This is a genomic window from Caballeronia sp. NCF2, assembly GCF_023631205.1.
Classification (GTDB): Bacteria; Pseudomonadota; Gammaproteobacteria; order Burkholderiales; family Burkholderiaceae; genus Caballeronia; species Caballeronia zhejiangensis.
This window is the reverse complement of the sequence record NZ_JALQDN010000043.1, coordinates 1-55,978: the sequence shown is the minus strand read 5'-3', so window position 1 is coordinate 55,978 and position 55,978 is coordinate 1. Positions and strand designations below refer to the sequence as shown.

53 protein-coding genes (1 of these 53 cut by a window edge) are annotated in these 55,978 nt (G+C 64.2%); 9 read left to right on the top strand and 44 right to left on the bottom strand.

Going from position 1 to position 55,978, the window contains the following annotated elements; translation table 11 throughout:
- Together NCS02_RS14615 and NCS02_RS14610 are read right to left on the bottom strand one after the other, a co-directional pair.
- A protein-coding gene (locus NCS02_RS14615) for a molybdopterin-dependent oxidoreductase (RefSeq protein WP_250440360.1) crosses the window boundary here: on the bottom strand, positions 1–698 show its 5' portion. 76 nt of this gene lie to the left of the window's left edge; only the first 698 of its 774 coding nucleotides appear in the window; its start codon is at positions 696–698; its stop codon lies beyond the left edge, outside the window.
- A gap of 3 nt (positions 699–701) precedes the next feature.
- Positions 702–1,325, bottom strand: coding sequence for a cytochrome b/b6 domain-containing protein (locus NCS02_RS14610; RefSeq protein ID WP_250436347.1), 624 nt, complete (start codon positions 1,323–1,325; stop codon positions 702–704).
- 115 nt (positions 1,326–1,440) lie between these two features.
- Here NCS02_RS14610 and NCS02_RS14605 point away from each other — a divergent pair, with 115 nt between their 5' ends.
- Positions 1,441–2,112 (top strand): heavy metal response regulator transcription factor, encoded by a 672-nt coding sequence (locus tag NCS02_RS14605; RefSeq protein WP_175982952.1) that lies wholly within the window; start codon positions 1,441–1,443, stop codon positions 2,110–2,112.
- Positions 2,109–3,530: a heavy metal sensor histidine kinase gene (locus tag NCS02_RS14600; protein ID WP_250436346.1), complete on the top strand. Its 1,422-nt coding sequence runs from the start codon at positions 2,109–2,111 to the stop codon at positions 3,528–3,530. Before NCS02_RS14605 ends, NCS02_RS14600 begins: the two co-directional genes overlap by 4 nt.
- On the opposite strand, the gene NCS02_RS14595 is transcribed toward NCS02_RS14600, so the two are convergent.
- From NCS02_RS14595 to NCS02_RS14495, 21 genes are all read right to left on the bottom strand, one after another.
- On the bottom strand, positions 3,481–4,407 hold the full coding sequence (locus NCS02_RS14595; RefSeq protein ID WP_008354080.1) for a LysR substrate-binding domain-containing protein: 927 nt from the start codon (positions 4,405–4,407) through the stop codon (positions 3,481–3,483). The two genes, NCS02_RS14600 and NCS02_RS14595, sit on opposite strands and share 50 nt — an antisense overlap.
- Before the next feature lie 84 nt (positions 4,408–4,491).
- The gene (locus tag NCS02_RS14590) at positions 4,492–5,754 is read right to left on the bottom strand and encodes a cytosine permease (RefSeq protein WP_250502709.1); all 1,263 of its coding nucleotides are present in this window, start codon (positions 5,752–5,754) and stop codon (positions 4,492–4,494) included.
- Between the two features lie 29 nt (positions 5,755–5,783).
- The gene (locus NCS02_RS14585) at positions 5,784–6,176 is read right to left on the bottom strand and encodes an allophanate hydrolase-related protein (protein ID WP_008354082.1); all 393 of its coding nucleotides are present in this window, start codon (positions 6,174–6,176) and stop codon (positions 5,784–5,786) included.
- Positions 6,177–6,216: 40 nt separating this feature from the next.
- Positions 6,217–7,179, bottom strand: coding sequence for a carbamate kinase (locus NCS02_RS14580; protein ID WP_250502707.1), 963 nt, complete (start codon positions 7,177–7,179; stop codon positions 6,217–6,219).
- Positions 7,176–8,603 (bottom strand): YlbE family protein, encoded by a 1,428-nt coding sequence (locus tag NCS02_RS14575; RefSeq protein ID WP_250502706.1) that lies wholly within the window; start codon positions 8,601–8,603, stop codon positions 7,176–7,178. The genes NCS02_RS14580 and NCS02_RS14575 overlap by 4 nt, the downstream gene beginning before the upstream one ends.
- 15 nt (positions 8,604–8,618) lie before the next feature.
- Positions 8,619–10,169: an acyl-CoA synthetase FdrA gene (gene fdrA / locus NCS02_RS14570; RefSeq protein ID WP_250502705.1), complete on the bottom strand. Its 1,551-nt coding sequence runs from the start codon at positions 10,167–10,169 to the stop codon at positions 8,619–8,621.
- Between the two features lie 60 nt (positions 10,170–10,229).
- The gene (locus NCS02_RS14565) at positions 10,230–11,144 is read right to left on the bottom strand and encodes an oxamate carbamoyltransferase subunit AllH family protein (protein ID WP_250502704.1); all 915 of its coding nucleotides are present in this window, start codon (positions 11,142–11,144) and stop codon (positions 10,230–10,232) included.
- Positions 11,145–11,162: 18 nt separating this feature from the next.
- Positions 11,163–11,831, bottom strand: a complete 669-nt coding sequence (locus NCS02_RS14560) for a cysteine hydrolase family protein (protein ID WP_250436340.1) — start codon at positions 11,829–11,831, stop codon at positions 11,163–11,165.
- Positions 11,832–12,212: 381 nt separating this feature from the next.
- On the bottom strand, positions 12,213–14,015 hold the full coding sequence (locus tag NCS02_RS14555; protein WP_250502703.1) for an FAD-dependent oxidoreductase: 1,803 nt from the start codon (positions 14,013–14,015) through the stop codon (positions 12,213–12,215).
- Positions 14,012–15,124, bottom strand: coding sequence for a DedA family protein/thiosulfate sulfurtransferase GlpE (locus NCS02_RS14550; RefSeq protein WP_008354090.1), 1,113 nt, complete (start codon positions 15,122–15,124; stop codon positions 14,012–14,014). Before NCS02_RS14550 ends, NCS02_RS14555 begins: the two co-directional genes overlap by 4 nt.
- A 274-nt stretch (positions 15,125–15,398) precedes the next feature.
- Positions 15,399–16,364: a D-erythronate dehydrogenase gene (gene denD / locus NCS02_RS14545; protein WP_250502702.1), complete on the bottom strand. Its 966-nt coding sequence runs from the start codon at positions 16,362–16,364 to the stop codon at positions 15,399–15,401.
- Positions 16,365–16,380: 16 nt separating this feature from the next.
- Positions 16,381–17,169, bottom strand: coding sequence for a 2-oxo-tetronate isomerase (gene otnI / locus NCS02_RS14540; protein ID WP_008354092.1), 789 nt, complete (start codon positions 17,167–17,169; stop codon positions 16,381–16,383).
- A 334-nt stretch (positions 17,170–17,503) separates the two neighbouring features.
- Complete coding sequence (gene otnC / locus NCS02_RS14535) at positions 17,504–18,145, bottom strand: 3-oxo-tetronate 4-phosphate decarboxylase (RefSeq protein WP_175982946.1); 642 nt, start codon at positions 18,143–18,145, stop codon at positions 17,504–17,506.
- Entirely contained in the window at positions 18,145–19,422 is a 1,278-nt protein-coding gene (gene otnK, locus NCS02_RS14530; RefSeq protein ID WP_250502701.1) for a 3-oxo-tetronate kinase, read from the bottom strand. The genes otnC and otnK overlap by 1 nt, the downstream gene beginning before the upstream one ends.
- Entirely contained in the window at positions 19,419–20,315 is an 897-nt protein-coding gene (gene ltnD / locus NCS02_RS14525; RefSeq protein WP_008354095.1) for an L-threonate dehydrogenase, read from the bottom strand. The genes otnK and ltnD overlap by 4 nt, the downstream gene beginning before the upstream one ends.
- A 10-nt stretch (positions 20,316–20,325) precedes the next feature.
- Positions 20,326–21,030 carry a FadR/GntR family transcriptional regulator gene (locus NCS02_RS14520; protein WP_250502700.1) on the bottom strand — a complete coding sequence of 235 codons (705 nt, stop codon included), beginning with the start codon at positions 21,028–21,030 and terminating at the stop codon, positions 20,326–20,328.
- 87 nt (positions 21,031–21,117) lie between these two features.
- Positions 21,118–21,456: a thioredoxin family protein gene (locus NCS02_RS14515; protein ID WP_008354098.1), complete on the bottom strand. Its 339-nt coding sequence runs from the start codon at positions 21,454–21,456 to the stop codon at positions 21,118–21,120.
- Positions 21,457–21,511: 55 nt separating this feature from the next.
- Positions 21,512–22,039 (bottom strand): chromate transporter, encoded by a 528-nt coding sequence (locus tag NCS02_RS14510; protein ID WP_250523216.1) that lies wholly within the window; start codon positions 22,037–22,039, stop codon positions 21,512–21,514.
- Complete coding sequence (locus tag NCS02_RS14505; protein WP_250502714.1) at positions 22,036–22,587, bottom strand: chromate transporter; 552 nt, start codon at positions 22,585–22,587, stop codon at positions 22,036–22,038. The genes NCS02_RS14510 and NCS02_RS14505 overlap by 4 nt, the downstream gene beginning before the upstream one ends.
- 5 nt (positions 22,588–22,592) lie before the next feature.
- Positions 22,593–23,519, bottom strand: a complete 927-nt coding sequence (gene panE, locus NCS02_RS14500; RefSeq protein WP_008354101.1) for a 2-dehydropantoate 2-reductase — start codon at positions 23,517–23,519, stop codon at positions 22,593–22,595.
- A gap of 29 nt (positions 23,520–23,548) precedes the next feature.
- Positions 23,549–23,890 carry a hypothetical protein gene (locus tag NCS02_RS14495; RefSeq protein WP_033536684.1) on the bottom strand — a complete coding sequence of 114 codons (342 nt, stop codon included), beginning with the start codon at positions 23,888–23,890 and terminating at the stop codon, positions 23,549–23,551.
- A gap of 286 nt (positions 23,891–24,176) precedes the next feature.
- On the opposite strand from NCS02_RS14495, the gene gnd reads away from it, so the two are divergent.
- On the top strand, positions 24,177–25,583 hold the full coding sequence (gnd, locus tag NCS02_RS14490) for an NADP-dependent phosphogluconate dehydrogenase (RefSeq protein ID WP_008354103.1): 1,407 nt from the start codon (positions 24,177–24,179) through the stop codon (positions 25,581–25,583).
- Between the two features lie 145 nt (positions 25,584–25,728).
- Here the strand turns inward: gnd and NCS02_RS14485 are convergent, their stop codons facing one another.
- From NCS02_RS14485 to NCS02_RS14460, 6 genes are read right to left on the bottom strand one after another with little or no spacing between them, the layout of a single operon-like run.
- Positions 25,729–26,853 (bottom strand): Gfo/Idh/MocA family protein, encoded by a 1,125-nt coding sequence (locus NCS02_RS14485; RefSeq protein ID WP_175982941.1) that lies wholly within the window; start codon positions 26,851–26,853, stop codon positions 25,729–25,731.
- Complete coding sequence (locus NCS02_RS14480; protein ID WP_250502699.1) at positions 26,850–27,917, bottom strand: sugar phosphate isomerase/epimerase family protein; 1,068 nt, start codon at positions 27,915–27,917, stop codon at positions 26,850–26,852. Before NCS02_RS14480 ends, NCS02_RS14485 begins: the two co-directional genes overlap by 4 nt.
- A gap of 45 nt (positions 27,918–27,962) precedes the next feature.
- Positions 27,963–28,928, bottom strand: coding sequence for a substrate-binding domain-containing protein (locus NCS02_RS14475; protein ID WP_175982940.1), 966 nt, complete (start codon positions 28,926–28,928; stop codon positions 27,963–27,965).
- 25 nt (positions 28,929–28,953) lie between these two features.
- Positions 28,954–29,970, bottom strand: coding sequence for an ABC transporter permease (locus tag NCS02_RS14470; protein WP_250502698.1), 1,017 nt, complete (start codon positions 29,968–29,970; stop codon positions 28,954–28,956).
- Positions 29,951–31,438, bottom strand: a complete 1,488-nt coding sequence (locus NCS02_RS14465) for a sugar ABC transporter ATP-binding protein (RefSeq protein WP_250519865.1) — start codon at positions 31,436–31,438, stop codon at positions 29,951–29,953. The genes NCS02_RS14470 and NCS02_RS14465 overlap by 20 nt, the downstream gene beginning before the upstream one ends.
- 2 nt (positions 31,439–31,440) lie before the next feature.
- Entirely contained in the window at positions 31,441–32,460 is a 1,020-nt protein-coding gene (locus tag NCS02_RS14460) for a LacI family DNA-binding transcriptional regulator (protein ID WP_250502696.1), read from the bottom strand.
- Between the two features lie 193 nt (positions 32,461–32,653).
- On the opposite strand from NCS02_RS14460, the gene NCS02_RS14455 reads away from it, so the two are divergent.
- Entirely contained in the window at positions 32,654–33,070 is a 417-nt protein-coding gene (locus tag NCS02_RS14455; protein ID WP_250459161.1) for a YciI family protein, read from the top strand.
- A gap of 9 nt (positions 33,071–33,079) precedes the next feature.
- Here the strand turns inward: NCS02_RS14455 and NCS02_RS14450 are convergent, their stop codons facing one another.
- The 4 genes from NCS02_RS14450 to NCS02_RS14435 form a co-directional block, all read right to left on the bottom strand.
- On the bottom strand, positions 33,080–34,273 hold the full coding sequence (locus tag NCS02_RS14450) for a thiolase family protein (RefSeq protein ID WP_250502695.1): 1,194 nt from the start codon (positions 34,271–34,273) through the stop codon (positions 33,080–33,082).
- Between the two features lie 13 nt (positions 34,274–34,286).
- Entirely contained in the window at positions 34,287–34,994 is a 708-nt protein-coding gene (locus tag NCS02_RS14445) for an SDR family oxidoreductase (protein ID WP_250502694.1), read from the bottom strand.
- Between the two features lie 81 nt (positions 34,995–35,075).
- A complete protein-coding gene (locus NCS02_RS14440; protein WP_033536665.1) occupies positions 35,076–35,504 on the bottom strand; it encodes a MarR family winged helix-turn-helix transcriptional regulator in 429 nt (142 codons plus the stop codon).
- Between the two features lie 32 nt (positions 35,505–35,536).
- Positions 35,537–35,821 carry a hypothetical protein gene (locus tag NCS02_RS14435; RefSeq protein ID WP_175982935.1) on the bottom strand — a complete coding sequence of 95 codons (285 nt, stop codon included), beginning with the start codon at positions 35,819–35,821 and terminating at the stop codon, positions 35,537–35,539.
- Here NCS02_RS14435 and NCS02_RS14430 point away from each other — a divergent pair.
- Positions 35,794–36,948, top strand: a complete 1,155-nt coding sequence (locus NCS02_RS14430) for a branched-chain amino acid ABC transporter substrate-binding protein (protein ID WP_008354116.1) — start codon at positions 35,794–35,796, stop codon at positions 36,946–36,948. The two genes, NCS02_RS14435 and NCS02_RS14430, sit on opposite strands and share 28 nt — an antisense overlap.
- A 36-nt stretch (positions 36,949–36,984) precedes the next feature.
- Here the strand turns inward: NCS02_RS14430 and NCS02_RS14425 are convergent, their stop codons facing one another.
- From NCS02_RS14425 to NCS02_RS14405, 5 genes are all read right to left on the bottom strand, one after another.
- Positions 36,985–37,443 carry a hypothetical protein gene (locus tag NCS02_RS14425; RefSeq protein WP_051079078.1) on the bottom strand — a complete coding sequence of 153 codons (459 nt, stop codon included), beginning with the start codon at positions 37,441–37,443 and terminating at the stop codon, positions 36,985–36,987.
- Positions 37,444–37,464: 21 nt separating this feature from the next.
- Positions 37,465–37,680, bottom strand: coding sequence for a hypothetical protein (locus NCS02_RS14420; RefSeq protein ID WP_008354118.1), 216 nt, complete (start codon positions 37,678–37,680; stop codon positions 37,465–37,467).
- A 215-nt stretch (positions 37,681–37,895) separates the two neighbouring features.
- Entirely contained in the window at positions 37,896–38,567 is a 672-nt protein-coding gene (locus tag NCS02_RS14415; RefSeq protein ID WP_008354119.1) for a response regulator, read from the bottom strand.
- On the bottom strand, positions 38,564–40,048 hold the full coding sequence (locus NCS02_RS14410) for a sensor histidine kinase (RefSeq protein WP_250523215.1): 1,485 nt from the start codon (positions 40,046–40,048) through the stop codon (positions 38,564–38,566). The genes NCS02_RS14415 and NCS02_RS14410 overlap by 4 nt, the downstream gene beginning before the upstream one ends.
- 254 nt (positions 40,049–40,302) lie before the next feature.
- Entirely contained in the window at positions 40,303–41,214 is a 912-nt protein-coding gene (locus NCS02_RS14405; protein ID WP_034473137.1) for a LysR substrate-binding domain-containing protein, read from the bottom strand.
- 130 nt (positions 41,215–41,344) lie between these two features.
- Between NCS02_RS14405 and NCS02_RS14400 the strand changes: the two genes are divergently transcribed.
- From NCS02_RS14400 to NCS02_RS14390, 3 genes are all read left to right on the top strand, one after another.
- Positions 41,345–42,499, top strand: coding sequence for a methionine aminotransferase (locus tag NCS02_RS14400; protein WP_008354122.1), 1,155 nt, complete (start codon positions 41,345–41,347; stop codon positions 42,497–42,499).
- A gap of 22 nt (positions 42,500–42,521) precedes the next feature.
- Positions 42,522–43,304: an ABC transporter substrate-binding protein gene (locus NCS02_RS14395; RefSeq protein ID WP_008354124.1), complete on the top strand. Its 783-nt coding sequence runs from the start codon at positions 42,522–42,524 to the stop codon at positions 43,302–43,304.
- A 94-nt stretch (positions 43,305–43,398) separates the two neighbouring features.
- Complete coding sequence (locus NCS02_RS14390) at positions 43,399–44,988, top strand: DHA2 family efflux MFS transporter permease subunit (protein ID WP_008354125.1); 1,590 nt, start codon at positions 43,399–43,401, stop codon at positions 44,986–44,988.
- A gap of 21 nt (positions 44,989–45,009) precedes the next feature.
- Here NCS02_RS14390 and NCS02_RS14385 read toward each other — a convergent pair whose 3' ends face one another.
- From NCS02_RS14385 to NCS02_RS14375, 3 genes are all read right to left on the bottom strand, one after another.
- Complete coding sequence (locus NCS02_RS14385; protein ID WP_250459182.1) at positions 45,010–45,513, bottom strand: DUF29 domain-containing protein; 504 nt, start codon at positions 45,511–45,513, stop codon at positions 45,010–45,012.
- Between the two features lie 27 nt (positions 45,514–45,540).
- Positions 45,541–49,227, bottom strand: coding sequence for a DUF748 domain-containing protein (locus tag NCS02_RS14380; protein ID WP_250502692.1), 3,687 nt, complete (start codon positions 49,225–49,227; stop codon positions 45,541–45,543).
- A 157-nt stretch (positions 49,228–49,384) separates the two neighbouring features.
- Entirely contained in the window at positions 49,385–50,848 is a 1,464-nt protein-coding gene (locus NCS02_RS14375) for a DUF1254 domain-containing protein (protein ID WP_250436328.1), read from the bottom strand.
- A gap of 412 nt (positions 50,849–51,260) precedes the next feature.
- Between NCS02_RS14375 and NCS02_RS14370 the strand changes: the two genes are divergently transcribed.
- Positions 51,261–53,504: a heavy metal translocating P-type ATPase gene (locus NCS02_RS14370; protein WP_250502691.1), complete on the top strand. Its 2,244-nt coding sequence runs from the start codon at positions 51,261–51,263 to the stop codon at positions 53,502–53,504.
- Here the strand turns inward: NCS02_RS14370 and NCS02_RS14365 are convergent.
- From NCS02_RS14365 to cdhC, 3 genes are read right to left on the bottom strand one after another with little or no spacing between them, the layout of a single operon-like run.
- Positions 53,444–53,926 (bottom strand): thioesterase family protein, encoded by a 483-nt coding sequence (locus NCS02_RS14365; protein ID WP_175982930.1) that lies wholly within the window; start codon positions 53,924–53,926, stop codon positions 53,444–53,446. The two genes, NCS02_RS14370 and NCS02_RS14365, sit on opposite strands and share 61 nt — an antisense overlap.
- Positions 53,927–53,946: 20 nt before the next feature.
- Positions 53,947–54,894 carry an L-carnitine dehydrogenase gene (locus NCS02_RS14360; protein ID WP_250502689.1) on the bottom strand — a complete coding sequence of 316 codons (948 nt, stop codon included), beginning with the start codon at positions 54,892–54,894 and terminating at the stop codon, positions 53,947–53,949.
- A 20-nt stretch (positions 54,895–54,914) separates the two neighbouring features.
- Complete coding sequence (cdhC, locus tag NCS02_RS14355; RefSeq protein ID WP_008354133.1) at positions 54,915–55,844, bottom strand: 3-dehydrocarnitine:acetyl-CoA trimethylamine transferase CdhC; 930 nt, start codon at positions 55,842–55,844, stop codon at positions 54,915–54,917.
- Positions 55,845–55,978 lie beyond the last annotated feature (134 nt).

Genomic DNA, 55,978 nt, shown 5'->3' with positions numbered 1-55,978 from the left:
ACGATGTGCTTCGGATTCTTGTAACCGAGCTTGGTCGGCATGCGCAGCTTCATCGGGAAGCCGTACTTCGCCGGCAAAATCTGGCCGTCGTAGGTGAGCGTGAGCAGCGTCTGCGCGTGCAGCGCGGTCGGCATGTCGATGCTCGTCGAGTAGTTGTCGGCGCAATGAAAGGCCACGTATTTCGCGCTCGTATCGGCGCCTGCACGCGCGAGGATTTGCGCGAATCGCACGCCGCCCCACTTGCCGATCGCACTCCAGCCTTCGATACAGATATGCCGTGTCACCTGGCTTTCCTGCGGCATCGCGTGCAGTTCGTCGAGCGTCCACACACGCTTGCCTTTGACGAGGCCGCCAATCTCCAGCTTGTATGTCGATGGATCGACTTCGGGCACTTCATCGATGTCATAGAACGCGTTGAACGGAAACGGCCGCGTGATCATCGAGTCGGGATAAGTCGGCGCGAGCTGGTTCGGGTCGAATAGCAACGCCTGCATGTCGTCGTTGAAGGATGAAATGCGGCGCAGCATCGCGTTGACCGATTTGTCGTCGGTGATGTTGCAGCCCGACAGCATCGCGAGGCCGCCCAGCGAAAGAATGCGCTTGCCGAACAAACGGCGCGCCGGCGCCTTCAGTTCCTTCGCGGCATCCTTGATGATGAGTTCAGCGTCGGGTCTCGATTTGAATAGCTTGAGCGACATGTGTTAGCGACCTCGGATCATCAGCACGAGCGAGCGCGGCACGAGCGCGACCATCGCGACGTGCACGACGAAGAACGCCACGAGAAAACTCATGCCGAAGAAATGCACGATGCGAGCGTTGTCGTAACCGCCCATCAACGTGCGAAGCAAGGGAAACTGCACCGATTTCCACACCGCGAGTCCCGACAGGATCACGATCGCGATGTCCACGATCACCGCGAGATACGCGAACTTCTGCACCGCGTTGTAATGCGTGAGATCGTCGTGACCGAGCTTGCCGCGTAGCGCGGCGAAGGCGTCGGTGAAAATGCTCTTGATGGAGAGCGGAAACATGCGGCGGCGCAGGCGTCCGGTGAAGAGATTCATCGCGACGTACACGATAAAATTCGCGACCAGCAGCCACATCGCCGCGAAATGCCATTGCAGCGCGCCGCCGAGCCAGCCGCCGAGCGTGATCGCGGACGAGAAGGTCAGCGATTTGAAAATCGGCGATGCGTTGTAGATCTGCCAGCCGCTCGTCACCATGATCAACACGGCGAACGCGTTGAGCCAGTGCGTGATGCGCAGCCATAACGGTTGGATTTGCACGTCGTCGAGCCTCGCGAGTCGTTGAGATTTCGAGGGCATGGTAGCGACGCGCCGCTGATCGATCGATGACCTCTCGATGACTTTTTTGTCATCTTTGCGAGCGTCGCGCGCGCTCTGGCTAGAATGTCGGCAATCCATCGAATGCAGTGCGAGCATGACCATCCTCGTTATCGAAGACGACCGCAAGACAGGCGACTACCTGAAGAAAGGGCTCATCGAGTCCGGCTATCAGGTCGAGCTCGTTCGCAACGGCACGGACGGTCTGCACCAGGCGCTCGCGAATTCCTACGAACTGATCGTGCTCGACGTGATGCTGCCGGGCATCGACGGCTGGCAGGTGATGTCGGCCTTGCGCGCGAAACGTGACTTGCCTGTCATTTTTCTCACCGCACGCGATCACGTGACGGACCGCATTCACGGACTCGAACTCGGCGCGGACGATTATCTCGTCAAGCCCTTCTCCTTCACCGAACTCGTCTTGCGCATTCGCACGCTGCTCAGACGCGGCGTGATGCGCGAATCCGATACGTTCCAGATCGCGGATCTTCATGTGGATGTGCTGCGTCGCAAGGTGACGCGCAAGGGCATCGACATCGTGCTCACGAACAAGGAATTCGCGCTGCTGCATCTCTTTTGCAAGCATCAGGGCGAGGCGCTGTCGCGCACCCTGATCGCATCGGAAGTGTGGGACATGAACTTCGACAGCGACACCAATGTCGTCGACGTCGCGGTGAAGCGGCTGCGCGCGAAGATCGACAATCCATTCGATCTGAAGCTCATTCATACGGTGCGCAGCATCGGCTATTCGTTCGGGGAGAATCCTTGAACCGGCCATCGCGCTCGCTTGCGGTACGTATCGCGTTGTCGTTTGCGGTGATCGTGTGCATCGTCGTCGGCATGATCGGCGCATCGCTCTATCACGCGACGAATCGCGCGCTGTCCACGCGCGCGGATTACCAGCTGATCGCGCGCGTCGAGCATTTCCGCTCGCTTCTGCACGATCTCTACACGATCAAGGAAATCGAAGCGCGACCTCGGCTCTTCGAAACGATGCTAGGCGATCGTCAGGACGTCATCCTCTTCCGACGCGCGGGCTCGGGGCCTTTCATCTACGTCAATCCGGAGAAGATGCCGTTGCCGCCGCTCGATGTCGTGCCTGTGACGCGCGCCATCGGACTCGATGACCTGTACGAAGGCTCGCGCGCGGACGGCGTGCGGATGCGCTGGGTCGGCGCGCAGGCGCGCATCGGCGAGAACGGCGAGGTCGTCGAGATCATCGCCGCGCATGTGATGACGCAGGAAGCGATCGTGTTGTCGGCGTATCTGAAGCGCGTATGGATCAACGTGATCGGCGCGGTGCTCGTGACGTTGCTGCTCGCTTACTGGGTCACGAGCCGCGGACTCATGCCGCTCAAACTGATGGCCGATAAAGCCGCCGAAATCACGCCGAACCGATTGTCCGCGCGGCTCGACGTCGCCCATGCGCCCGCCGAATTGCAAAGCCTCGCGGCGTCGTTCAATGCGATGCTCGACCGGCTCGAACACGGCTACGAGCGTCTGGTGCAGTTCTCCGCCGATCTCGCGCATGAACTGCGCACGCCGATCGGCGTGTTGGTCGGTCAAACGCAGGTCACGCTCGCGCACGAGCGCAGCGTCGCGGAGTATCGCAGCGTGCTCGAATCGAATCTGGAAGAACTGGAGCGCCTCGCGCGCATCGCGCAGAACATTCTCTTTCTCGCGCAGGCGGATCATGAGCAGCAACAGATCGAACGGGAGCGGCTCGATATCCGCGAAGAGCTCGAGACGATCGGCGCTTACTTCGAAGGCATCGCCGATGAACGCCGCATCACGTTCGATATCCAGGCCGAAGGCGAAATGCTTGCGAATGCAATCATGTGCCGCAGGGCGATCGGCAATGTCGTCGTGAATGCGGTGCGTTATGCGACGGCGGGCACCGTGGTCCGGCTGCGCGGTTACGCGGATGAACAAGGCGCGAGCATCGTCGTGGGCAATCGCGGCGCGCACATCGAGAAGGAAGAGCTCGCGAAGCTGTTCGACCGCTTTTATCGCGGCGACGCGGCGCGCAGCGAGTTCACGGAATCGAGCGGACTCGGCTTGTCGATCGTTCAGGCGATCATGCGGCTGCATGGCGGCGTCGCATCCGCCGAATCCACGCCGGACGGGTGGATCGAATTCACCTTGCGCTTCCCTGCTGCGGAGCATCGCCGCACAACCACGCCCTGAATTCCGGTCGCATCAGATAGTCGACGCACCATGCCCGCACCTTGCCGACGCCATCCGAACGATGCGCGAGGAAGAGCCGCGTCGCGTGCTTCTGCTCCTGAATCGACTTACTGACGAGCCCGGCGTCGCCGAATGCCGCGCGGATATGCGTGGGCACATAGCCGATCGCGACATTGCGCGCGATGATTCTCACGGCCATCGAAAAGTCGGGAACGAAGATCGGCTTCTGCCCTTCCAGAAGCCACGCATGCATCGGATCGAAATCGATCGACGTGTCCTTGATGCAGACCGCCGGATACTTCCGCAACTCCGCGCTTTGCAGGATATGCGGCGCATCCGCGAGCGGATGATCGGCGCCCACGAGAAAGTCCCACGCGAGATGGCCGAGCGCGACGCTCGTGATGCCGTCGGTCTTCGGCACGAAATGCGGCGCGCCGACGACGATATCCGCCTTGCTTGCATAGAGCGCGTCCCAGCAGCCGTTGTACACCTCCTGCTGGATCGTGACGCGCGTCGTCGGATACGCATCTTCCAGATCGCACAAGAACTGGATGATCGCGTCGCGCGGCACGATGTTGTTGACGGCCACGGTGAGCTCGGGCTCGATGCCCCCCTGAACGATGGCGAGATTGCATTTGAGCGCCTGCAGATCGTCGAGAATCGCCTTGCTGTGCGCGATGAAGTATTCGCCCGCCTCGGTGAGCCGGATATAGCAACCGCGGCGCTCGAACAGCTTCGCGCCGAACGATTCCTCGAGCTTCCTGACGGTGTAACTGATCGCCGACGGAACCTTGTTCAGCCGTTCCGCGGCCGCCGTGATGCTTTGATACTGCGCAACCAACCGGACTATCCGAATGCTTTCGTCCGAAGTGAACATCGAGCCTGCTTCCACATGAGTATTTGTCCTGCCACATGAGCGAAGCGCGCGATGAACACCGTGCGCTTCGCTCACATCGTTGCGTCAGTGCCCGCTGGGCTTGACAGTGCCGCTCGCCTGCGCGAACCGGCTCAGGATCATGTAGCCGATGCACGCAACGAGAATCGAATCGAGTGAGGGAATCGACGTGACCGTGAACATGCCGTTCACCGTCGCGAAACCCGTGAGCGATCCGAGAATCCACGCGACGAAGGTCATGATCTTGATCTGCGGTTCGCGCTCTGGCGCGGCAGCATCATACCCGTTGCGCCGATACATCACGAAGTCCGCGATATAGATGCCCGCGACGGGCGGCGTCGCGATGCCGAGGAACAACAGGAACGGAATGAACCACGACATGATGTTCATGCTGCCGACGATCGCCGCCAGCACGCCGAGCGCAACCGTGATCTGCCACTTCGGAAAGCGCGTGATGAGCGTCGATGTGACGAGCGTGCCCTGGAACATGTTGCCCGCGTTGCCCGTGACCGTCGCGAAGATCAGCAGCAAGGCGGCCGGCAAGGTCGCGCCGAACACGGCCATCGCGGTGAGCAGCGAGCTCTTGCCCGTGAGCACGCTCGGCGTCGCGCCCGCCCAGTACAGCAGCGGATAGGCGATCAGGAACGTGAGCAGCGCGCCGCCGACCGCGTGTTTGCGGTTATGCGTGAAGCTGCCGAAGTCGGGCAAGGTCGCGACCAGCACGATGATCGTGCCGACGACCGTCGATACCGCGACGCCCATCGGCATGCCGGCGATCGCATCGACGGCAGGCGCCTGGCCATTGAGCGCGACGCGCACGATATAGCACATCATCAACGCGATGACCGGCACGGCGAACTGCGCCACCTTGCCGAGCACTTCGAAGCCGAACGCGGTGGACGCGACGAAGATCACGCAGCCGATCGCGACGAGCAGCGGCGCGGGCACGTTCACGCCATGTTGCGCGAGCAGGTCGGCGACCGAGTGGCCGAACATGTTGGCCGTCACCGCGATCCATCCGAACAGGCTGACCGCGAGCAGCACGTTGATGGCGATCGCGCCTTTCTCGCCGAACGGATACTTCACGATGCCGTAGGTCGGCAGCCGTGCTTTCTCGCCGACCGAGATCGTGATCGACGCGAGAATCGCGAGGATCAGGCTGCCGATCCCGACGACCTTGATCAGATCGCCGTTCGACATCTGATTGCCGAGACTCGACGACGACAGCAACACCGGCGTGACGGCGATGCCGAGCAGGATCATCGCGATGCGATAGCCCGGCGCAGTGCCGGGCGAAGCGCTGACCCGGCTCTCTTTCGATTGACTCATGACAGTTCCTTTGCTGATGCCGATTCCATTCAGGGCGTGTAGTGGTGGCCGGTGTATTCGCGCCATCCGCCGGATGCCGTGATCTCCTTCTGTCCTTCGACGAGCCACGGTTCGGCGAGGACGCCGAGCACTTCGCTGCCGTCCGCGAGCACGACCTTGCCGATCGAAAGACCCGCCGGTTCGCTGAGCAAGAGCGCGCCGAGATTGGCCATCGGCAATTCCCAGACTTCCAGCGATACGGCCACGCCGCCGCTCTTCACGCGCAACATGCCGGGATGACGATCGTTGATGGTCCAGATGCGATAGCACGCGTCCGTGCGATCCTCGCGCACGAATTCGCCCTTCGCCGCCAGCATGTTGTGGTTCAGCCCGAGGCCACGCATCAGCGTGCCGTTCACGGCGAGCAGTATCTTGTCGTTCATGTGTGTCCTTCTCCTTGTTGATGTCGGGGGCGTATGCGCGTTACGGCGTGATCCACGTACCCGTGCGCCGTTCGAGCGCGGGCCTGATCGCCGCCGGACTCGTGATGAGCCCTTCGCCCGCGTGGCCGTCCGGCTCGATGTGCGACACGAAGCGCAGAATCGCCTCCACTTTCGGCAGCATGCTGCCCGCGCCGAACTGACCCTGCGCGATCAGCTCGCGCGCTTCGCTCACGCTCATCGTGTCGAGCCAGCGCTGCTCGGGCGTGCCGAGGTTCACCGCGACCTGTTCGACGCCGGTCGGAATCAGCAGCAGATCCGCTTTCAGTTGCTGCGCGAGCAGCGCCGATGCGAGGTCCTTGTCGATGACCGCCTCGACGCCGGACAGCTTGCCGTTCTTGCGCACCACCGGAATGCCGCCGCCGCCGCACGCGATCACCACGCAGCCTTGCGCGAGCAGGCTCGCGATGACATCGCGCTCGATGATTTCAAGCGGCTCCGGCGACGGCACCGTGCGCCGCCAGCCGCGTCCCGCGTCTTCCATCAAGGTCCAGCCGAGCTCTTCCTGACGCTTCTTCGCGGTCGCTTCGTCGAAGAACGCGCCGACCGGCTTGGCCGGCTTCTCGAACGCCGGATCGTCGGCGCTGACGCGCGTCTGCGTCACGAGCGCAACGACGCGCCGTTCGATGCCGCGACGGTGCAGCTCGTTGGTCAGCGCCTTCTGGAACATGTAGCCGATCGCGCCTTGCGTATCGCCCACCGCGTAGTCGAGCGGCACGGGCGCGACTTCCTGAGACGCGAGTTCGGAACGCCGCAAGATGAAGCCGACTTGCGGCCCGTTGCCATGCGTGAGCACGACGTTCCATCCCGCCGCGATCATGTCGGCGATATGTGTCGCGCTCTCCGTCACCGCTTCGTATTGATCGGGAATGCTCAGATGACGATCGTCGCGAATCAGCGCGTTGCCGCCCACGGCGACGACTGCCAGAGGTTTTCGAACTGTCATGATGCTTGTCCGCTGTGTTGTTTGACGGTCTCGGCGAGCGCGCGAATGGCTTCGACGAAGCACTCCATCGGCGCGGTCGTGATGCCTGCGCCGATCTGCCCGACGCCTGCTTGCTTGTGAGCGATGCCCGTATTGATGACGGGCAAAATGCCGCGGTCGGCCACCTTGCGCGCATCGATGCCCGCGGCGGTCGGCGCGAAGTTGAGCGCGGGCAGCGTGAACGCCGGATTGCCGCCGAGCGTGATGGCCTGCATGCGGCGGCTGTTCGCGGTCGCATCGGCGGGCGTGCCGCCGACGAACTTCACGATCGCGGGCGACGACGCCATCGCGAAACCGCCCACGCCGGCCGTTTCGGTGATCGCGCTGTCGCCGAGATCGGCGGCTGCGTCATCGACGCCATAGCCCGGAAAGAACAGGCCCTCGACCGGATTCGCCTTCGCCTGGAACCAGCGGTCGCCGGTGCCCGACAGACGGATGCCGAAGTTCACGCCGTTGCGCGCCATCACCGAGACCATCGAGCTGAAAGGCACGTTGGCGCACGCGTCCATCATGGCCTTGCACGCGGCCATCGAGATGTTGAGGAAGAAGTGATCGTTGGCGATGATCGCCGCGCTCGCTTCGCGAATCTGCGCGAGCGGCAGTTGCGTGCCGAGCAGCGCGGGCACGATGCGCTTGATGAAGAGGCCCGTCGCCGCGCTGTTGCGGTTGTGGACTTCATCGCCCATATGCAGCGCCTGCGCCATCAGCGGCTTCAGCTCGATCTCGCCGGACACCGCGAGCGCGGCCTTCAGCGCGGGCGCGAGCGTCGCTTTCATCCAGCGCAGACGGTCGAGCACTTCCGTGCTGTTCGCGCCGAAGCGCAGCACCTTGCCGAGACCTTCGTTCAGATTGCTGTACGTGCGATGCCCGTTCGCCTTGTTCTCGACGACGAAAAGCGGCATCGACGGACTGATGATGCCCGCCATCGGACCGACGGCCTGATGGTGGTGACACGGCTCGAGATCGACCTTGCCGTCGAGAATCAGGCGTTCGGCGGCGGCGTGATCGGCGGCCCAGCCTTCGAGCATCACCGCGCCGATGATCGCGCCCTTCACCGGCCCGCACATGTTCTCCCACGCGATCGGCGGACCGGAGTGGAGAATCAGCTTGCGCGCGCCCATAGCGCTGATTGCTTCGGATGCCGTAGCGATGTCTTTCAACACCGGCTGCGCTTCGAGATAACGCGCGAATGCAATGTCGTTCGCCTGCTCGACGAGCGGATGACGCATCAGCCACGCGAGATCGAGGCCCGCGGCGACATCGCCGAGAGCGGGCGGCTGCCAGTTGACGTGACTGACTTCGCCGCCCGCGAGACGCAGGTTGTCGGCGAAGCTCGTGAGCCCGCAGTTCACCACTTTCAGTGGCTGACCAAACAATCGGTTCATTCTTTTTGCTCCTTTTTACGCGTGGCGTCGCGCCTGCAGACGCGCGACGCGGCTCGCCCACAACGCGGCCTCGGCGTTGCATCCGGCGACGAGAACGCCTGCCTCGCGCAATGCGTCGATCTGACGGCTTCTGACTTGCGGATCGGATTCCGTGCCGCACACATGCGCGATCAACAGCGGCGCGTTTTCGCGCGGCAATTGCGCCAGCAATGCGATGAGCCCTTGCGCCGGTTCGTCCGCCGCGCCGTAACCGAGCACGAGATCGAACAGCACGACGGCAGTTGCGGGATCGAGCATCTCGGCGCGCACGCGTTCGTCGCGCAGGGTCGGGTCGATCATCGGATGCGGACGGCCGCGCGTGAAATCGTCGTCGCCCATGTCGACGATCGTGTGGCCCTCGCTTTTCCAGATATCCGCGAGCTTCGCGTTGCCTTTCACCGGCGTGTTCGAGCTCGCCATGAAACCTTCCGCCTTGCAGAGCAGTTGGCTCTCGTAGCAGAACGTGCCGCCCGCGAACACGCCGCGAATGAACTTGCGGCCCGCGCCGAGCGTTTCGCTCCGCTTGACGAGCGTCGCTTCGTCGTTGGCTTCCACGCGCGCGACGCTCGCCGGCAGCGGCGCGCCGTTCAGCAACGCGACGGCGAACTGCGCGGCATCGGCGAGCGTGTGCGCGGGCGTGAAGCCCGGCGCGCGCATCTCGTCTTCGGAAGCGCCGAGAAAATTCACGACGACGGGCTTGCCCGCCTTGCGCGCGCTCTCCAGAATGCGCTCCGCGACCGCGCGTGCGGGCGGCTTGGAGATCAGCACGATCACGCGCGTGTCGGGATCTTCGGCGAGCGCGTCGAGGCCGAATTGCATCGAAATGCCGCCGATGTCCTCATGCAGATCGTGTCCGCCCGTGCCGAGCGCCTGCGAAATGCCCGCGCCGAGCTGGTCGATACGGCAGGTGACTTCCTGCAGCCCCGTGCCCGATGCGCCCACGACGCCGATGCCGCCGCGCCGCACCACGTTGGCGAAGCCGAGCGGCATGCCGTTGACGATGGCCGTGCCGCAGTCGGGGCCCATGACGATGAGGCGCTTTTCGCGCGCGAACGTCTTGATGGCCTTTTCGTGCGCCATGCTGACGTTGTCGCTGAAGAGCATGACGTTCATGCCGAGCTGCAGCGCCTTGATGGCTTCGGCGGCCGCGTAATCGCCCGGCACCGAGATGAGCGCGAGGTTCGACGCGGGTTCGTCGTCGCAGACCATCGCGAGACTGGTGGCCTTGAGCGCTTCGCGCGTCTGCGTGTCGGATGTCGACGCGCGCGCGCTCAGGCGTTCGCGAGCGAGACCGAGCGCTTCTTCGCAAGCGGCTTCGTCGCCGCGCACCGCGATGACGAGATCGTTCGGGCTTGCTTTCACGTCGTCGCCGAGTCCGGCGTCGGCGAGCTGCACGAGATTGGCCGGCGTACCCATGACGACGGACGCCTGCTCGACGCCCGGCAGCTTGCCGATATGCGCCGAAATCTGCATCAGGGAAACCGAATCCTGATACAGATTTTTGAATATTTCGATTTTGATGGCCATTGCACCTCTCCGTTCTTTAATTGCGATTCGCGGTTTCTTGAAAACAGAATCGCAAATGCTTCAAGCCGATTCCGGGAATAATGATTTCGCTTCGCGCATTCGAATCGTTTCTCGCCATGCGCGCATGCCGTGCAAAATGCCGCCGAGACAATCCACGCCGGACGACGCGCCCCAGCGCATCACGGCATCGGCGGCATGTTCGATATCCGCGCTTTCGTCCGCCGCCGATGCAAGCGCGATAAATCGATCGACCGGTTCGTTGAAATGTCCGTCGAGCGCGAGTTGCAGGTAATGGCGGCTGATATCGTTCGTGCGATGCAGATTCGCGCGCAGCTCGGTCGACAAGACATGCCGGTGCGCGTCGATTTGCGGATCGCCGCGCGCGGCCCAAATCGCCGCGAGATAGCCGAGCAGATAATCGTCGCCGTCGGGCGTGAGACCGCCGCCGAGGCCGACGAGCGCGTGAACCGTGGCAGCGAGCGTGGCGGGGTCATCGTGTGGACTCAGCCTGACGGCGCGCGCGTGCGCCGGCCAGCCCGGCAGCCACTGCAGCGCGCCTGCCACGGCGTGCCGCGCGCAGTGCGCCGCAAGCCGCGCCGCGACGCGCTCATGCCGCGCCGACAACGCATCCGGCGACATCCGCACGCCGGTTCCGCTTTGCAGCGCGGGCTGCCAGCACGCCGCGGCGGTCAGATCGACCTGCCACGTCGCGCCGCTCAGACGGCCATTGGAAAACGGGACGCGCTCGCCAGGCCGCGCATGGTCGCGCCAGTCCCAATCCGGCGGCGCGCTCACGCGCGCGCCGCACGACAGGTTCTCGCACGCGGCATCGACGAGCGTGAACCAGTCGCCCGTCTGCGCGACGAGATTGAGCGCGTGCCTGAAACTGCTGTGCACCGCGAAATCCCCGGTGCGCGACAAGCCCGGCCGCGCCAGATAGCCGATGCTCAGGCCGCGTAGCGTGATCGGACTCATTCGCGGGCTCAGCGCGCCTTAGCCGCGCAGCGCTTCGATGACCGCGCCGGCGTCGCTGACCCAGCCGAAGATCGCGCCTTGCGCCTTGATCATCTCGAGCGCGTACTTCTGGAACTCGGGGAAGTACGAACCGACGCAATCCTGCGGCACGATGCATTCGAAGCCGCGATCGTTGGCCTCGCGCACGGTCGTCGTCACGCACACTTCGGTCGTCACGCCGCACACGATCAGCGTGCGGATATCGTGATTCTTCAGGATGAGATGCAGGTCGGTTTCATAGAACGCGCCCTTGCCCGGCTTGTCGATGACCGGCTCGCCCGCGACCGGATACAGTTCCGGAATCAGGTCGTGGCCCTTCTCGCCACGCACGAGGATGCGGCCCATCGGACCGTCGGAGCCGATGAAAGTCTTGCCGCCGCGCGTGAGTTTGGCCGGCGGGCAATCGGTCAGGTCGGCGCGATGGCCTTCCCGCGTATGAATGACGAGCATGCCGGCGTCGCGCGCCGCGGCCAGCACGCGCTTGCACGGTTCGATCGCGGTGCGCACGAACGAAACGTCGTTGCCCAGCGCTTCGCCGAATCCGCCGGGTTCGACGAAATCGCGTTGCATGTCGATCATGACGAGCGCCGTGTGTTTCGGCTCGAAAGCCAGATCGAAAGGTTCGGCGCGGAAATGTTTTTGCGTCACGGCATACTCCTCTTCTTCGTTGAATTAAATGGATCGGTTCGATTGGTTTAAACGCACGAACTCATAAGGAATTCGAAATAATTGAATTCTCCGTTCGCGCGATTATTCGATTCTTAATGCCACTGAAAATCAGTGCGGTTCAAATTCGACAGAACTTCGAACTGATTATAGGCAGCGCGAATTGGAACACGATGAAATGATTGAACGCCGAGGATCAAATTTCTCGAAGCTCAATAATGAGCGCCCAGAGCGTCAATACTGGCGCGGCTTTAGACAGTCTTTTGCAACTGAGTCGGAATGTCGCGTGATCGCGTGATATTCGAAAATAAAAACGGCCACTGTCGAGTGGCCGTTTTTATCGTCCGGAGCGTGATGCGCGTTTTACGCCACGGGCACGCTCAAAGCTTCGCGCTTCGCGAGCAAGCCGTGAATCTGCGCGACGACCGCAGCGCCTTCGCCGACCGCCGCCGCGACGCGTTTGGTCGAACTCGAGCGCACGTCGCCGATAGCGAACACGCCCGGCACGCTGGTTTCCAGCGCCATGACGCCTTCCGTGCGCCCTTCGTGGGCCTCCGGTCCAGTCAGCACGAAGCCTTTCCCGTCGACGTTCACGTTGCAGTTGCGCAACCAGTCGGTATTCGGGTCCGCGCCGGTGAAGAGGAACAGATGCCGCGACTCGATCGTGAGCGGCCCATCCGGCGACTTGCAATTGACCGCCGTGAGCGCGCGGCCGTCGCCGTCGAGCGAGGTGATCTGCGTATGCGTTCGCACCGTGACGTTCGGCAGCGAGCCGATGCGCTCGACCAGATAGTGCGACATGCTCGACGACAGCCCCGCGCCGCGAATCAGCACATGGACGTGCTTCGCATGCGTCGCGAGATAGACGACGGCCTGTCCCGCCGAATTGCCGCCGCCGACGAGCACGACTTCCGCGTTCTTGCAGAGCTTCGCCTCGACCGGCGACGCCCAGTAATACGTGCCGTGCCCTTCATACCGATCGAGCCCCGCGATGTCCGGCCGCCGATACGCCGCACCCGAAGCGATCACGACCGTCTGCGTCGTCACGCGCGTGCCGTTCTGTAGTTCGATCTGGATCGGATTGCAGTCGCAATGCAGCGCCTTGATCTTCGTCGGAATCGCGATATGCGCGCCGAACTTCTGCGCCTGCACGAACGCGCGCCCGGCGAGCGCCTGACCCGAGATGCCGGTCGGAAAGCCGAGATAGTTCTCGATGCGCGAGCTCGCGCCCGCCTGCCCGCCCGGCGCGCGGCAATCGAACACCGCGACCGACAGACCTTCCGACGCCGCGTACACCGCCGTCGCGAGACCGGCCGGACCCGCGCCGACGACGGCGACATCGTAGACATGCGCGGGATCGAACTCCGGCAGCCAGCCGAGCTGCGTCGCGACCTGATTTTCATCGGGCGCGCGCAACACGGTGCCGTCCGGGCAGATGACGAGCGGGAAATCGGCCGTCGATGCCGAAATGCGTTCGAGCAGCGAGATCGCATCGGGGTCGGTGCAGGCGTCGATCACCGTGTGCGGATAACCATTCCGGCGCAGGAAGCCTTGCAGCGACACGAGACGGCCGTCGTCGGACGGGCCGAGCAGCACCGGTCCGCTGCCCTTTTCGATGAGGCCGACGCGCCGCAGGATCAGCGCGCGCATGATGCGCTCGCCCAGTTCCGCTTCGGCGACGAGCAGCGCCCGCAGACGCTCCGGCGGAATCACGATGCCATCCACTTCGCCGACCGCCATGCCGTCGACGAGACACGGCTTGCCCGAGAGTTGCGCCACTTCCGCGAGAAAATGCCCCTCGCCGTGCTCGCGCACGATGTGCTCGATGCCGAGCGCATCGCGCCGCGTCACGCGCACCGCGCCCTTCAGGACGATCACCATGCCGCGCCCGGTTTCGCCGACGCGGAAAATCCACTCGCCCGCGCGATAGTGCGCCGGCGTGCCGAAGCGGCTCATGCGCTCGATCTCGTTATCGGTCAGGCGCGGGAACATCTGGTGCACGCGGCTTTCGAGCGGCGAGAAGGGCGCGTTGTCGTCGCTCGTCGAGGATGCGGCGGCGGGCGTCGGCACCACGTTCGGATTCGGACTCTCCATCGGCTCGCGCGCGCTCCATGCGACGACATTCGGCATGTCCTGAGAGGACTCGTTGAACGGCGTGATACTCATGCGCGATCTCCGTGTGGAAAACCAGCTTCATGCAGGGATGCGGTGCCCGCGGGCGATGCCGACGCCGATCCCGATACCGACGACTTGACGGGCCACGGGCACATCGCCGCCATTTCCGCGACTTCCTCGGGCGACGACGCCGCGAGCTCGCCGAACTCGGTCAGCGTCGCGACGTGAAAACCGGCGAGCCGCCACGCGTCGAGCCCGCCCGTGAGCGGCACGACGTCGCGAAAACCCGCGTTACGCATGGTCTTCGCCATCCACGCAGCCGACACTTCGTTCGGACACGAGCAATAGATGACGACCTTGCGCGACTTGTCGTAGCTCTCGATGATCTTCGCGAGATCGCGTTCGTCGGCGAACATCGAGCCGGGAATCGCTTCGGGATCGAGCATGCGTTTTTCGGGCGAACGGATGTCGAAGATTACGGGCAGCGGCTCGTCGTTCATGAGCGCATACAGCTCGTCCACGCTGATGCGCGCTTTTTCCAGCGTCGCCATGAGCGCGCGGCGGCGCCACCAGCGGTACGTGACGTAGATCGCGAGCAGCACCGCGACGACCGCCACCGCCTGCCGCCCGAGCTGCGAGATCATCGCGAAGACCATCTCCAACTGCGCCGCGAAGATGACGCCGACCGTCAGCCCGACCGCGCCCCACAGCGCGATGCCCGCGCCGTCGTGCGCGATGAAGCTGCGCAGCTTCACGCCCATCGCGCCCGCGAGCGGCACGGAGACGAGCGAAAGACCGGGGATGAACTTCGCGACGAGCAGGATGCGTACGCCCCAGCGCCCGAAGAAGCGTTCGGTCTTCTTCACGCAGGTATCGCGCGAAAGCGAGAGCTTGCAGATGGTCTTGAGCGTTTTGTCGCCATACTTGCGCCCGCCCTGGAACCAGACGAGATCGCCGAGCACGCCGCCCGCCACCGCGACGCACAGCACGCCCACGAGCGGCGGCCAGAATGCGCCGCCGTCGACCGCCATCAGCGCGATGGATGCGCCGACGACGATCATCGTCGGCATGGCGGGCACGGGCAGCCCGAGCGCCGAGCCCATCACGTTGACGAACACGATCGCCGGGCCGAATCGATCGACTAGCTGATGCAACAACATGGGAATCTCCCGCGCGGGAATGGTCTGTTCACGGGACGACGGGACGCGCGCCGCGAACGGCGCTGCGAAGGCGCACGGAGCACGTTAGGCACGCAAGGCACGAAAGCGAGAGAGATACGAGCGCTTGCGGCCGCTCGTGGTTCAACGCGATACGCGCGGCGCCGGGCCGACGTTCGTCACATTTAAGAGATAAGTGTAGCCCGGAAACGCGATCGTAAGCATGACAGGCGCGCGGGACGCGGGCATCGCGCGCGCGATGCCCGGAGAGTGGGATTCAGGCGAGGTCGTCGGCGATATAGGCGCGGATCACGTCGGCGAAATTTTTATCGCCCGACAGGCCGAGTTGCTCCGCGCGCGCCGTATTCCACGCGCCCGGCCAGCTGCACACGATCTTCTCGATGCGTTCGTCGCGCTGCCAGTCGATGCGCTGCACGACTTCGTCGCCCGCCACTGCGCGCAGCGCCGCGACCATCTCGTTCACGCTGACCGACAGCCCCGGCAGATTGATGACTGGCCGCAAGCCGAGCTTTTCGCGCTCGATTTCGCAGCCGGCGATCAGCGCCTCGACCGCGCTTTTCGGCGACAGCAGCCACAGACGCGTTTCGCCATCGACGGGACACGTCGAACGCTCGCCGTTCAGCGGCTCGCGGATGATGCCGCTCGCGAACGACGACGCCGCCGCGTTGGGCTTGCCGGGGCGCACGCTGATCGTCGGCAGGCGCAGCACGCGGCCATCGACGAAACCGCGCCGCGCGTAATCGGAGAGCAGCAGCTCGGCGATCGCCTTTTGCGTTCCGTACGACGATTGCGGATTCAGCGCGGTGTCGTCCTGCACGACGTCGGGCAGCGCGCCGCCGTACACCGCGACCGAACTCGTGAACACGACGCGCGGCTTGTGGCCCGCCGCGCGGCACACTTCGAGCAGCGCGCGCGACGCGTCGAGGTTGATCTTCATGCCGAGATCGAAATCCGCTTCGGCCTGGCCGCTCACGATCGCAGCGAGATGGAAGATGGCTTCCGTCCCCGTGTCGACGTGGCGTTGCAGCACCGCCGGGTCGGAGATGTCGCCGGTTTCGGCGCGCACGCGTTTGTCGTTCAGCAGGCTGTCGTCTTGCGGACGCGCTACGTCGAGCAGCACCAGTTCCGTGATCGGCTTGCCATTGAGCTCGTTGCGCGCGAGCAGCCGCTTTGCGAGTCGCTGACCGATGAAGCCCGCGCCGCCCGTGATGAGTATCTTCATGTGGTCGCTTCCGTTTTTACAGATAAGGTTTGAGCCAGCCGAGACCTTCCGACGTGCCGGCCTTCGGTTTGTATTCGCAGCCGATGAAGCCCTCGTAGCCAAGCGAATCGATCAGTTCGAAGAGATACGGATAGTTCAATTCGCCGATGCCCGGTTCGTGGCGCTCCGGCACGCCCGCAATCTGGATATGGCCGATGCCCGCATTCGGGCGCTTCATGTCGCGCTTAAGCTTCATCGCGATGTCGCCTTCCACGATCTGGCAGTGATAGATGTCGAATTGCACTTTTAAATTCGGCGCATTGATCTCATCGCAGATTTGCTGTGCTTCGTCTTGGCGGTTCAGGAAGAAACCGGGTATGTCGCGGGTGTTGATCGGCTCGATCACGATCGTTATGCCCGCTTTCTGCGCTTCTTTTGCCGCGTATTCGAGGTTCTTCAGATACACCGCGCGATGTTGCTCTCTGTTCTGATCTTTTGCGATCAGGCCGGCCATGACGTGCAGTTTCTCGTTGCCCAGCACGGCGGTGTATTCGAGTCCCTTTGCGACGCTCTGCTTGAACTCTTCCTCGCGGCCCGGTAACGAGGCGATGCCGCGTTCGCCCTTCGCCCAGTCGCCCGGCGGGGCGTTGAACAACGCCTGCGTCAAGCCATTGTCCGTTAAGCGCTGCTTGATTTCGTTCGCTTCAAAGTCGTAAGGGAACAGGAATTCCACCGCCTTGAAACCATCCTTCGCCGCTGCGGCGAAGCGGTCCAGGAAAGCGTGCTCGGGGTACATCATCGTCAGGTTTGCTGCGAATCTTGGCATTTGCTTGTGCTCCGTCTGTTCCGGTTTCGAATGCGCTTGCTTCCATGGAATCCTGTGTTCGAGTCGGTCTATTCGCGTTGCCCCTGTGCGGGGCGGCACTTACTTTCTTTGCTGCTGCAAAGAAAGTAAGCAAAGAAAGCAGCTTTTCAGGCCCGCGGTCACACGCAATTTGGGTAGTACTCTCGTCCACCGTGGCACTCGCCTAAAGAGTGCCCTCATAGGCCCCATCGGGCCTGGCTCGCGCACGGTCCGACCAGCTAGTCCGTTTCGCGCGCTGGTTCAGCACGAAACGGCTCCAGCCCGCTTCGCGGCCGATCGGTCAGTCGGCTCTGTGTTACCAGCGCGCGCCGAACGTCTTCTTCAATTCCTCTATCGCTTCTTCCGCCAACGGCTCCGGACGCGGCATCGTCGATAGATACAGCCGCGCCGTCTCCTCCAACTCCTCCAACGCATAGCTCGCGTGCGACACAGACTTCTCCCACACCACCGGCCCCAACCGCTCCAGCAACACCGCCCTCACGCGCGACGCCAACGCCGCCACTTCCTCCGCCACCGACTCGTCGCCCGGTCGGCGGTACGCTATCAGCGGAACATGGCCCACCTTCATCACGTAATACGGCGTGATCGGCGGCAATACATCGTCGTTCTTCCACACGCCCGCCAACGTCAGCGCCACCAGATGCGTCGAATGCGTATGCACCACGCCGCGCGCGTTCGCATCGTTTTCGTAGATCCGGCGATGCAGCGCCAACGTCTTCGACGGACGTCCGCCCGATACGTGATTGCCTCGCGCATCCACCTTCGCAATATCGTTCGGATCGAGGCGGCCCAGGCACGCATCCGTCGGCGTGATCAGCCAGCCATCGTCGAGCCGCGCGCTGATGTTGCCCGCGCTGCCCACCGTATATCGGCGCTCGTACAGGCTTCTGCCCGTCACGCAGATCTCTTCGCGAATAGCGTTCTCGTTCGATGCCATCACAGTGCCTTCAACGCCTTTTCAAAGAAATCGGTCGTGCCGAAATTGCCGGACTTGAGCGCCAGGCCCAGCGCCCCGCTTCCATCCGCGCCGATCGATTGCGTCGCCGGCACGCCCGGATCGATCTGCGGCCCGATGCGCAACGAACGCACGTCCAGCGCCTGCACCACCGCGCCCGACGTTTCGCCGCCCGCCACGACGAATTTGGCGCAGCCGTCATCGCGCAACGTCCGCGCTATCGACGCAAGCGCGTCTTCCACCAGATGCCCCGCCTTCTCGACGCCCAGTTCCTTCTGCACCGCCTTCACTTCTTCCGGCGATGACGTCGCGTAAATCAGCACCGGCTCGTCATGCTGGCGCGCGAATTCGACCGCGCTCTGCACGACCGGCTCGCCGCGCGACAACGCCATCGGATCGACGCGAAACGCCGGCTTCGATTCGCGCCAGTGCGCAACCTGCGCGTTCGTCGCCTTCGATGCACTCCCCGCCAGCACCACCGCTTTGCCCTCGATCGTCGGCAAATCGGCGGCGTGCTCCGCGTGCGCCAGCAGATTCGCCGCGCGGAAATTCTGCGGCAATCCAAGCGCGATGCCCGAGCCGCCCGTAATCAGCTTCAGATCGCGGCATGCGTCGCCGAGCACGTACAAGTCCGCGTCCGAAACGGCATCCGCGATCGCGAGGCGCACGCCGTCCTTCTTCAATTCATCGATGCGCGCGCGGATCGCGTCCGCCCCCTTCGCAATCGTGTCGTAACGAATGAGCCCGACCTTCGATTTCGTCTGACGCTGCAAGACGCGCACGAGGTTCGGGTCGGTCATCGGCGTGAGCGGATGATTCTCCATGCCCGATTCGTTCAGCAACACATCGCCGACGAACAGGTTGCCGCGAAAAATCGTGCGCCCATTCTCGGGAAACGCCGGGCACGCAATCGTGAAATTGTCCTTCAGCGCGTCGAGCAGCGCGTCCGCGACCGGGCCGATGTTGCCCTTGTCGGTCGAATCGAACGTCGAGCAATACTTGAAGAAGAACTGGCGGCAGCCCTGCGCACGCAGCCATTCGAGCGCATCGAGAGACTGGCGCATGGCGTCGTCGGCGGGAATCGTGCGCGACTTCAGCGCGACGACGATCGCGTCCGCCTCGATCCGCGCGCTCGCTTCCGGCACGCCGATGGTCTGCACCGTGCGCATGCCGCCGCGCACGAGCATGTTGGCGAGATCGGTCGCGCCGGTGAAATCGTCGGCGATACAGCCGAGCAGTGCCTGCGCCGCTTGCGTCATTGCTTCGCTCCCTTCGGAATGTCGATGCCCGGAAAAATCTTGATGACCGCGGAATCGTCCTCGCCGCCGTGTCCGGCCGTGGACGCCATCATGAACATCTGATGCGCCGCCGCCGACAGCGGCAACGGAAATTTCGACGTGCGCGCCGTGTCGAGCACGAGGCCCAAGTCCTTCACGAAAATATCGACGGCGGAAAGCGGTGTGTAATCGCCCGAAAGAATGTGCGGCACGCGATTCTCGAACATCCACGAATTGCCCGCGCTGTGGGTGATGACGTCGTAAAGCGCATCCGGATCGACGCCTTCGCGCAGGCCGAGCGCCATCGCTTCGGCCGCCGCCGCGATATGCACGCCCGCCAGCAACTGATTGATGATCTTCACCTTCGAGCCCGCGCCGTGGGCGTCGCCGAGCCGATAGACCTTGCCCGCGATCGCGTCGAGTACGTCCTCGCAGGCGGCGTAGGCGTCGGCGGGGCCGGAGGTCATCATCGTCATTTCGCCGGAGCTGGCTTTCGCCGCGCCGCCGGACAAGGGCGCGTCGAGCATGTGCACGCCCTTCTCGCCGATGCGCTTGCCGAGATCGGCGGCGAATTGCGGCGATACCGTCGCGCACGCGAGCACGACGCCGCCGGGTTTCATCGCTTCGACCGCGCCGGTTTCGCCGAACAGCACGGCTTCGGTCTGCGCCGCATTGACGACGACCGTCAGCACGACCGCGCACTTGCCGCCCAACTCGGCCGGCGACGCGCACGCGATGCCGCCTTCGGCCGCGAACGCATCGAGCACCGGCTGGCGCACGTCGCACGCATGCACGGCGAAGCCCGCCCGCAGCAACGAGCGCGCGACGCCCATGCCCATTGCGCCCAAACCGATCACTCCGACGTTTCGTGTCATCGCAGATTCCTTAACAGATGCCCGCTTCCGCCAGTCGGCGCGCGGCGTTGATGAGATGCGTCTGCGCGGCGTGGCGCGCGGCGTCGGGCTCGCGCGCGCGGATCGCCTCGACGATCGCCGCGTGCTCCTCGCGCACCTGACGCATGAAGTCCTCGCGCAGCGCCTCGTTGCCGCGCGTAACGAGCGTGCCCGCTTCCAGGTACTGGTTCAGAAAGGTGAGGGTTTTCAGGAAGTACGGATTGCCGGTCGCGTTGGCGATTTCCCGATGGAACGCGACGTCCTCGGCGACGCCGTCGCGGCCATCGCGCACGGCTTCATCGATGGATGCGAGCGCGTCATCGATGGCGGCGAGTTGTTCGTCGGTACGCCGCTGCGCGGCTTCGGATGCCACTTCGGCCTCGATCGCCCGGCGCAGCGCGAGAATCTGCACGACCGCGCCGGGCTCGACCGCCTGCGCATAATCGATGCGCAACGGCCGAATCCCCGCGCGCTCGACGATGAATACGCCGCTGCCCTGACGCGGCTCGACCATGCCTTCGTTCTTCAGCCGCGAGATGGCTTCGCGAATGACCGTGCGGCTCACGCCGAATTCCTGCGCGAGCACCGCTTCGGTCGGCAGCTTGCCGGTCGCGGCGAAACTGCCCTTCTCGATCAGCTTATGCAATTGTTGCGCGACGGTGTCGCTCAACGCGCGCGGCGGAATTTTCTCGAACATGCGACTCGATGCGCCTCGTCAGGTCATCGGGTCATCATACAAATTTTTACGATGGAAGTGGACCGAGGAATAACCCTCGGTCGTGGCTTACTGCGCGAGCGGCTCGTCGATGAGCGCGAGCGCGTCACGAATTTCGGAGACGTCGCCGGGGCGCACGAGGCGCGCGACTTCCTTGCCGCCGAGCATGAAGACGAGCGTCGGCCAGAGCTTTACGCGAAACGAACGTCCGAGCGGGCGGCCGCTGCCATCCTCGATCTTGATGTGCTGCACCGCGCGATGATCCTGAAATGCCTGCGCGATCAACGGTTGCGCGGCACGGCAGAAACCGCACCAGTCGGTGCCGAACTCGACGACCGTCGGGCCGGTGAGCGCGTCGATTTCCGTGCGATCCGGTGCGGTCTTCGCGTATTCGATGTTCATGCTCATGGCGTGCTTCCTTGTCTTTTGTTGTCGATGAAGCCAGCAGAAAACTTGCCCGATCTTACTGGCCGAAACCCGTCAGCCCGATGAGCGCGCCGCCCGCGAGCAGCCACAGCGGATGCAGCTTCGTCCGGTACGAGACGAGCGCGACGAGCGCCGTGATGGCCGCGAGCGTCCAGGTTCCATCGGATGCCTCGGCGATCAGCAGCGCGCTCGCCGCGACGAGCCCGGCCGTGATCGGCACGAGCCCGAGCTGGATGAAGCGCCGCCACGGGCGATCCTTGAAGCGCTCCCACGCGTGCATCGCGGCGATCGTCACGAGCGACGACGGCCCGAACTTCGCGATCGACGTCACCAGCACGCCGGGCCGGCCGGCGACATGCCAGCCGATCAGCGTGACGACCATCATGTTCGGGCCGGGCGCGGCCTGCGCGAGCGCGAAGAGCGCGGAGAAATCGGCCTTCGACATCCATTCGTGAACCTGCACGACCTGACGCTGCATTTCCGGCAGGATCGAATTGCCGCCGCCGAACGCGAGCAGCGAGAGCTGACTGAAGATCGCCGCGAGCGAAAGCAGATCGTTTTTCATCGGCGGACTTTCCACGCGATCAGCACCGAAATCGGCGTGAAGACGAGCATCGTCGGCAGGAGCGGCGTGCGCAGGATCGCTATCGACGCGAACATCAGAAGCGCGACCATCGCCGCTTCCGGCTTCCGGCGCAGCGGCCACATGATCTTCGCCGCCATCGCGATGAGCAGGCCCGCCGCAGCCGCCGCGAGTCCCGCGAACAGATGCGCGATGCGCGGGTCCTGATGCGTGCGCTGATAGATCACGCCGAGCCCGATCACGATGAGCGACGGTCCGACAAGCAGCCCCAGCAAGCCCGCGAGCGCGCCCGGCACGCCGCGAAAGCGCATGCCGATTGCCACCGACAGATTGATCACGTTGCCGCCCGGCAGGAACTGACAGAGGCCGAGGAGATCGGTGAACGCGTCGGCGTCGAGCCATTTGCGGCGCTCGACGATCTCGCGCCGCGCGAGCGGCAGCGCGCCGCCGAACGCCGTCAGCCCGAGCGTCAGAAAGCCGATGAAGATTTCGGCGACCGTCGGCCGTGGCGCGTGGCCGTCGCGGGACATGACGCTCACGCGCGTGCCCGGCGCGCTTCGTAGGCTTTCAGATGCGCGTACGCGACCGCCAGCGCCGACAGCCCGGCGATTTGCGTGCGCCGCCGCGACAGCAGATCGCCGACGATGTGATCCGCCTCGATCGGCGCGCCGTTCTCGAGATCGCGCAGCATCGATGCGGTCATCGGCGAGCCGCGCTCCGAGAAAAACGCCCGCGCGCGCGTGACGACCGCCTCGCCCGGTGCGTGCGCGTTGTCGCCGGCGATGCCGCAGCATTCGTCGAAGAGCTGGAACAGCAGCGCCTCGCCGCCCGGCGCCGCGAGAATATCGCCGATGGGCGCGCGCATCAGGCAGGTGCCGGTCGCGAGCGTGGCGAGGAACACCCACTTGTCCCACATCGACTGAAGGATGTCTTCGCTCACGTTTAAATCGAAGCCCGCGCCGTCGAGTTGCGCGGCGATTGCGTCGATGCGCGCCGAGCGGCCGCCCGTGCGCTCGCCGATAGTCATCGAATGCATGTTGTTCAGATGCACGATCTCGCCTTCGGCGTCGAGCGTCGCGGCGATCACGCATTGGCCGCCGAGCACGTTCGCGGGATCGAAGCGCGCGTCGAGCGCGTCGAGATGGCCCATGCCGTTCAGGAGCGGCAGGATCGCGGTATCGGGACCGACGGCGGGCGCGAAGGAATCGATCGCGCCTTGCAGGTCGTAGGCCTTGCAGCTCAGGAGCACGAGATCGTAAGGGCCGTCGATGTCTTTCGCGAGCACCATCGGCGGACAGGCGAACGCGAGATCGCCTTCCGGGCTCTTCACTTTCAGGCCGCACTGACGCAGCCGCTCGGCGCGGCGCTCGCGCACGAGAAAGGTCACGTCGCGGCCCGCTTCGAGCAGCCGTGCACCGAAATATCCGCCGATGGCCCCCGCGCCCACTACCAGAATCCGCATGTCTCGCTCCTCTTCGCTGTATGAATCGTTCACGCCTGCCAGACGCCATAGCCCGCTTCGCGCAAGCCGATCGCCAGTTCCACTTCCATGTCGCGCGCGCCGTCGTAGGGCATCGGGTTGTACATCTCATACAGTTGCGGCAGGAGCCGCAGCCCGTATTCGCGGACATAGCGATTCGACTGGATGCCGGCCTTGTGCTTGTCGAAGCGCACGTCGGGATCGATGCCCGTCATGCCCACGTAGACGAACGGCATGCCGATCACGTAATCCGGATTCGCGCGACGGAAACGCGCTTCGTTCCAGACCGTTCCGGACAGTTCGACGACGTAGACGGAGTAATGATGGCTGCGCGCGCGCCGGGCGGGCGGCATGTTTCGGATGGCCTTCGCGGCGTGCTCGTTGCGGGCGTCCATTCTATGACGGCGATGCTTTTGGCGCTCGATCGGACGGCGCGGCCCCTGCCGGATGCGTCTCAAAGTGGTAAATTCGGGCGGTCTGCGCTCGCGCAAAACGATCGGACATCGGCGCGGCCCATCGCGCCGCCGGTCGGAACCGGAGACGATCTCTCTCGCGCGGGCGCCGCCCCATCGACACGTTTTCATCCCGAAGCCGCGCGCCACGAGCCGCGCGACGCTTCGGTCATTCGGAGATCAAGCAATGAGCAAGCAAGCTATCGGCGTGGTAGGCCTCGCCGTCATGGGCCGCAACCTGGCCTTGAACATCGAGAGCCGCGGCCACGCCGTTTCGGTATTCAACCGCAGCCGCGCCAAAACCGACGAACTGATTGCCGAACATCCCGACAAGAAGCTCGTGCCGACCTACACGCTCGAAGAGTTCGTCGAGTCGCTCGAAAAGCCGCGCCGCATTCTGATGATGGTGAAGGCCGGCGCCGGCACCGACGAGACCATCGCTTCGCTGCGTCCGCTGCTGGAAAAGGGCGACATTCTCATCGACGGCGGCAACACGCATTTCACCGACACGATCCGCCGCAATCAGGATCTCGCGAAGTCGGGGCTGCATTTCATCGGCACGGGCGTGTCGGGCGGCGAGGAAGGCGCGCTCAAAGGCCCGTCGATCATGCCGGGCGGACAGAAGGAAGCGTACGAACTCGTCGCGCCGATCCTCACGGAAATCGCCGCGAAGGCGCCGGACGGCGAGCCGTGCGTCGCGTACATGGGCCCGGACGGCGCGGGCCATTTCGTGAAGATGGTGCACAACGGCATCGAATACGGCGACATGCAGTTGATCGCCGAGAGCTATGACGTGCTCAAGCGCGTCGCGGGTCTGTCGAACGAAGAGCTGGGCAAGGTGTATGTGGAGTGGAATCAGGGCGAACTGGACAGTTACCTGATCGAAATCACGTCGAAGATTTTCTCGAAGAAGGACGAGGAAACCGGCAAGGATCTCGTCGATGTGATTCTCGACCGCGCCGCGCAAAAGGGCACGGGCAAGTGGACGAGCCAGAACGCGCTGGACCTCGGCGCGCCGCTGCCTTTGATTACGGAAGCGGTGTTTGCGCGCGTGCTGTCGTCGCTGAAGACGCAGCGTGTGGCGGCGAGCAAGGTGCTGGCAGGCCCGACGCCGAAGTTCGACGGCGATCGCGCGGCGTTCGTCGAGTCGGTGCGGCGTGCGCTGTATCTGTCGAAGATCGTCTCGTATGCGCAAGGTTTTGCGCAGTTGCGCGCGGCGTCGGAAGAGTACAAGTGGGATCTGCATTACGGCGAGATCGCGAAGATTTTCCGGGCGGGCTGCATCATCCGCGCGCGCTTTTTGCAGAAGATCACCGATGCTTATGCTGCGAAGCCCGACCTCGCGAATCTGTTGCTCGATCCGTATTTCAGCGATATCGCGGCGAAGTATCAGGAAGCGCTGCGCGATGTCGTCGTGGCGGCCGTGAAGGCGGGGATTCCGGTGCCGGCGTTCTCGTCGGCGATTGCTTACTTCGATGCGTATAGGTCGGAGAGGTTGCCCGCGAACCTGGTGCAGGCGCAGCGCGATTTCTTCGGCGCGCATACGTTCGAACGCACGGATAAGGAAGGGAGTTTTCACGCGAATTGGGCGTGAGGATCTGACTGAACAGATCGAGAGCATGAGACGCGGCTTCCTTTGGAAGCCGCGTTTTTTCTTGCAGCCAAGCTGCGAAATCTTCGATTCGCAATCGAGCGTTTGGCGCGCATTTCGGCTGAAGGCGAAGAAAGTGGGTATTCGACTAATTCTTCAGCCCCACCCACTCCCCATTCCGCCCCCCACTCCTCAACACCGCCTCCACGAACCGCAACCCCGCGACCCCATCCTCGACGGTCGTCAGCCAGTCATCCCCCTGCGTCGTCCCGCTCGCGATACACGCCGCCGCATCCGTATAAACCTGCGCGAACGCTTCCAGATACCCTTCCGGATGTCCCGCCGGCACGCGCGTCGCGTGCAGCGCTTCAGGACTTTGCACGCGCCCGCGCGTGATGCGCTCCGACGCGCCGCCTATCGGCGTGAACCACAATTCGTTCGGCTTCTGTTGATCGAACGCAATGCCCGCCTTCGTCCCATACACGCGCAATCGCAACGCGTTCTCCTCGCCGGCCGCGACCTGACTCGCCCACAACATGCCACGCGCGCCGTTCTCGTAGCGCAACATCGCCTGAACATGATCGTCCACACGACGATTCGGCACGAACGTCGTCACATCGGCGGCAAGCTCGGATGGCCGCATCCCCGTCACGTATTCCGCAAGCTGATACGCGTGCGTGCCGATATCGCCGAGACATCCCGCCGGTCCAGCGAGCGCGGGATCGGTGCGCCATACGGCCTGCCGGTTCGCCTGCGTCTCGACAGGAAGAGACAGCCAGTCCTGCGCATACTCGATCTGCACCACGCGAATGTCGCCGAGCAAGCCGCGCTGTACCATTCCGCGCGCATGCCGCACGAGCGGATAACCCGTGTAGGTATAAGTCACCGCGAACACGCGATCCTTCTCGCGCGCAAGCTTCGCCAGCGCCTCGCCTTCATCGAGCGAAACGGCGAGCGGCTTGTCGCAAATCACGTGAATGCCCGCTTCGAGAAAAGCGGTCGCGATCGGCGCATGCAGATGATTCGGCGTGACGATCGCGACCGCCTCGATGCCGTCCGAGCGTCCAGCCTCGATGCGCGCCATCTCGCGAAAATCGTCGTAGCTGCGCGCGAGCCCGATCGCCGCGGCGCTCGATGCCGCGCGCCGCGCATCCGACGACAACGCGCCCGCGACGAGTTCATAGCGATCGTCGAGCCGCGCCGCAATGCGATGCACCGCGCCGATGAACGCGCCCTCGCCGCCGCCGACCATCCCCAACCGCACGCGATTCATCGCTTGTCTCCGGAATCGATGCCGAGCACGCCGCGCATCTGCTCGCGGCTCGCGCCGCTGCCCGCGAAGTCATCGAAGGCGCGCTCGGCCACGCGGATGATGTGATCGCGGATGAACACCGCGCCTTCGCGCGCGCCGTCTTCCGGATGCTTCAGCGCGCATTCCCATTCGAGCACGGCCCAGCCGCCGAAATCGTATTGCGCCATCTTCGAGAAGATCGCCTTGAAGTCGATCTGGCCATCGCCCAGCGAACGGAAGCGGCCGGCGCGATCGACCCATCCGGAATAGCCGCCGTACACGCCCTGTTTCCCGCTCGGCCGGAACTCGGCGTCCTTTACGTGAAACGCCTTGATGCGCGCGTGATAGATGTCGATGAACGCAAGGTAGTCGAGCTGCTGCAACATGAAGTGGCTCGGATCGAACAGGATGTTCACGCGCGGATGATCGTCCACCGCCGCGAGAAAACGCTCGAACGTCACGCCGTCATGCAGGTCTTCGCCAGGATGAAGCTCGTAACACACGTCGATGCCCGCGCGATCGAACTCGTCGAGAATCGGACGCCAGCGGTTCGCAAGCTCTTCGAACGCGGCTTCGACGAGACCCGCCGGACGCTGCGGCCACGGATACACATACGGCCACGCGAGCGCGCCCGAAAACGTCACGTGCGCGTTCAAGCCGAGACGCTTCGACGCCGCCGCCGCGAGCTTCATTTGCGCGATCGCCCATTCGGTCCGCGCGGCCGGATCGCCCCGCACATGCGGCGCGGCGAAGCCATCGAACAGCGTGTCGTATGCGGGATGCACGGCGACCAGTTGTCCTTGCAGATGCGTCGACAACTCGGTGATCGCGACGCCCGCATCGTCGACGGTGCGGCGAATCTCATCGCAATACGCATCGCTCGATGCGGCCTTCTCCAGATCGATCAGACGCGGATCGGCAGGCACCTGTATGCCCTTGTAACCGAGCGACGCCGCCCACGACGCGAGATTCGCGAGCGTATCGAACGGCGCCTGATCGCCCATGAACTGTGCGAGAAATATCGCCGGGCCTTTGATGGTTTTCATCTTTCGCCTCCACAAAAAGAAGGCCGGATGAACGGCCTTCGCGCATCAGAACGGCGAGTTCGGGAAATAGAACTGCTTGGCGTTGTCCTTCGTGATGAGCACCGACGGGATGATCGTCGTCGGCGGCAGCTTGTCGCCCTTCAGGCGCGCGTCGGCGGTCAGCTTGATCGCGTCGTAGATGAACTTCGGCGAATACGAGACATCGGCCGGCACGCGCGCATCGCCGTCCATGATGCGCTTCACCGCTTCCTTCGATCCCGCGCCGCCGAACACGATCTTGATGTCCGTGCGCTTCGCCTGATCGATCGCCTTCAGCACGCCGACCATCATGTCGTCATCCGCGGCCCACACCGCGTCGATATGCTTGAAGCGCGTGAGATAGTCCTGCATTACCTTGAACGCATCGTCGCGATTCCAGTTGGCGTATTTCGCATCGAGAATCTTGATGTCGGGATATTGCTTCAGCACGCCTTCGAAGGCGTTCCAGCGCTCGTTGTCGAGTGTCGTCGGAATGCCGCGTAGCGCGACGATATCGCCCTTGCCGTTCAACTGCTTCGCGAGAAACTCGGCGGGAATCTTGCCGAAAGCGGTGTTGTCGCCGGCGACGTACGCGTCCTGCGCGCTCGTGTCGGTCAGGCCGCGATCGACCACCGTCACATACACGCCTTTCTTCTTGACCTGCGCGACCGGTTGCGTGAGCGACGCCGATTCCTGCGGGAAGATCACGAGCGCATTGATCTTGTTGACCGTGACCAAATCCTGCAACTGGTTCGCCTGCTCGGGCGCGGTGCTCGCCGTCTTCACGATCACCTTCAGGTCGGGATGCGCCTTTTCCAGTTCCTTCTTCGCTTCGTTGGCCCACCACACGATGCCGCCCGTGAAGCCGTGATCGGCGGTCGGAATGGCGACGCCCAGCACGACCTTGTCGGCGGCGAATGCGGACGACGATGCAGCGGCGAACGCGCTCGCCGTCAACGTGAGCGCGCCGAGCGCGCGAAGCATTTTCTTCATGACGATGTCTCCTGTTTTAAGACTATCAACGACGACCGCGCTGCAGGAATGCTACGAGGATGATGACGGCGCCCTGCACCGCCGCATTCAGATACACGCTGATGATGCTCGTGAGATTCAAAATGTTGTTGATGACCGAAAGCAGAATCGCGCCGATGACCGTGCCGATCACGCGCCCTTCGCCGCCCTTCAGCGCCGTGCCGCCGACCACGACGGACGCGATCGCTTCGAGTTCCCACAGGAGGCCCGTCGTCGGCGTGGCGGAGCCTAAGCGCGGCACATACAGAATCGTCGCGACGGCCACGCATGAACCGAGCAGCACATACGTGACGATCTTCACACGATCCACGCGAATCGCCGCATAACGCGCGACCTGTTCGTTCGATCCGATCGCCTGCACATGACGCCCGTACACCGTGCGATTGAGCACGAGCGCACCGCCCGCCGCCACGATCGCGAACACCCAGATCGGCACCGGAACATGCAGCAGACTCGCGTAATAAACCGGCCCGTAAAGATCGACGAGCGAGTTGTCGAGCGTGAGCGCGCCGCCATCCGCGAGCCATGTGAGCAGCGCGCGAAATATGCCGAGCGTGCCGAGCGTGACGATGAACGGCTCGATGCGCCCTTTCGTCACGAGCACGCCATGCGCGAAGCCGAACAGCGCGCCGAGCACGAGCGCGAGCACGATGCCGAGCGCGATGATCAGAAGCGGCGGCACCGCGTGGCCGTGAAAGCCCTGCATCAGCGCGTTCATCATGTAGATCATGCTGCCCGCGATGAGCGCGGCCATCGAACCGACCGACAGATCGATGCCGCCCGAGATGATGACGAAGGTCATCCCCACCGCGATGATGCCAATGAACGACGTGCGCGTGAGCACGTTCATCGCGTTGTCGACGGTGGCGAAATCGCCGTTGAGCAAGGTGCCGCCGATACACAGCGCGATCAGCCCGATGAGCGGCCCGACGCCGAACATGAAGCGCGCGACGGTGGAGAGACGGCTCTCGCTTTCGGTGTCTTCAGTGTGTGCCGGTCGCATGCGCGATCAACCTCTCTTCGGTCAAAAGATCCATGCCGAGTGTCGCGACGAGTTCGCCCGCGCGCATCACCGCGACGCGATGACACAAGCCGATCAGCTCGATCAGTTCGGACGAGATCACGATCACCGCGCGGCCTTCCGCGGCCAGCCGATGAATCAGGAAATAGATATCGCGTTTCGCGCCGACATCGACGCCGCGCGTGGGTTCGTCGAGCACGATCACGCGCGGATCGGGATTCAGGAACTTCGCGAGCGCGAGCTTCTGCTGATTGCCGCCCGACAGCATGCGCGCGCGTATCGACGCGTTGCCGGTGCGTATGCCGAAGTCCTTCACCGCCGCGTTCAGGGCTTCGCGTTCCGCGCGCGTATCGATGAGCGGATGCGCGTAGCGCTCCAGCGTCATCATCGTGAGATTGTCTTTCAGCGCCATGTCGACGTGGAGGCCGCGCCCCTTTCTGTCTTCGCTCAGATAAGTGAGGCCTTGCTGCATCGCTTCGCGCGGGCCTTTGAGCTTGACCGTTTTTCCGTCGATGACGACGCGCCCCGCAGAGAGCGGACGCAGGCCGACGAGCGCTTCGAACAGCTCCGTGCGCCCCGCGCCGACGAGTCCCGCGAAGCCGAACACTTCGCCCTTGCGCACCGAAAAGCCGATGCCGTCGGCCCAGCCCGGCACCGATGCGCCTTCGACTTCGAACGCGACCGGCGCGTCGTCGGACAACGGCGGCTTGTCGGGGAACATGTCGGAGACTTCGCGGCCGACCATCAGATTGGCCATCTGCTGACGCGTCAGCTCGTCGGTCGGCGCGCGCGCGACGAAGCGGCCATCGCGCATCACGATCACTTCGTCGGTCACGCGTTCCACTTCGTCGAGCTTGTGCGAGATATAGACGATGGTCGTGCCCGCTTCCTTCAGACGCGCCATCAGGCCGAAGAGACGCTGCGTCTCCGATGGCGTCAACGTCGCGGTCGGTTCGTCCATGATGAGCAGGCGCGCGCTGCGCAACATCGCCTTCGCGATCTCGACGAGCTGCTTCTCCGCGACGATCAGATCGCGCACCTTCGTATCGGGATTCTTGTGCAGGCCGACGTCGTTCAACGCGGCGCGGGCATCGTCGCGCATCGCGGCTTCATCGAGGAAGAAGCCTTTCTTCAGCTCGTGCCCGAGGAACATGTTCTGCGTGATGCTCAAATGATCCGCGAGATTCAATTCCTGATGGATCAGCACGATGCCGGCATGTTCGGCATCGCGCGAACTCGCGAAGTCGCGCGCGCGTTCATCGACGAAAAGCTCGCCCGCGTTCGCACGCTCGTAGCCCGCGAGAATCTTCATCAGCGTGGACTTGCCCGCGCCGTTCTCGCCGAGCAATCCGTAGATGCGGCCCGGCGCGAGATCGAAGCTGACGCCGTGCAGCACGCGCACCGGCCCGAACTGCTTTTCGATGCCCTGAAAGCGCACGGCGAGGCTCATCGTCACGCGCTCCTTCTTTGAATCAGCCGATGCGGCAGCAGCACGCCCGGCACATCCGCGCGCGGGTCGCGCAGGCGCTTGAGCAGCAGGTCGGCTGCGGTTTCGCCGAGCAGTTGCATCGGCTGCGAAACGGTCGTGAGCGGCGGATCGACATGCGCGGCAACGGCGATATCGTCGAAGCCGACGACAGCGACATCGTCGGGCACTGAAAAGCCCGCGCCGCGAAAGCCGTTCATCACGCCGATGGCGAGCGTGTCCGACACGGCGAAGGCGGCCGTCGGACGCGCATCGCCCAACGATGCGAGTTGCGCGGCCGCGCGCTCGCCCGCGTCGTAATCGAGGCTGTCGAGTTCGATCAGCCACTCCGCGCGCGGCTCGATGCCGGCTTCGATCAACGCATCGCGATAGCCCGCGAGCCGCTGTCGTCCATACAGATAACCCTGACCCGAGTTGATGAGCGCAATGCGCCGATGCCCCTTCGCCGTCAGATAACGCACGACATCGCCCGCGGCGAGATGATTGTCGATGCCGACGTACGGCACGCCCGCCGCCGGATCGAACTCGCAGCACGCGACCCACGGCAGCGTCGACGCTTCTTCGGCGAGCGCTTTTTGCACGGCGGCGGGATCGAGACAGATGGCGCCATCGGCGCGGCGGCCGCGCAGCAGATCGAAATAGCTTCGCTCGCGCAACGGGTCCGCGCCGGTATCGCACAGCAGCATGAAGTAGCCGTTCTGACGCGCGACGCTGTCGATGCCGCGCACGATCGCCGCATAGAACGGATTGCCGAAGTCCGGGACCATCGTGAGGAGCAGGCGGCTTTCGGCCGTGCGCAGATTGCGCGCCAGCTCGTTGATGCGATAGCCGCTCGTCGCGACCGCTTCGAGCACTTTTTCGCGCGTCGTCTCGCGAACGTTCGTGTGTCCGTTGAGCACGCGCGATACGGTCGCGACCGACACGCCCGCGCGTTCAGCGACGTCGGCAATCGATACTTCTTCGCGTGGTCGAACCGTATCTGACATCGCTTTGCCGCGCGTCGCGATCGAGATGTAATGGATTACATTATTTGATCTTACGGGTCGCGAAGGCAACAGCAATCGACTAGGGAAAAACGCTTAAGGGCGGGCATGTCGATCTCGTGTCATGTTGCTCGTCGTTAGGTGTGAGCGTACCGAAGACGCTCGATAAATACACCAACTTCAAGGAGCGATCCACATGCGATTCATGATGCTGATGATTCCGCGCGGCTACGAAAGCGCCGAACCGGGCACGATGCCGAGCGCCGAAGCCGTCGCCGCGATGATGAAATACAACGAGGAATTGCAGAAGGCCGGCGTGCTGCTCGCGCTCGACGGACTGCATCCGCCGTCGATGGGCGCGCGCGTCACGTTCGAAGGCGGCAAGCCGCGCGTCACCGACGGACCGTTCGCCGAAGCGAAGGAAGTGCTCGGCGGCTACTGGATGGTCCAGGTGAAGTCGCGCGAGGAAGCGATCGAATGGGCGAAGCGTTGCCCCGGATCGGACACGGAGATGATCGAAGTGCGGCAGGTCATGGAGATGGACGATTTCCCGCCGGACGTGCAGCAAGCCGCGGCGGGTTTCGATGACATGCAGAAGAACGCGAAGCGCTGACGCGAACGCCTACGCGATCGCTTCCAGCGCGAGCGCGATGCCCTGCCCGCCGCCGATGCACAGCGTCACGATCGCGCGCTTCACGCCGTCGCGGCGCATCGCGTGGGCGAGGCGCGTCGTCAGCACGGCGCCCGTCGCGCCGATCGGATGACCGTGCGCGATCGCGCCGCCTTCGACGTTGACGATGTCGTCGGGCACGCCGAGCGTTCGCGCCACCGCGATCGGCACCGCCGCGAACGCTTCGTTGATCTCGAAGCGCTCGACATCGCCGAGCGTCCATCCCGCGCGCTGCAACGCCTGCTGCACGGCGGGCACCGGACCGAGCCCGAACATCCCCGGCTCGACGGCCGCGACGCCGAACGCCGCCAGGCGCACGAACGGTTCGATGCCGCGCGCGTCCGCTTCGTTGCGGCTCGTCACGATCATCGCCGATGCGCCGCTGTTCAGCCCCGGCGCATTGCCGGCCGTAATCGTGCCGTTGGGACGGAATGCCGGACGCAATTTCGCCAGCGCCGCGAAATTCGTGTCGGGACGCGGCTGCTCATCGCGCGCAAACGCAACGGTTTCCTTGCCCGCCTTCACATCGACGCCGACGATTTCCGCATCGAACGCGCCGTCCTTCTGCGCCGCCGCAAACCACTGCTGCGAGCGCTCGGCCCAGCGATCCTGCGCCTCGCGCGTGATGTCGAACTTCGACACGAGATCTTCCGTGTGCCAGCCCGAATGCTCGCCCGAGAACGCATCGACGAGACCGTCGCGCAGCAGGCTGTCGTAGATCTGCGCGTTGCCCATGCGATAACCGCGACGACCGCCATCGAGCAGATACGGCGCGCGGTCCATGTTCTCCATGCCGCCCGCGATGGCAAGACGCGAGACGCCCGCCGCGATTTCCGTCGCCGCCGTCGCCACGGCCTGCGCGCCGGAGCCGCACACGCGATTGACCGTCAGCGCGGGCACGGAAACCGGCACGCCGCCGCCGACCGACGCCTGTCGCGCCGGATTCATGCGGTTGCCCGCCTGAATGACGTTGCCGAACACGACCGAATCCACCGATGACGGATCGAGCGCCGAACCCGCGCGCCGCAACGTTTCCGCGATGACGGCCGCGCCCAGATCGACGGCGGGCGTGTCCTTCAGCGAGCCGCCGAACCCGCCGATCGCCGTACGCACCGGATGACACAACACGATGTCCTGCGCAAACATGGCGAGCCTCCGATCAGCGCGGAATGCCGGTGAGGTAGATAGGGGCGTCGGTCGACAGCGATTGCTTGACCGCGCGCCCGGTGTCATCGACGAGCACTTCTTCCTGATTCTTCTCCACCGCCGCCAGCACTTCGCGCACGACATGTTCCGGCGTCGATTTCGGCGCGGTGACTTGCGCGGTCATGTCGGTATCGATGTAACCGGGATGCGCCGCCACGACGAGCGTGCCCTGCTCGCGCAATTCCTCGCGCAGGGCGTTCGTGGCCGCCCACGCCGCCGCCTTCGAGATGTGATACGCGCCACCCGCCGGCAACGAGACCCAGCTCAGCACCGAAAGAACGTTGATGACCGCGCCGCCGCCGCTCTTCTTCAGCACGGGCGCGAATGCCTGCGTGAGCGCGATGGGGCCGAACGTGTTGATTTCGAGCAGATCGCGAATGCCTTGCGTCGATGCCGGATCGACGAGCAAGCCGCGCGTCGTCACGCCCGCGTTGTTGACGATCACTTGGACGTCGGTGTAGGTCGCCGCTGCTTCCGCGATGTCGGCGGCGTTCGTCACGTCGAGGCGGATCGCTTCGACGCCCGGAATGTCGACGCTCTTCGGATCGCGCGCGGCCGCATAAACCTTCGCCGCGCCCGCTTCGATCAACGACTTCGCAAATTGCTTGCCGAGCCCGCGATTGGCGCCGGTGACGAGTACCACTTTTCCTTTGACCTGCATGATCTGCTCCGCTTGATTGTGCATATGCACTAATGCCGATGAATAAAAGGCTCGCACGCGGCGAGCCAGCGCTTGATCAACTCACTCCATCGTCGTCAATTCGAACAGCGACTGGCGCAATGCCTTCGCGCGTTTCTCGCCGAACTTCGTTTCGAATTCCGCCTGCGCCGCGCGCCATTGCGCCGCTGCCTTCACGAGCGTTTCCTTGCCGGTTGCCGTGAGACGCAAGCCGACGGCGCGCGAACTCGCCGATTCCTGCGCCGCTTCGACGAGACCGTCGCGCTGCAAGGGCTTGAGCGCACGCACGAGCGTCGTGCGGTCCATCACCATCGAATCGGCGAGTTCGAGCATCTGCACGCCGGGCTTGCGCCCGATCGCCGCGAGAATCGTGAACTGCGCCGCCGTGATGCCCGCTACGCTCAAATGCCGCTCGTACATTTGCGACACATAACGCGCCGCCTGACGGATCGCAAAACAGTTGCAGTCGAGAGGAGAAGAGTTGGAAGTCATGCCACGCAGAATATTTGTGCATATGCACTTTGTCAAGCGGCGGGATTCAATCGGCCCGATAGCAGCGTCTCGCGGATGGTCGGGAATCGTCGCGCGCGGCGCGTCGGCGAAACGCCCGAAGCCGCCATGGGGTTGAGATCGCGGCGTATCGGGCCTATGCCGAAATCCGCATCGGACGCGCGACTAAACACCAAGACGCGCCGAAATTGGCTCCCTACATTTCGCTTGTCCGATGCCAGGGCGTTCCATTCGATTTCGATTTGCCAGATCAAAAAGGAGAGGGAAAACCATGCGCTTCCGTACCAGACCTTTGGCATGGCTCGTGGCGTGCGCCGCGGCCACGCTCGGCGCCGTGCCTTTTGCCGCGAGCGCCGACGAACTTCCGGTGAAAGTGGGTTTCGCCGCGCCGCTGACCGGCGCGAACGCGGGTTACGGGAAGGATCTCCAGAACGGCGTGCAGCTCGCGCTCGATGAAGCCAACGCGAAAAAGATCACGATCGGTGGCAAGACGGCCAAGTTCGAGATCCGCGCGGAAGACGATCAGGCCGATCCGCGCGTCGGCGTGCAGGCGGCGCAGAAGCTCGTCGACGATGGCGTGGTCGTCGTCGTCGGACACTTCAATTCGGGCACGACGCTGCCCGCATCGCCGATCTACAACAACGCCGGCATCCCGACGATCGATCCCGCCGCGACCAATCCGACCATCACGACGCGCGGCCTCGCGAACATGTTCACGGTGATTTCCAGCGACGCGCAGAACGCGGGCAACGCCGGCGTCTACGCGGTGACGACGACGAAGGCGAAGCGCATCGCGATCATCGACGATCGCACGGCCTTCGGTCAGGGCGAGGCCGACGAGTTCGAGAAGGCGGTGAAGGCGAAAGGCGGCACGATCGTCACGCGCGAATACAGCGACAATCAGACCGTCGATTTCAGCGCGCAACTGACGCGCATCAAGTCGACCAACGCGGATCTGATCTTCTTCGGCGGCCTCGACCGGCAGGCGGCGGCGGTCGTCAAGCGGATGAAGCAGCTCGGCATGAACGCGCAGTTCGTGGGCGGCGGCGGCGTGATGGACGCGGATTTCCTCAAGCTCGCCGGCGACGCCGCCGAGGGCGCGCAGGCGTGGGAATACGGCAGCCCGCTCGACAAGCTGCCCGAAGGCAAGGCATTCAGCGAGAAGTTCCAGAAGCGCTTCGGCGTCGCGATCCTGTCGTATGCGCCGTTCGGCTACGACGCCGCGTGGGCCGCGATCAACGCGATGCAGAAAGCCAATTCCATCGATCCGAACGTGTACCGGCCGGTGCTGAAGACCAACAAGTTCGACGGCATCACGGGGCCGATCGCGTTCGACGACAACGGCGCGTTGAAGAACGCATCGTCGACGCTGTATCAGGTGAAGAACGGGCAGTGGGAATCGGTCGTGACGAAGCACGGCATGTGATCGAAACGCTTCGCGCGGCCGCCCGCGCGAAGCGTTTCAATGCGTGGGCGAATCGCTCGGGCGCGGCAACGTCGCGATGAAACGTTCGAGATGCTCGTTGCATTCGATGACCGCTGAAAGACGCACTTCTCTCATCTGCCGGTCGTGCTCGTTGATCACCGCAGTGAGCCGCGGCACCGCAGTCGCGGGAAGGCGCCAGTCGCCGACCGTCAGGCCGCGGTCGAGCAACGCGAGCACGTCGCCCTGCACTTCATCGAGCGTCGCGCGGTCCAGAATGCCGAAGCCCGCCTCGGTCAAGAGTCCAGACAGCAGCACGGCCTGCGCGATGCACTGCGCCTCGATCAGACTCGCCCGGCCACGCTTGACCGATTCGAGTGCGATCCGGCATTGAAGGATGACTTTGTCCGCCTCGACGCGCGGCATCGGCAGCCAGTAGATTCTGGCGTTCCGGTCTCGCGACGGTTTCGGGAGCCTTCGTATTTTCGTGTTCGACATCGTCTCGACTCCTCGTGGCGTTCAATCGACAAGCAGAAGACAAGCCAGCGAAACGAAACACAGAAGCGCGCTGAGACAGAAGAACCGGTCGGATTTCGCCAGCGGTCCGCGCGGCGTCTGCGGCAAGGGCGCGTCGTCCCGGATGATTCTCAAGACCGCGACGTACTCCACGATCGAACAGCACAGCATGACCGCCGCTGCGAGCAGGAAAGCAACAACCAGAATGTTGATCGACATAACTTCATGCACCCCCGATAGTGGTCGCAATGGTCCGGCGCGCCATGTCAAGAAGTGAAACGCGATTCACGCGCACATGACGTCCGACTGTTCCGGTCAGCGCATCATTCGCGCTTGTCGCGGAACATGAAACGCATCCTAGCCGCTCGAATCTTTCACGGCGCTATCGCGCGTGCTACGCATATCTAAGTATTGTCACCGAGCGCACACATCGATCATTCTTCGCGTGCGCGCAGGATATAGCCGAGACCGCGCAACGTCATGATCTGCGCGTTCGTTTCGGCCAGCCGCTTGCGCAAGCGATGAATATAGATGTCGATGGCATCGGCGCTGGCGACATCGTCGAGACTGAAGATGCATTCCATCAGCATCGACTTCGACACGGTCTTGTCCTGCCGCAGGATCAGCGCCTCGAGAATCGCGTGCTCGCGACGTCGCAGCGAAATGGGCGCGCCCCGATAGCTGAACTCGCGCGTGGCGAATGCATACCGGAGATCGCCGCACATCAGCGCGACGGCTTTCTGCGCGCTCTGACGACGCACCAGAGCCTTGATGCGGGCCACCAGTTCACGCGCATCGAAAGGCTTGACGACGAAATCGTCCGCGCCCGCTGCGAAGCATTCCACCTTGTCCTCGATCGATCCGTGCGCGGTCAGCATCAGTACGGGCACGGTGTCGCCGCGGCGCCGCAGCCGTCCGAGCAGTTCCTTGCCGCTCATCGCGGGCAGGCGCATGTCCAGCAATACGACATCGTAGGTGCATTGATTGAGGATCGACGTGGCGCATTCCGCGTTCGGCACATGATCGACGATGAAAGAATCCGCCTTCAACAGACTCACGATCCAGTGCGCCAGCTCGGCGTTGTCTTCGACGAGCAGCAGCTTCATCGGATGTCCCCGCCGGACCATGCGGGCAGCCTGACCGACACGGACAATCCTGCACGCGCGTAGCCCGCCCCGAGCGTGACGGTGCCGCCGTGGCGCAGCGCGATCTCCCGCACGATCGGCAGCCCGAGCCCGGTGCCATCGGTAAAAGCAGACGCGCGATAGAAGCGCTCGAACACATGCGCGCGTGCCTCGGCGGAAAGCCCCGGACCGTTGTCGACCACCTGCAACAGAACCTGCTCGTGCGAACGCCTGACGATCACGGTGACGCGCCCGCCCGGCTGCGTGTAGCGAATGGCGTTGTCGACGAGGTTCGACACGAGCGCGGACAGCAGCGCCGCGTTGCCCGCCACCATCGTGCCCGGTTCGGTTTCTGCGCCAAGGTCGATATCACGCCGCTGCGCCAGCACGATCAGTTCTTCGAGCACGGACTCGACGACATCCGTCATGTCCGTCATCGTTCGTATGGGTTCGGGCGTGGACTCTGCCTGCGCGAGCATCAGCAGTTGCTTCGTTACGGCTTTCATCTTTTTCATGCTCCGGCCCGCGCTCTTGAGCGCGATCTCGCATGCGCGCTCGCCGCCGCAGTTCAGGCAAGCGTATTGGATCTGAGTGTCGAGAAGCGTGAGCGGCGTGCTGAGCTGATGCGCCGCATCGGACACGAAATCGCGCTGTGTCCGCGCGTGATGCCTGACTTGCGCGATGCATTGATTGAGGGCGTCGACGATCGGCCGGAGTTCGCGTGGCAAAGCTTGCGCGCGCATCGGATCGATTTCCAGCGGCGAGCGCCCGGCGAGGTCGTCCTTGAGGCGCATCAGCGGACGGAGCGCGGCCGCGAGACCGAGCGGAACGAGCGCGGCGACCAGCGCGAGCATCACGCATGCGCGCAGCAACTGCGGGCGCCATAGCTGATCGCGCATGGCATGCCGCGAAGCCCGCGTCTTGGCGACGATGACCCGCGCCGCCACCGCCTTGCCGTCATCGAACAGAAAACGCGGATAAGAGATGGCGCGAACCTTCGTACCCTCGAACTCGGCGTCGAAATAAACGGCATGTGAGCTTTCGCGCTCGGGCATCGGAAGCTCCGGCCTGCCGCCGAGCAATCGGCCGCGTTCGGCGACGACCTTGTAATACACGCGATCCCGATATGGCGACTCGAACATTTCGAGGGCCCCTGGCACGATCTTGACGGTGAGTTCGCGATCGGACCACTCGATGCCATCGCCGATGGTCCGTGCGGAGGCAAGGAGCGCCGCGTCCTCCATCATGTCCGCCGTGCGGCACGCGGAATCGTACGAAGCGATCGATGTAATCAGCACGAAAAGGGCGAGCGGCGCGAGCAGCCAAAGAAGCAGGCGTATGCGCAGGCTCGTCCGTCCGCATCTCGCGAACCGCGCGCACGCCGGCCGCAGCGGACGTTTCAGATTTTCGGCAGACGTGGCTTCGCCGGATTGCCGGTGTCCGTTGATTTCACGCCCGGGCATAGGCACTCGCGCTCGGGCCGTATGAAGCGAAGGATCTGAGTCGCACCCAGGCATCTCCGTCTGTTCGCAGGCGGCGGCTGTCGCAGCCTGTCATCTTTTGTGTGCGGATTGTAGTGGGTCGAATCCTTCGCAGTTCTTTCGCAGATTCCTATTCTTAATACGGAGTTTCCATGAGTCGAAGAAACTCAAACATCGGCCGTTTAGGAATAGTTCTACGCTCTGCAGGATGTGCTTAACCCATAACCCGCAGCGGATCAAAGATTGCGACGAAGATTTTCACGCGTGTGCGCCGCCTCATCGGCAAGCCATTGCGCGAACTGCTGCAACGCGGGCGACGGCGCGGGCCGCTCCGGATACACGAGGTAGTACGCCGCGCCGCTCGGCACGCACAGCGAAAACGGCGCGATGACGCGCCTGGCGCGCAGGTCTTCTTCGATCAGCGAGAGGTCGCCGATCGTCACGCCCAAACCCTGCATCGCCGACGAAATCGCCAGATCGAGCGTGTCGAAATGCTGCGCTTTCGTCGACGGCAGGCCGGCGTAACCGTAAGCGCCGAGCCACAGTAGCCAGTCGCGGCGGTCGCGCGTGGGATGCAGCAGCGTTTTCCCGGCGAGATCGTCGGGTGTTGGCGAGGCGTTCTTCTTAGGCTTCCACAATTCAGGCGCGCAAACCGGCGTCAGCACTTCATCGAAAAGATGATGCACGCTCGCGCCCTTCCCCGACGGCGCCGCGCCGAAGACGATCGCTGCGTCGAACTGCTCCGCGCTGAATTCGACGCCATGCGCCACCGACGCCGTCACTTCCACGACCAGTTCGGGCCGCTCGTTCTGCAGGCGGATCACGCGCGGCAGCACCCAGCGCATCGCGCAGGTCGGGCACTTCACGCGCAGAATGCCGGATTGCGCGCCGCCTTTCGCGAGGGCATCGTCGATCTGTCCGAACGCCTGCTGCAACGGCGCGACCAGCAACGCGCCGTGATGCGTGAGCGCGAGCCCGCGCGCCTGCCGCGTGAAAAGCGCATAACCGAGATGCGCCTCCAGCCCGGCGATCTGACGGCTGACCGCGCCCTGCGTCACGTTCAGCACCTCGGCCGCGCGCGTGAAATTCAGTTTCTGCGCCACCACCAGAAAGGTTTTGAGCACGTCGAGGGAAGGCAGGGGTTTCATCGGGTTTTTGACATGTAGCCATGATCTGCAAGCATGGCTAGTATGACAAAGTTTCGATTGTCCGCGCTTTATTGCTGCGGTTGAATCGACGGCAGATTTTCGTCGAACCGCAATTCCGGAGACATCCGCCGTGCAAAGCGCCTGCATTCCCGAGTCGAAGCTGCCGAACGTCGGCACGACCATTTTTACCGTCATCGGCCAGTTGGCCGACGAGCATCACGCGCTCAACCTGTCGCAAGGCGCGCCGAACTTCGCGTGCGATTCGAAGCTCATCGAAGGCGTCGAGCGAGCCATGCGGGCAGGACATAACCAGTACTCGCCGATGTCCGGCGTGCTCGCGCTTCGCGAAGCAATCGCCGTGAAAACGCAGAAGCTCTACGGCGCAACCTACGATCCGGGCACGGAAGTCACCGTCGTCGCGAGCGCGAGCGAAGGCCTGTACGCGACGATCAGCGCGCTCGTGCATCCCGGCGACGAAGTGATTTACTTCGAACCATCGTTCGACAGTTACGCGCCGATCGTGCAGTTGCAGGGCGCGAAGCCCGTCGCGATCAAGCTCTCGCCGCAGGATTTCCGCATCGACTGGGACGAGGTCGCCGCCGCGATCACGCCGAAGACGCGCATGATCCTCGTCAACACGCCGCACAACCCGACGGGCAGCGCGTTCACATCCGCCGACGTCGAGCGGCTCGCGGCGCTCACGCGCGACACGAAGATCATCGTGCTGTCGGACGAAGTCTACGAGCACGTCGTATTCGACGGCGCGCTGCATCACGGCATGGCGCGTTATCCGGCGCTGGCCGAGCGCAGCGTCATCGTGTCGTCGTTCGGCAAGTCGTATCACGTAACGGGCTGGCGGGTCGGCTACTGTCTCGCGCCCGCCGCGCTGACGGCGGAAATCCGCAAGATTCACCAGTTCATGACCTTCTCCGCCGATACGCCGATGCAAATGGCCTTCGCCGAAGCGCTCGCGGATGAATCGAGCTATCTGAATCTCGGGCCGTTCTATCAGCACAAGCGCGATCTGCTCGCGGAATCGCTGAAAGCATCGCGCTTCGAGTTGTTGCCGAGTGCGGGCAGTTTCTTCATGCTGGCGCGTTACGACGCGATTTCCGATCAAGGCGACAGCGATTTCGTGCTGCGCCTGATTCGCGAGGCGCGCGTCGCGACGATTCCGCTGTCGGCGTTCTATACCGACGGCACCGACAACCGCGTGATCCGTCTTTCGTTCGCGAAGGACGACGACACGCTCATCGAAGGCGCGCGCCGCCTTTGCTCGATCTGACGATTTCCTGGAGACCAACACGATGAAACTGAACCACATCGCCAGCGCGCTGTTCCTCGCATGCACGTTCACGAGCGGCGCCGCGCTTGCCGCCGATACGCTGCGCTTCGGCCTCGAAGCGCAATATCCGCCGTTCGAATCGAAATCGTCGACGGGCGAGTTGCAAGGGCTCGACATCGACGTCGGCAATGCCGTGTGCGCCGCCGCGAAAATGCAGTGCAAATGGGTCGAGACCTCGTTCGACGGCCTGATCCCCGCGCTGCAGGGCCGCAAGTTCGACGCGATCAACTCGGCGATGAACGCGACCGAGCAGCGCCGCCAGGCGATCGATTTCACGACGGTCGTGTATCGCGTGCCGACGCAGCTCATCGCGAAGAAGGGCAGCGGCATCGAGCCGACGTCGGCATCGCTGAAGGGCAAGAGCGTCGGCGTGCTGCAAGGCTCGATTCAGGAGACGTTCGCGAAGGCGCACTGGGAAAACGACGGCGTGAAGGTCGTGCCGTATCAGGATCAGAACCAGGTCTACGCCGATCTGAAGTCCGGCCGTCTCGACGCGACGCTCGTGCTCGCGCCCGCGGGACAGAGCGGCTTCCTGTCGAAGCCGGACGGCGAAGGCTTCGCGTTCGCCGGTGCGCCCGTGCGCGACGACAAAATTCTCGGCAGCGGCATCGCCTATGGCATCCGCAAGGGCGACGATGCGCTCAAGACCAAGCTCAACGCGGCGATCGAGAAGGTCAAGGCGGACGGCACCATCGACAAGTACGCAAAGAAGTATCTGGGCGATATCGATATTTCGGCGAAGTAAGCAGCTTTTTTTGAGCGCAGGCACACTGGCGGCTTGATCTTTTCCGGCCGCCAGCCGCGTCTTGCAAGCTGGCGGCCTCAAGCATGGAAGCCGCATGAGCACGCCGACGACGCCCAAACCCGCCGCCGCACCGTCACCCTCACCGTCCGCGCCGCCGCCGCTCGAAGGCGGCAAGCTCGTTCTCGCCACCTTCGCGGTGGCGCTCGCGACGTTCATGAACGTGCTGGATTCGTCGATCGCCAATGTCGCGATCCCGACGATCTCCGGCAATCTCGGCGTGTCCGTCAACGAGGGCACGTGGGTTATCACCGTGTTCGCGGCGTCGAACGCCGTCTCCATTCCGCTGACCGGCTGGCTCACGCAGCGGCTCGGGCAGGTGCGTCTTTTCGTCGGCGCGATCCTGATGTTCGTGCTGTCGTCGTGGCTGTGCGGGCTCGCGCCGAATCTGCCGGTGCTGCTCTTCGCGCGCGTGTTGCAGGGCGCGGTCGCCGGGCCGCTGATTCCGCTGTCGCAGGCGATCCTGCTCGGCTCGTATCCGAAAGAGAAGGCGTCGATGGCGCTCTCGCTGTGGGCGATGACCGCGACCGTCGGCCCGATCGCCGGTCCCGCGCTCGGCGGCTGGATCACGGACAGCTATTCGTGGTCGTGGATCTTCTATATCAACATTCCGGTGGGCATCTTCGCGGCGGGCGTGACGTGGATCATCTACCGCGACCGCGAATCGCCGACGCGCAAGGCGCCGATCGACGTGATCGGTCTTCTGCTGCTCGTCTCGTGGGTCGCTTCGCTGCAGATCATGCTCGACAAGGGCCGCGATCTCGACTGGTTCTCGTCGCCGCTGATCGTCGTGCTGGCGATCGTCGCGGTGATCGCGTTCGCGTTCTTCGTCGTGTGGGAGCTGACCGACAAGAATCCCGTCGTCGATTTGCGGCTTTTTGCCGGGCGCAATTTCTTCGGCGGCACGGTGGCGATTTCGGTCGCGTACGGCGTGTTCTTCGGCAATCTCGTGTTGCTGCCGCAATGGATGCAGCAGTATCTGAATTACCGGTCGATCGACGCCGGGCTCGTCACCGCGCCGCTCGGCATTTTCGCCGTGATCCTCGCGCCGATCATGGGCAAGGTGCTGCCGCGCAGCGACGCGCGCATCATCGCGACGGCGGCGTTCGTCGGCTTCGCGTTCGTGTTCTGGCTGCGCTCGAAGTACGTGATCGAGATCGATACGTGGCATCTCGTCTTGCCGACGCTGCTGCAAGGCATTCCGATGGCGATGTTCTTCGTGCCGCTCACGGCGATCGTGCTATCGGGCTTGCCGCCGTCGAAGATTCCGGCGGCGGCGGGGCTGTCGAATTTCGCGCGGGTGTTTTGCGGCGCGGTAGGAACGTCGCTCGCGGGCAACGCGTGGGACAACCGCATCGCGCTGCATCACGAGCGGCTCACCGAGCAGGCGAATGTCTACAATCCGGCGTTTTTGCAGTCGCTCGGGCTATCGCAATCGACGCTCGACGTGAGTGAAGCGCAGGCGCGCGGCATGTTCAATTTCACCGTCAACTCGCAAGCCGCGATGATGGGACTCAACGATATCTTTCTGATCTCGGCGGTGATCTTCATTCTGATCATTCCGCTGATCTGGATTACGAAGGTGGCGAAGGGCGGGGGTGGCGGGGCGGCGTCGGGGGCGCATTGAATGATGCTCGCGCCCCGGGTGCTATTCGGGCAGAAAGCCCTCCTCCAGCACTGACGACATCGGCCATGGACAGCTTGCGGGGAACGTATCGAAGTCGATACCTGTCTCCGCTTCGGCCTGAGTCCGCGCTTTCGACCAGACCAAGTCGAGCCACTGAACATCATCGAAGCGTCGCCGCAAGCTCGGTGCTTCATTCAACACGAACAACGCCTCCCTTCGCTGCGTGCGAATGGTACTCGTCCAACTCCGGCTTCGGCGCTCCGGCTGAAATTGCCATTTGAGCAAATGCGCGAGCAGTACCGCCAATCTGCTTCGCAGCTCGCGTGATTCAGTTTTTGCCACGTCCTCGATTTCCTCAGCGATATGCTCGATATCGATGGACGCAAATTTCCCCGCACGCAGCAGCGCCGCCTGTTCCCAGGCCCACGCCACCACGTCCTTCTCATAAGGCGTTCCCATCGGCTGACTCCCGTTCTCTTCATCGTTCCCGGTGTCGCCGATATTAGTTTGCATTCCTTTGTTCATCCAGATCGTCCGTTTGGCCAACGCTCGTCACTTCAGCCCCAGTTCGACGCGCGAACCCGCGCCCTTGTCCTTGATGTCGTCCGCGTTCAACTTCGGCGCGACGACGAAAATCCGTTTGCTGTCGATTTTCCCGTCGAAATATTCCTGCACCGCCTGCGCGCGACGCTGCGCCAGATCGCGCAACGATCCTTCGTCGACCGGTGCGTTCTTCGTGAGCGCGGCTTTCATGTCCTCATCGGGCACCGACTTCGTCATGCCGATGAAGTTCGTCGGCTTCTTGAAATCGGCCGACTTGTACGCCTTCGTCAGATACTTGTCGTAGTCCGCGTCCGTCACCTTGATCGCGTTCCAGTCGACGTTCTCGCCATTGCTCGACATGTCGCGCACCTTCGCGCGCTTCACCTGTTGATCGAGCCACGCGGAACGCAACGCCGGCTCGTCCGTCTTCGGATCGACGCGGCCCGTCACGTCCAAGCGCACCGACGGCTTGTCCGCCAGCGCCTTCGCGATCGTATCGAGCTTCTTCTGCGCGGCATCGTTCAGCGTGGCCGAGCCCGCATCGAATTCGATGTAGTTGAGATCCTCGCCGCCGCCGCCGCCGAACGCATGCGCGAGCAGCGTGAACGGCGCGGTCACCGCCTTCTGCACCAGATTCACGATAGCCTGCCACACGAGCCCACCGATCGAAAACTCGGGATTGTCCAGCGAGCCGGAAATCGGAATATTGACATCGATCTCGCCGCGCGAATTCTTCAGCAGCGACACCGCGAGCCGCACCGGCAGCTTCGTCGCCGTCGGATTGTCGACGTGATCGCCGAACGTCAACTGATCGATGAACAAGTGATTGTTCGCCGTGAGCTTGTTGTCGGCGAGCATGTAATGCAGATCGACGTTGAGCTTGCCCTTCGTGATCGGATAACCCGCGTACTTCGACGAATACGGCGTCAGATTCGTCAGCTCGACGCCATGCGCGCTCGCGGTCAGATCGAGCGCGGGTTTCTCGATGAGCGGATTCACCTGCCCCTTGATCGAGACCGGCCCGTTCGCCGCGAGTTTCGCCGACACGTCGACGGGCGCGGACGTGGTCGAATGCGTGCCGAACGCGCCGATCGTCCCGTTGATCGCAACGAGATTCGCGGTGTAGTTCGGCTTGATGAAGTTATCGGTGTAAGTGACGCGGCCGTCCTGCAGCACGAGCTGGCCGAAGCGCATGTTGACCGGCGGCCCCGACGGCTTCGCCGCCGTCTTCACCGGCACCGTCGCGCTCGCAGCGGCCGGCGCGGACGCGCCCTCTTCCTTCGCACGGTCGCGCGTCACCGATTGCGGGCCGTTGTCGCCGGCCACGACGCTCTTGAGGTTCAACCTGCCCTGCGCGTCGAGCAGCACCCGACCGTAGAACTTGGCGAAGGTCACGCGCGCCGCTTCGACATCGGTGCCGCGCTCGCTGTAGTCCGCCTTCACGTTCGAGAGCGAGAGCAGCTTCCAGCCGGCGAAGCGGTCGGAGGTCGCCTTGTCGAGCATGCGTACGTCCGTCAGCGACACGTCGCCCTTATAGGACGCCGCGAGCGTCTTGCCGCTGCCCGACATCGCGACGTCGCCGTTCGCGTTCAGATACGCGCTCGTCACGTCGATGTTGAGCATGTCGCCGAAATACGGCTCGAACGCGGAGGCGTCGACCTGATCGCCCTTGACGTGCAACGCGAGCTTGAGCGGCGACACCGTGACGTTGCCGCCAATCGCGAGCGCCCCCTTGCCGTTCAGCGTCAGCTTACCGTCGACGGCGAGCGGTTTCGTCAAATCGTCGCCGAACTGCCTGACGTTGAGCGCGAGCGGCGCGACGCGCAGCTTGACCGGCTTCGTCGTGGTTTCATCGGTGATATTCGCCGATGCATCGGCGAGCGCGATCTCGCCGATCCGATACCGCCACGCCGGCCCCGCCGCCTGCGCCTTCTGGATCCTGCGCGTCGCCGACTGCTCGGGCGCGGCTTCGTGCGGCGCGGCGAGCGCGGCCAGATCGATGCTGCCGTCCTTGCGGCGCGTCGCATCGAGCGCGAGGCCGTTCAATTGCACGCTGTCGAGCGTCGCGTTGCGCGCGGACACATCGACCTTGGCGATCTTCGCCGTCGCCGACGCCAGCTTGATCGGCACGCCGCCGCCCGCGTTGGGCGCGAGCGTGAGCGCATCGAGCTTCACATCGCCCGCGCCGATTTGCACGCCGCCATCCGCCTTGCTCCAGTCGACCGACACCGGCAGATTCGCGCCGAGCGTGCCGCTCGTCACGCGCGCGGCCACCATGTTCGCGAGATACGGCTGCAACGGCGGCAGCGCCAACGCGCTCAGCGCGAGCTTTGCGTCCGCCGTTTTCGTGGCGAGCGTCACGTTGCCCGATGCATCGAGCGCGCCGCCCTTGTCGAATGCCGTCTTGAGCGTGTATTTCGCGGGCGTTTTGGCAAGCGTCGAGAAATCGTCGAGCGTCACGGCGAAGCCGGTCAACGCGGCCTCAACACGCTGTTTGAGCAACTGGTCGTCGAGCGCGATCCGGCCGTCTTCAATCGCGAGGTGGCGAATCGCCAGATCGAGCGGCGGCGCTTCCTTCTTGACTTCCTCCGCTGAAGGCTTCGGCGCGGGACCGGCCAGCTTCTGCACGTTCAGTTGACCCGTCGAATCGCGCGCGAGATGGACATCCGGATTCGACAGCGTCACTTCGTCGAGGTGATAGACATCGCGCAGCGGCTCGGCATTCGCGATCTTCACGTGCAGCGCGCGGGCCGCGATGAGCGGCGCGCTCGCCTTGTCCGTCACCGCGAGATCGGCGAGCTCGGCGGTGCCGTCGATGCGGATCGTCGGGGTATCGCCCGAGATCGCGAAGCGCACGTTGAGATCGGTCGAGAGCTTGCCGCTCTTCACCGCGACCGGCACCGACGCCGGCGCGTAAGACGCCATCTGCGGCACGTCGAGGCCGTCGAGCGTGAGCGCGATTTCCGATTCGCGCGACTGCGCAAACGGCTTCGTGCGGCCCTTCACGACGAGCGGCGAGCCGTCGATGCGGGCCTGCAACAGCGGCGTCACGAAGATATCGGTGGCGGACGGCAGCGTCGCGATGAACGGAATGCCGAGCGCGAAACGGTCGACGACGTGCTTCGTTCTCAGAAGCCTGTCATCGAACGTGATCTGGCCGTTTTCGAGCTGAATGTTCGATACCGAGAAGCGCGCAGGCTTGTCCGAAGGCGGCGACGATGGCTTCGCGAACTTCGCGATCAGATCGGAGAAATTGAAATGCTCGCCGTCGAAACGCACGACGCTGATACGCGGCGAATCGATCTTCAGTTCGTTGACGACCGGCGCGAGTTTGAACACCGACGCCCACGACGTACGCACGACGAGCCTCGACACATCGACGAAACCGGCCGCCGCGCCCGGCGCCTTCGCGAGATTCGCGGGCGATTCGCCGATATGGACGTCATCGGCTTCCAAATCGAGCGTGTACGGATTGAGCCAAATACGCCTGATGCTGACGGGCCGGTCGAGCTGCTTTGCGAGCTGTTGCTCGGCGATATGTCGGATAACCGGCGGCGCGACGAAGAACCCGAGCACGCCGATAACGAGTATCGCGATCAGCAAGCCGATGAAAAAGCGCCGCGTGCGCCGCGCGTGAACGACGCCGCGCAGCGTCTGCCCGGCGGAGGCGAGAGAAGACTTCGTGATGCTCGACATTCGATGCGCGACGACGAGCCGCCGTCCCCGGAAAGATGATGTTCGAGTATACGACGATGCGACCCGCAAACGTTCGCCAAAGCGTGCGTCAAACGCATGAAGGCCGCGAAAAAATCGCGGCCTTCATGTTCGATTCAACTGTTTGCGCGCAGCGGAATCACTGCCGTTCGACTGACGGCGGCGCCCACGAGCCGTCGCTCGCCTGCGGCTTGGGCGCATAAAGACGCATCGTGAGCTGGAACTGGCCTTCGGGCGCGGGCAGCCAATTCGCTGTCTGCGCGCGGCCCGGCGACTTCGCCGACACGATCACGTCGATGGAGCCATCGCGATTCTTCTTCAGCCGGTCGCGATCGGAAAGCGAGAGCCGCGGCAGTTTCGCATCCGAGAGCGCCCCGTCCTTCGTGTAGGCGGTCAGGGTCCAGAAGCCGCGCACCGGCGGCAGTTGCTCGGGCTCGAAGTGCAGCGTGTACGCGTTCGCGCCGTCGAGTGCGTGGCCTTCGCTGTCCACGTGCGTCACCGGCTTCACTTCGCCTTCCTTCGTGCTCGTCGCGGTCTGCCGGCGCGCAAGATAGGCGCGCAACGTGTAATCCGTACCGTAGACGCCGACGCCATCGCCGAACCAGGTCCAACCGTTCTTCGTGATCGCGTTGGGCGGCGTCGTCTCGAGCCGCTCGCGTGCATCGGCGAGACCGGAATCGAGCAGCGGTGCGTCGGTCTTCTTGAACTGCACCGGCTCGCCCGGCTTCACGCCGAGATCGGCGAGCTGGCTGATCGCGTGACTGTCGTCGGTGGCGGCGGGATTGTCGTCGAGCGAGCGGGCGAGGCGCGCGAAGAACGCGTTCGCATCGAGCGCTTCGGCCTGCGCGCCCGGCGCGATCGTCGCCAGCGCGGATGGCAGCGGCGGCACTGCGGGTTGCTTCGCGCCGTTCGCGGGCCACGCGCCGGAGACGACCGGCGTCGGATCGGCGGCGGAGCCTTTCGCGGGCGTCAGCGTGTCGATTCGCATCGCGGTCTGCAGCTTGCGCGCTTCGCGCACGTCGCGCGCGCCGTTCACGCGCACGCGCACCGAAAGCCACACGTAACGTGTGCGCGTTTCGACGCGCGTCGCGTTCGCGGGCAGCGTGCCGGTCCAGCCAGCGGGCACGAACGCGATGAGCTGCATCTTCGGATAGGGCGTCGTGTCGGCGCTGGAATAGAGTGCGTTGGTCCACGCATCGAACGCGCGGGCGTCGAGATAGCGGCCGCGCGGCGCGGCGGGCAGCGTGACGATCACCGGATCGGCGGACACATCGAGCCATGCCGACGATTCGAGCGTGTCGACGCTCGCCCAGCCCGGCGCGCCGGCGGGCGGCAGCGCGCTCGCGTGACGGAAGGTGTTGAGCGGCGTCTGGCCGGGCTGCCCGGCGCGGCCGCTGGCGCGTTCGCGCGCGATATCCGACGCGACGAGCGGAAAGCCGAAGGTATAGGCATCGGCGACCTGATTCTTCACCCAGCCCGTGCTGGTCGCCTTGGCTTCGGGCTGCTTGGTCGCACAGCCCGAAAGGACCGCCATGCCGGCGAGACTCACGCTCATCCAGATTGCGGTGTTGAGCGGAAACGTCCAGCGTCGCTTGTTCTTCATTCGAATGGAAATCCAGTTCTTCTTTCGATTTGGGTTCTCGCACGCATCTTCGTAGGAGCGATGCGCGGCACGCTCGGAAGCGTATCGGCGCCGCTGCCACTCCCCGCGCGGCGCGCCACGAGCGTTATCTCGAAATTCGGGTTTTAACTTATCCGCTGACGATAGGCAAGATTAAGTCAGCAAAAGCGCTGCGGCATGCCGAAGAATGCACCAGATGCCGGTCAAAAGCACTGAATGGCGCGCTTTTCGTCCTTCGAATACGGTCTTCTCGCAGCATTTTTCGCTCCCGCGCGGCGGGACTCGACATTGCACGACGCGCTTCATTCAGGCCTTGACCTTCCAGTCATTGGAAGGTCGATACTGTTCCTTATGTGGGATCTTCGCGATCCCGGCCAGAACGGAGCGTTTCGATATGTCCACAGCAGCATCCGACCATCCGCGGACCGCTGAGTTGTCCGTCAGCGGGATGACGTGCGCGTCGTGCGTCGCGCGCGTCGAGAAAGTGCTTAAACGCGTGCCGGGCGTCGAAAGCGTCGCGGTCAATCTCGCGACCGAGAAGGCGACCGTGCACGCGAGCGCCGCCGTCACCGACGATCAGCTCGTCGCCGCCGTCGCCAAAGCCGGCTACGAGGCCGCGCCGATCCTGCCCGACGCCGCGCCGGAGCTCGCCGTTTCCTCCGGATTCGATCGCGAGCTCGCGGCTGTGCTCGCGTCCGCCGTGCTCACCGTGCCGCTGCTCGCGCCGATGTTCGGCCTCACGCTCGACCCGTGGCTGCAACTCGCGCTCGCGAGCGTCGTGCAGTTCGGCTTCGGCGCGCGTTTCTATGCGGGCGGCTATCGCGCGGTGCGGGCGTTCGCGGGCAACATGGATCTGCTCGTCGCGCTCGGCACGTCGGCGGCGTGGGGCTTGTCCGTCTGGCAGATGTTCGCGCACGGCGGCATGACGGAGCATCTGTTCTTCGAGGCGTCGGCGGTCGTCATCACGCTGGTGCGCTTCGGCAAATGGCTGGAAGCGCGCGCCAAGCGCCAGACCGCCGACGCGATCCGCGCGCTCAACGCGCTGCGGCCCGACAAGGCCCGCGTGCGCGACCGCGACGATCCGGCGCGCGAACGCGAAGTGCCGCTCGCTCACGTGCGTATCGGCGATATCGCCATCGTGCGGCCGGGCGAGCGCGTGCCGGTGGACGGCATCGTGCGCGAGGGCCGCACGCACATCGACGAATCGCTGATTACCGGCGAAAGCCTGCCGGTCGCGAAGGAACCCGGCGCGCGCACGACCGGCGGCTCGATCAACGGCGAAGGCGCGATCGCGATCGAAACCACGGCGATCGGCGCGGAAACGACGCTCGCGCGCATCATCCGGATGGTCGAATCGGCGCAGGCGGAGAAGGCGCCGATCCAGCGGCTCGTCGATCGCGTATCGGCGGTGTTCGTGCCGGCAATTCTCGCGATCGCGCTCGTCACGCTCATCGGCTGGCTGCTGCACGGCGCCGATGCAGAAACGGCGCTGCTGAACGCGGTCGCGGTGCTCGTGATCGCGTGCCCGTGCGCGCTCGGCCTCGCGACGCCGACCGCGATCATGGCCGGGACCGGCGTCGCGGCGCGTCAGGGCATTCTCATCAAGGACGCGCAGGCGCTCGAACAGGCGCACGCGATCAAGATCGTCGCATTCGACAAGACCGGCACGCTGACGGTCGGCAAGCCGGGCCTCGTCGCGTTCGATGCCGCGCCGGGGCAGGATCGGAGCGCAGCGCTCGGACTCGCCGCCGCCGTGCAGCGCATGAGCGAGCATCCGCTGGCGAAGGCCGTCGCCGCCGCCGCGAGCCACGCACCGCGCTTCGAGGCGAGCGCGGCGCGCGCGGTCGCCGGACGGGGCGTGGAGGCGAACGTCGGCGCGCGGCGCATCGCGATCGGCAGTGCGCGCTGGGTCGCGGAACTGGGTTTTGACGTGCCGCCGACGCTCGCCGCTCGCGCTCGCGAACTCGAAGCGCAAGGGAACACGATCTCGTGGCTGATCGATCTCGACGGAGAAGTCCTCGCGCTGCTCGCGTTCGGCGATACCGTCAAGCCGACCGCGCGCGATGCAATCGAACGTCTTGCGCGCATGGGCGTGAAGAGCGCGCTCGTCACCGGCGACAACGAAGGCAGCGCGCAAGCCGTCGCGCGCGCGTTGGGTATCGCGCCGGAACGCGTGTTCGCGCAGACCTTGCCCGACGACAAGGCGCGCGTCGTCGCGCAACTCAAGGCGTCGAACGAAGGCATCGTGGCGATGGCCGGCGACGGCATCAACGATGCGCCCGCGCTCGCCGCCGCCGATATCGGCATCGCGATGGCGAGCGGCACCGACGTCGCGATCGAGGCGGCCGGCATCACGCTGATGCGCGGCGATCCGGCGCTCGTCGCGGACGCGATCGATATTTCGCGGCGCACGTATCGCAAGATTCAGCAGAATCTGTTCTGGGCGTTCGTCTACAACCTGATCGGCATTCCGCTCGCGGCGTTCGGCCTGCTCGATCCGATGTTCGCGGGCGCGGCGATGGCGTTTTCGAGCGTGAGCGTCGTCACGAACGCGCTCTTGCTGCGGACGTGGCGCGCTCAGGCCGGCGCGGCCGCTGACGAAGCGCGCGCCGGCAAGCCGATCACGCGGCCCGCGTAACGCGCGTCCTTCGGCGCGACCGCAGGTTCGGCGGCGATGCGCGCGGCGATGTCATCATCGAACGATGCGGATTTCGGCGCGCCGCTCGAATCGATGTGCATCAGCATCTGCTCGCACGCGCAAACGGCTTCCGTCGCGTCGCCTTCGAACATCTCCATATAGAGATGCACGCGCTTTTTGTCATGCGCGATCACGCGCCACTCGACGCGCACCGGCGCGCCCTCCTTGATCTCGCGCAGATACGTGACATGCGCTTCGAGCGTGTAGAGCGTGCGCTGGCGTGCGCGGCGGCCCGCGTCGTCGAGACCGATGCGGTCCATGAAGGCATCGGTCGCGAGGCTGTAGATCAGCATGTAGAACGCGTCGCGCAGATGGCCGTTGTAGTCGACCCATTCGGGTTTGACGGTGTCGCGATAGGTCATCGTGGTGCCTTGCGGTTCCGTTAGTCTTCGATCCCGTGACGCGCTTTCGCCTGCGCGATCGCCTCGATCACGCTCGCGATGCAGTCGTCGCGATAACGCTCCAGTTCCTTGATGCCGCGTCCGTTCGTCTGATTCGACGTACCGTCGACGACGCGGTCGATGAGTTCGTCGGTCAGTTTCGGCGCGACGAGTTTCGTCCACGGCAATTCGAGCGCGGGGCCGAACTGCTGCATGAAGTGTCGCATGCCCGCTTCGCCGCCCGCCAGCGTGTAGGTCAGGAACGTGCCCATGAACGACCAGCGGATGCCCGCGCCGTAGCGGATGGCGTCGTCGATTTCGCCGGTTGTCGCGACGCCGTCGTTGACGAGATGCAGCGCCTCGCGCCAGAGCGCTTCGAGCAGCCGGTCCGCGATGAAGCCGGGCACTTCCTTCCTCACGCGCAAGGGCCGCATGCCGATGGACGCGTAGAAGCGCATCGCGGCATCGATCGCTTCGCCGGATGTCGCTTCGCCGCCGAGCACTTCGACGAGCGGCAGCAGATACACCGGATTGAACGGATGCCCGACGACGCAGCGCTGCGGATTCACGGCGCGCGCGTAGAAGTCGGTCGGCAGAAGGCCGGACGTCGACGACGCGATGATCGCATCGGGCTTCGCCGCGCGGCTCGCGCGTTCGTGCAGCGCGAGCTTGAGTTCCTCGCGTTCGGGCGCGCTTTCCTGGATGAAGTCGGCATGGGCGACGCATTCCTCGACGGTATCGACGAAGCGCAATCGTTGTTGCGACGCGCCCGGCGCCAGTCCGACGCGCTCGAGCGCCGGCCACGCGTTCGCGACGTTCGCGCGCAGTTGCGCTTCGGCGCCGGGCGCGGGATCCCACGCGGTGACGTCGAGTCCTGCTCCGAGGGCGCGCGCCACCCAGCCGCTGCCGATCACACCCGCGCCGAGCGCGGCGAATTGCTTGACTTGCATGTCTTCGTGTCCTTGTCGGTTCAGGCGAATTGTTCCGCGATGCGTTTTTCCAGCAGGCGTTCGCCGCGCGCCGGGAGGCCGAGCTTCTTGCGGCCTTCCGCGGGCGTGAGCGCGCGTGCGCCGAGCCGCTCGATGATTTCCACCGCGCGCTGGACGAGCGCGCCGTTGGTCGCGTGCACGCCGCGATCGAGCCACAGGTTGTCTTCGAGACCGACGCGCACGTGTCCGCCGAGGAGCATCGCTTGCGCGACCATCGGCATCTGCATGCGGCCGATGCCGAAGCCGGCCCAATGCGCGCCGGGCGGGAGGTTATCGACCATGGCTTTCATCGTGCCGGTGTCGGGCGGTGCGCCCCACGGAATACCCATGCACAGTTGAAAGAGCGGCGGGTTGTCGAGCAGGCCTTCTTTCAGAAGTTGATTGGCGAACCACAGATGGCCCGTGTCGAAAATTTCCAGTTCGGGCTTCACGCCGAGTTCCTGGATGCGTTTGGCGCCGGCGCGCAGTTGCGCGGGCGTCGATACGTAGATGTAGTCGCCGTCGCCGAAATTGAGCGTGCCGCAGTCGAGCGTGCAGATTTCGGGCAGCAGTTCTTCGACGTGCGCGAGGCGCGTGAGGCCGCCGACGAGGTCGGTGCCTTTGCCGAAGCGCATCGGGTCTTCGCCGGCGCCGATTTCCAGGTCGCCGCCCATGCCTGCGGTGAGGTTGATGATCACGTCCGTGTCCGATGAGCGGATGCGGTCTACCACTTCGCGGTATAGCGCGGGGTCGCGGCTGCCTCTTCCTGTCTTCGGGTCGCGAACGTGGCAGTGGGCGACGGTGGCGCCCGCGCGGGCCGCTTCTATCGCTGCTTCGGCTATTTGCTTCGGCGTGACTGGGATGGAAGGGTGCTTGCCGGTCGTGTCGCCAGCGCCGGTTACTGCGCAGGTCACTATCACTTCGTAGTTCATTTTCGATGTCCTTTAGGGTTCCTGTATTTTTTCTTCGGCTTTCGTTAAGTCCTGATTTCGCGTCGGTCTATTAGCACTGCCCCTGTGCGGGGCGGCACTCACTTTCTTTGCTGCTGCAAAGAAAGTAAGCAAAG

What these genes read in the sequence shown, in the direction of transcription:
- NCS02_RS14610 (WP_250436347.1), bottom strand. Translation starts at nt 1,325, where the DNA reads ATGCCCTCGAAATCTCAACGACTCGCGAGGCTCGACGACGTGCAAATC.
- NCS02_RS14605 (WP_175982952.1), top strand. Translation starts at nt 1,441, where the DNA reads ATGACCATCCTCGTTATCGAAGACGACCGCAAGACAGGCGACTACCTG.
- NCS02_RS14595 (WP_008354080.1), bottom strand. Translation starts at nt 4,407, where the DNA reads ATGTTCACTTCGGACGAAAGCATTCGGATAGTCCGGTTGGTTGCGCAG.
- NCS02_RS14590 (WP_250502709.1), bottom strand. Translation starts at nt 5,754, where the DNA reads ATGAGTCAATCGAAAGAGAGCCGGGTCAGCGCTTCGCCCGGCACTGCG.
- NCS02_RS14585 (WP_008354082.1), bottom strand. Translation starts at nt 6,176, where the DNA reads ATGAACGACAAGATACTGCTCGCCGTGAACGGCACGCTGATGCGTGGC.
- NCS02_RS14580 (WP_250502707.1), bottom strand. Translation starts at nt 7,179, where the DNA reads ATGACAGTTCGAAAACCTCTGGCAGTCGTCGCCGTGGGCGGCAACGCG.
- NCS02_RS14575 (WP_250502706.1), bottom strand. Translation starts at nt 8,603, where the DNA reads ATGAACCGATTGTTTGGTCAGCCACTGAAAGTGGTGAACTGCGGGCTC.
- fdrA (WP_250502705.1), bottom strand. Translation starts at nt 10,169, where the DNA reads ATGGCCATCAAAATCGAAATATTCAAAAATCTGTATCAGGATTCGGTT.
- NCS02_RS14565 (WP_250502704.1), bottom strand. Translation starts at nt 11,144, where the DNA reads ATGAGTCCGATCACGCTACGCGGCCTGAGCATCGGCTATCTGGCGCGG.
- NCS02_RS14555 (WP_250502703.1), bottom strand. Translation starts at nt 14,015, where the DNA reads ATGAGTATCACGCCGTTCAACGAGTCCTCTCAGGACATGCCGAATGTC.
- NCS02_RS14550 (WP_008354090.1), bottom strand. Translation starts at nt 15,124, where the DNA reads ATGTTGTTGCATCAGCTAGTCGATCGATTCGGCCCGGCGATCGTGTTC.
- denD (WP_250502702.1), bottom strand. Translation starts at nt 16,364, where the DNA reads ATGAAGATACTCATCACGGGCGGCGCGGGCTTCATCGGTCAGCGACTC.
- otnI (WP_008354092.1), bottom strand. Translation starts at nt 17,169, where the DNA reads ATGCCAAGATTCGCAGCAAACCTGACGATGATGTACCCCGAGCACGCT.
- otnC (WP_175982946.1), bottom strand. Translation starts at nt 18,145, where the DNA reads ATGGCATCGAACGAGAACGCTATTCGCGAAGAGATCTGCGTGACGGGC.
- otnK (WP_250502701.1), bottom strand. Translation starts at nt 19,422, where the DNA reads ATGACGCAAGCGGCGCAGGCACTGCTCGGCTGTATCGCCGACGATTTC.
- ltnD (WP_008354095.1), bottom strand. Translation starts at nt 20,315, where the DNA reads ATGACACGAAACGTCGGAGTGATCGGTTTGGGCGCAATGGGCATGGGC.
- NCS02_RS14520 (WP_250502700.1), bottom strand. Translation starts at nt 21,030, where the DNA reads ATGTTCGAGAAAATTCCGCCGCGCGCGTTGAGCGACACCGTCGCGCAA.
- NCS02_RS14515 (WP_008354098.1), bottom strand. Translation starts at nt 21,456, where the DNA reads ATGAGCATGAACATCGAATACGCGAAGACCGCACCGGATCGCACGGAA.
- NCS02_RS14510 (WP_250523216.1), bottom strand. Translation starts at nt 22,039, where the DNA reads ATGAAAAACGATCTGCTTTCGCTCGCGGCGATCTTCAGTCAGCTCTCG.
- NCS02_RS14505 (WP_250502714.1), bottom strand. Translation starts at nt 22,587, where the DNA reads ATGTCCCGCGACGGCCACGCGCCACGGCCGACGGTCGCCGAAATCTTC.
- panE (WP_008354101.1), bottom strand. Translation starts at nt 23,519, where the DNA reads ATGCGGATTCTGGTAGTGGGCGCGGGGGCCATCGGCGGATATTTCGGT.
- NCS02_RS14495 (WP_033536684.1), bottom strand. Translation starts at nt 23,890, where the DNA reads ATGCCGCCCGCCCGGCGCGCGCGCAGCCATCATTACTCCGTCTACGTC.
- gnd (WP_008354103.1), top strand. Translation starts at nt 24,177, where the DNA reads ATGAGCAAGCAAGCTATCGGCGTGGTAGGCCTCGCCGTCATGGGCCGC.
- NCS02_RS14485 (WP_175982941.1), bottom strand. Translation starts at nt 26,853, where the DNA reads ATGAATCGCGTGCGGTTGGGGATGGTCGGCGGCGGCGAGGGCGCGTTC.
- NCS02_RS14480 (WP_250502699.1), bottom strand. Translation starts at nt 27,917, where the DNA reads ATGAAAACCATCAAAGGCCCGGCGATATTTCTCGCACAGTTCATGGGC.
- NCS02_RS14475 (WP_175982940.1), bottom strand. Translation starts at nt 28,928, where the DNA reads ATGAAGAAAATGCTTCGCGCGCTCGGCGCGCTCACGTTGACGGCGAGC.
- NCS02_RS14470 (WP_250502698.1), bottom strand. Translation starts at nt 29,970, where the DNA reads ATGCGACCGGCACACACTGAAGACACCGAAAGCGAGAGCCGTCTCTCC.
- NCS02_RS14465 (WP_250519865.1), bottom strand. Translation starts at nt 31,438, where the DNA reads ATGAGCCTCGCCGTGCGCTTTCAGGGCATCGAAAAGCAGTTCGGGCCG.
- NCS02_RS14460 (WP_250502696.1), bottom strand. Translation starts at nt 32,460, where the DNA reads ATGTCAGATACGGTTCGACCACGCGAAGAAGTATCGATTGCCGACGTC.
- NCS02_RS14455 (WP_250459161.1), top strand. Translation starts at nt 32,654, where the DNA reads ATGCGATTCATGATGCTGATGATTCCGCGCGGCTACGAAAGCGCCGAA.
- NCS02_RS14450 (WP_250502695.1), bottom strand. Translation starts at nt 34,273, where the DNA reads ATGTTTGCGCAGGACATCGTGTTGTGTCATCCGGTGCGTACGGCGATC.
- NCS02_RS14445 (WP_250502694.1), bottom strand. Translation starts at nt 34,994, where the DNA reads ATGCAGGTCAAAGGAAAAGTGGTACTCGTCACCGGCGCCAATCGCGGG.
- NCS02_RS14440 (WP_033536665.1), bottom strand. Translation starts at nt 35,504, where the DNA reads ATGACTTCCAACTCTTCTCCTCTCGACTGCAACTGTTTTGCGATCCGT.
- NCS02_RS14430 (WP_008354116.1), top strand. Translation starts at nt 35,794, where the DNA reads ATGCGCTTCCGTACCAGACCTTTGGCATGGCTCGTGGCGTGCGCCGCG.
- NCS02_RS14435 (WP_175982935.1), bottom strand. Translation starts at nt 35,821, where the DNA reads ATGCCAAAGGTCTGGTACGGAAGCGCATGGTTTTCCCTCTCCTTTTTG.
- NCS02_RS14425 (WP_051079078.1), bottom strand. Translation starts at nt 37,443, where the DNA reads ATGTCGAACACGAAAATACGAAGGCTCCCGAAACCGTCGCGAGACCGG.
- NCS02_RS14420 (WP_008354118.1), bottom strand. Translation starts at nt 37,680, where the DNA reads ATGTCGATCAACATTCTGGTTGTTGCTTTCCTGCTCGCAGCGGCGGTC.
- NCS02_RS14415 (WP_008354119.1), bottom strand. Translation starts at nt 38,567, where the DNA reads ATGAAGCTGCTGCTCGTCGAAGACAACGCCGAGCTGGCGCACTGGATC.
- NCS02_RS14410 (WP_250523215.1), bottom strand. Translation starts at nt 40,048, where the DNA reads ATGCCCGGGCGTGAAATCAACGGACACCGGCAATCCGGCGAAGCCACG.
- NCS02_RS14405 (WP_034473137.1), bottom strand. Translation starts at nt 41,214, where the DNA reads ATGAAACCCCTGCCTTCCCTCGACGTGCTCAAAACCTTTCTGGTGGTG.
- NCS02_RS14395 (WP_008354124.1), top strand. Translation starts at nt 42,522, where the DNA reads ATGAAACTGAACCACATCGCCAGCGCGCTGTTCCTCGCATGCACGTTC.
- NCS02_RS14390 (WP_008354125.1), top strand. Translation starts at nt 43,399, where the DNA reads ATGAGCACGCCGACGACGCCCAAACCCGCCGCCGCACCGTCACCCTCA.
- NCS02_RS14385 (WP_250459182.1), bottom strand. Translation starts at nt 45,513, where the DNA reads ATGAACAAAGGAATGCAAACTAATATCGGCGACACCGGGAACGATGAA.
- NCS02_RS14380 (WP_250502692.1), bottom strand. Translation starts at nt 49,227, where the DNA reads ATGTCGAGCATCACGAAGTCTTCTCTCGCCTCCGCCGGGCAGACGCTG.
- NCS02_RS14375 (WP_250436328.1), bottom strand. Translation starts at nt 50,848, where the DNA reads ATGAAGAACAAGCGACGCTGGACGTTTCCGCTCAACACCGCAATCTGG.
- NCS02_RS14370 (WP_250502691.1), top strand. Translation starts at nt 51,261, where the DNA reads ATGTCCACAGCAGCATCCGACCATCCGCGGACCGCTGAGTTGTCCGTC.
- NCS02_RS14365 (WP_175982930.1), bottom strand. Translation starts at nt 53,926, where the DNA reads ATGACCTATCGCGACACCGTCAAACCCGAATGGGTCGACTACAACGGC.
- NCS02_RS14360 (WP_250502689.1), bottom strand. Translation starts at nt 54,894, where the DNA reads ATGCAAGTCAAGCAATTCGCCGCGCTCGGCGCGGGTGTGATCGGCAGC.
- cdhC (WP_008354133.1), bottom strand. Translation starts at nt 55,844, where the DNA reads ATGAACTACGAAGTGATAGTGACCTGCGCAGTAACCGGCGCTGGCGAC.